Source organism: Streptomyces apocyni, from assembly GCF_009739465.1.
Lineage (GTDB): Bacteria > Actinomycetota > Actinomycetes > Streptomycetales > Streptomycetaceae > Streptomyces > Streptomyces apocyni.
Genome location: NZ_WHOM01000077.1, coordinates 1 through 57671, shown reverse-complemented (window position 1 = coordinate 57671; position 57671 = coordinate 1). Strand labels below are relative to the sequence as shown.

The 57671-nt window shown below is 69.0% G+C and carries 52 protein-coding genes and 4 pseudogenes (1 of these 56 running past the window's edge); 25 read left to right on the top strand and 31 right to left on the bottom strand.

Going from position 1 to position 57671, the window contains the following annotated elements:
- From GCN81_RS28490 to tpg, 4 genes and pseudogenes are all read left to right on the top strand, one after another.
- Positions 1–202: the 3' end of a sigma factor-like helix-turn-helix DNA-binding protein gene (locus GCN81_RS28490; RefSeq protein WP_156727431.1), read on the top strand. Its footprint begins 701 nt before the window's first position; 202 of the gene's 903 nt are visible here — the last part of the coding sequence; its start codon lies beyond the left edge, outside the window; it ends in the stop codon at positions 200–202.
- On the top strand, positions 199–1041 hold the full coding sequence (locus tag GCN81_RS28485) for a hypothetical protein (RefSeq protein WP_197287818.1): 843 nt from the start codon (positions 199–201) through the stop codon (positions 1039–1041). Before GCN81_RS28490 ends, GCN81_RS28485 begins: the two co-directional genes overlap by 4 nt.
- A 69-nt stretch (positions 1042–1110) precedes the next feature.
- A pseudogene (locus GCN81_RS28480) lies at positions 1111–1707 on the top strand (telomere-associated protein Tap); the annotation flags it as partial.
- 6 nt (positions 1708–1713) lie between these two features.
- Complete coding sequence (tpg, locus tag GCN81_RS28475; RefSeq protein ID WP_156727430.1) at positions 1714–2271, top strand: telomere-protecting terminal protein Tpg; 558 nt, start codon at positions 1714–1716, stop codon at positions 2269–2271.
- A 287-nt stretch (positions 2272–2558) separates the two neighbouring features.
- On the opposite strand, the gene GCN81_RS28470 is transcribed toward tpg, so the two are convergent.
- The 3 genes from GCN81_RS28470 to GCN81_RS28460 all read right to left on the bottom strand — a co-directional run bounded on the left by GCN81_RS28470 (position 2559) and on the right by GCN81_RS28460 (position 6524).
- Complete coding sequence (locus GCN81_RS28470) at positions 2559–3917, bottom strand: ApeA N-terminal domain 1-containing protein (protein ID WP_156727429.1); 1359 nt, start codon at positions 3915–3917, stop codon at positions 2559–2561.
- A gap of 1443 nt (positions 3918–5360) precedes the next feature.
- Positions 5361–5756, bottom strand: a complete 396-nt coding sequence (locus GCN81_RS32060) for a hypothetical protein (RefSeq protein ID WP_197287817.1) — start codon at positions 5754–5756, stop codon at positions 5361–5363.
- Between the two features lie 354 nt (positions 5757–6110).
- Positions 6111–6524 (bottom strand): hypothetical protein, encoded by a 414-nt coding sequence (locus GCN81_RS28460; protein ID WP_156724781.1) that lies wholly within the window; start codon positions 6522–6524, stop codon positions 6111–6113.
- A 100-nt stretch (positions 6525–6624) separates the two neighbouring features.
- Between GCN81_RS28460 and GCN81_RS28455 the strand changes: the two are divergent.
- Together GCN81_RS28455 and GCN81_RS28450 are read left to right on the top strand one after the other, a co-directional pair.
- Positions 6625–7390 (top strand): annotated as a pseudogene (locus GCN81_RS28455) (transposase).
- Between the two features lie 420 nt (positions 7391–7810).
- Positions 7811–8212 carry an HD domain-containing protein gene (locus GCN81_RS28450; RefSeq protein WP_156724780.1) on the top strand — a complete coding sequence of 134 codons (402 nt, stop codon included), beginning with the start codon at positions 7811–7813 and terminating at the stop codon, positions 8210–8212.
- Positions 8213–8279: 67 nt separating this feature from the next.
- Here GCN81_RS28450 and GCN81_RS28445 read toward each other — a convergent pair whose 3' ends face one another.
- Complete coding sequence (locus GCN81_RS28445; RefSeq protein WP_156724779.1) at positions 8280–10934, bottom strand: tetratricopeptide repeat protein; 2655 nt, start codon at positions 10932–10934, stop codon at positions 8280–8282.
- A 118-nt stretch (positions 10935–11052) separates the two neighbouring features.
- Here GCN81_RS28445 and GCN81_RS28440 point away from each other — a divergent pair, with 118 nt between their 5' ends.
- On the top strand, positions 11053–11259 hold the full coding sequence (locus GCN81_RS28440; RefSeq protein ID WP_156724778.1) for a hypothetical protein: 207 nt from the start codon (positions 11053–11055) through the stop codon (positions 11257–11259).
- Between the two features lie 443 nt (positions 11260–11702).
- Entirely contained in the window at positions 11703–12158 is a 456-nt protein-coding gene (locus GCN81_RS28435) for a transposase (protein ID WP_156724777.1), read from the top strand.
- Positions 12159–12283: 125 nt separating this feature from the next.
- Here GCN81_RS28435 and GCN81_RS32055 read toward each other — a convergent pair whose 3' ends face one another.
- Positions 12284–12505 carry a beta-lactamase family protein gene (locus GCN81_RS32055; protein WP_231626709.1) on the bottom strand — a complete coding sequence of 74 codons (222 nt, stop codon included), beginning with the start codon at positions 12503–12505 and terminating at the stop codon, positions 12284–12286.
- 56 nt (positions 12506–12561) lie between these two features.
- Positions 12562–12804 carry a hypothetical protein gene (locus GCN81_RS33040; protein WP_407697963.1) on the bottom strand — a complete coding sequence of 81 codons (243 nt, stop codon included), beginning with the start codon at positions 12802–12804 and terminating at the stop codon, positions 12562–12564.
- On the opposite strand from GCN81_RS33040, the gene GCN81_RS32605 reads away from it, so the two are divergent.
- Positions 12805–12957 (top strand): hypothetical protein, encoded by a 153-nt coding sequence (locus tag GCN81_RS32605; protein ID WP_231626694.1) that lies wholly within the window; start codon positions 12805–12807, stop codon positions 12955–12957.
- A gap of 111 nt (positions 12958–13068) precedes the next feature.
- Here the strand turns inward: GCN81_RS32605 and GCN81_RS28420 are convergent, their stop codons facing one another.
- The 3 genes from GCN81_RS28420 to GCN81_RS28410 all read right to left on the bottom strand — a co-directional run bounded on the left by GCN81_RS28420 (position 13069) and on the right by GCN81_RS28410 (position 14998).
- Positions 13069–13431, bottom strand: coding sequence for a molybdenum ABC transporter substrate-binding protein (locus GCN81_RS28420; protein ID WP_156724775.1), 363 nt, complete (start codon positions 13429–13431; stop codon positions 13069–13071).
- A gap of 105 nt (positions 13432–13536) precedes the next feature.
- A complete protein-coding gene (locus tag GCN81_RS28415; RefSeq protein ID WP_156724774.1) occupies positions 13537–14253 on the bottom strand; it encodes an adenylate/guanylate cyclase in 717 nt (238 codons plus the stop codon).
- A 73-nt stretch (positions 14254–14326) separates the two neighbouring features.
- Positions 14327–14998, bottom strand: a complete 672-nt coding sequence (locus GCN81_RS28410) for a hypothetical protein (protein ID WP_156724773.1) — start codon at positions 14996–14998, stop codon at positions 14327–14329.
- Between the two features lie 111 nt (positions 14999–15109).
- Here GCN81_RS28410 and GCN81_RS28405 point away from each other — a divergent pair, with 111 nt between their 5' ends.
- Positions 15110–15787 carry a Crp/Fnr family transcriptional regulator gene (locus GCN81_RS28405; RefSeq protein WP_156724772.1) on the top strand — a complete coding sequence of 226 codons (678 nt, stop codon included), beginning with the start codon at positions 15110–15112 and terminating at the stop codon, positions 15785–15787.
- Between the two features lie 98 nt (positions 15788–15885).
- Here the strand turns inward: GCN81_RS28405 and GCN81_RS28400 are convergent, their stop codons facing one another.
- Complete coding sequence (locus GCN81_RS28400) at positions 15886–16362, bottom strand: transposase (protein WP_231626693.1); 477 nt, start codon at positions 16360–16362, stop codon at positions 15886–15888.
- 364 nt (positions 16363–16726) lie between these two features.
- A pseudogene (locus GCN81_RS28395) lies at positions 16727–17380 on the bottom strand (amino acid--tRNA ligase-related protein); the annotation flags it as partial.
- A gap of 480 nt (positions 17381–17860) precedes the next feature.
- On the opposite strand from GCN81_RS28395, the pseudogene GCN81_RS33035 reads away from it, so the two are divergent.
- Positions 17861–18094: pseudogene (locus tag GCN81_RS33035) on the top strand (effector-associated constant component EACC1); the annotation flags it as partial.
- Between the two features lie 611 nt (positions 18095–18705).
- Here the strand turns inward: GCN81_RS33035 and GCN81_RS28390 are convergent.
- The 3 genes from GCN81_RS28390 to GCN81_RS28380 all read right to left on the bottom strand — a co-directional run bounded on the left by GCN81_RS28390 (position 18706) and on the right by GCN81_RS28380 (position 21011).
- Entirely contained in the window at positions 18706–19248 is a 543-nt protein-coding gene (locus GCN81_RS28390) for a restriction endonuclease (RefSeq protein WP_156724770.1), read from the bottom strand.
- Positions 19245–20159, bottom strand: coding sequence for a hypothetical protein (locus tag GCN81_RS28385; protein ID WP_156724769.1), 915 nt, complete (start codon positions 20157–20159; stop codon positions 19245–19247). Before GCN81_RS28385 ends, GCN81_RS28390 begins: the two co-directional genes overlap by 4 nt.
- 219 nt (positions 20160–20378) lie before the next feature.
- Complete coding sequence (locus GCN81_RS28380; RefSeq protein ID WP_156724768.1) at positions 20379–21011, bottom strand: hypothetical protein; 633 nt, start codon at positions 21009–21011, stop codon at positions 20379–20381.
- Between the two features lie 360 nt (positions 21012–21371).
- On the opposite strand from GCN81_RS28380, the gene GCN81_RS28375 reads away from it, so the two are divergent.
- Complete coding sequence (locus tag GCN81_RS28375; RefSeq protein ID WP_156724767.1) at positions 21372–21641, top strand: IS3 family transposase; 270 nt, start codon at positions 21372–21374, stop codon at positions 21639–21641.
- Positions 21642–21916: 275 nt separating this feature from the next.
- Here the strand turns inward: GCN81_RS28375 and GCN81_RS32790 are convergent, their stop codons facing one another.
- The 3 genes from GCN81_RS32790 to GCN81_RS28370 all read right to left on the bottom strand — a co-directional run bounded on the left by GCN81_RS32790 (position 21917) and on the right by GCN81_RS28370 (position 23444).
- Positions 21917–22120 (bottom strand): restriction endonuclease, encoded by a 204-nt coding sequence (locus GCN81_RS32790; RefSeq protein WP_231626831.1) that lies wholly within the window; start codon positions 22118–22120, stop codon positions 21917–21919.
- On the bottom strand, positions 22117–22335 hold the full coding sequence (locus GCN81_RS32785; RefSeq protein ID WP_231626832.1) for a restriction endonuclease: 219 nt from the start codon (positions 22333–22335) through the stop codon (positions 22117–22119). Before GCN81_RS32785 ends, GCN81_RS32790 begins: the two co-directional genes overlap by 4 nt.
- A gap of 68 nt (positions 22336–22403) precedes the next feature.
- On the bottom strand, positions 22404–23444 hold the full coding sequence (locus GCN81_RS28370; protein WP_197287617.1) for a coiled-coil domain-containing protein: 1041 nt from the start codon (positions 23442–23444) through the stop codon (positions 22404–22406).
- A 575-nt stretch (positions 23445–24019) separates the two neighbouring features.
- On the opposite strand from GCN81_RS28370, the gene GCN81_RS28365 reads away from it, so the two are divergent.
- Positions 24020–24937 carry a hypothetical protein gene (locus GCN81_RS28365; RefSeq protein WP_156724766.1) on the top strand — a complete coding sequence of 306 codons (918 nt, stop codon included), beginning with the start codon at positions 24020–24022 and terminating at the stop codon, positions 24935–24937.
- Positions 24934–25686, top strand: a complete 753-nt coding sequence (locus GCN81_RS28360) for an AbiTii domain-containing protein (RefSeq protein ID WP_156724765.1) — start codon at positions 24934–24936, stop codon at positions 25684–25686. Before GCN81_RS28365 ends, GCN81_RS28360 begins: the two co-directional genes overlap by 4 nt.
- Positions 25687–25769: 83 nt before the next feature.
- Here the strand turns inward: GCN81_RS28360 and GCN81_RS28355 are convergent, their stop codons facing one another.
- Positions 25770–25952, bottom strand: coding sequence for a hypothetical protein (locus tag GCN81_RS28355; RefSeq protein ID WP_156724764.1), 183 nt, complete (start codon positions 25950–25952; stop codon positions 25770–25772).
- Positions 25949–26137: a hypothetical protein gene (locus tag GCN81_RS28350; protein ID WP_156724763.1), complete on the bottom strand. Its 189-nt coding sequence runs from the start codon at positions 26135–26137 to the stop codon at positions 25949–25951. Before GCN81_RS28350 ends, GCN81_RS28355 begins: the two co-directional genes overlap by 4 nt.
- Before the next feature lie 766 nt (positions 26138–26903).
- On the opposite strand from GCN81_RS28350, the gene GCN81_RS28345 reads away from it, so the two are divergent.
- Together GCN81_RS28345 and GCN81_RS28340 are read left to right on the top strand one after the other, a co-directional pair.
- Positions 26904–27248 (top strand): PadR family transcriptional regulator, encoded by a 345-nt coding sequence (locus GCN81_RS28345; RefSeq protein ID WP_231626691.1) that lies wholly within the window; start codon positions 26904–26906, stop codon positions 27246–27248.
- Positions 27249–27331: 83 nt separating this feature from the next.
- Entirely contained in the window at positions 27332–28084 is a 753-nt protein-coding gene (locus GCN81_RS28340; RefSeq protein WP_231626708.1) for an HD domain-containing protein, read from the top strand.
- A gap of 410 nt (positions 28085–28494) precedes the next feature.
- On the opposite strand, the gene GCN81_RS28335 is transcribed toward GCN81_RS28340, so the two are convergent.
- The 3 genes from GCN81_RS28335 to GCN81_RS28325 form a co-directional block, all read right to left on the bottom strand.
- Entirely contained in the window at positions 28495–31326 is a 2832-nt protein-coding gene (locus GCN81_RS28335; protein ID WP_197287615.1) for a dsDNA nuclease domain-containing protein, read from the bottom strand.
- A gap of 140 nt (positions 31327–31466) precedes the next feature.
- The gene (locus GCN81_RS28330) at positions 31467–34634 is read right to left on the bottom strand and encodes a DEAD/DEAH box helicase (protein ID WP_156724760.1); all 3168 of its coding nucleotides are present in this window, start codon (positions 34632–34634) and stop codon (positions 31467–31469) included.
- Positions 34635–34948: 314 nt separating this feature from the next.
- Entirely contained in the window at positions 34949–35176 is a 228-nt protein-coding gene (locus GCN81_RS28325) for a 3'-5' exonuclease (protein WP_267904582.1), read from the bottom strand.
- Positions 35177–35359: 183 nt separating this feature from the next.
- Here GCN81_RS28325 and GCN81_RS28320 point away from each other — a divergent pair, with 183 nt between their 5' ends.
- Positions 35360–36319 (top strand): 5'-nucleotidase, encoded by a 960-nt coding sequence (locus GCN81_RS28320; RefSeq protein WP_156724759.1) that lies wholly within the window; start codon positions 35360–35362, stop codon positions 36317–36319.
- 265 nt (positions 36320–36584) lie between these two features.
- Here the strand turns inward: GCN81_RS28320 and GCN81_RS28315 are convergent, their stop codons facing one another.
- From GCN81_RS28315 to GCN81_RS28295, 5 genes are all read right to left on the bottom strand, one after another.
- Positions 36585–37781: an endonuclease domain-containing protein gene (locus GCN81_RS28315; protein ID WP_156724758.1), complete on the bottom strand. Its 1197-nt coding sequence runs from the start codon at positions 37779–37781 to the stop codon at positions 36585–36587.
- Between the two features lie 133 nt (positions 37782–37914).
- On the bottom strand, positions 37915–39045 hold the full coding sequence (locus GCN81_RS28310; RefSeq protein WP_231626690.1) for a TniQ family protein: 1131 nt from the start codon (positions 39043–39045) through the stop codon (positions 37915–37917).
- 152 nt (positions 39046–39197) lie between these two features.
- Positions 39198–40235 carry an ATP-binding protein gene (locus tag GCN81_RS28305; RefSeq protein WP_156724757.1) on the bottom strand — a complete coding sequence of 346 codons (1038 nt, stop codon included), beginning with the start codon at positions 40233–40235 and terminating at the stop codon, positions 39198–39200.
- A complete protein-coding gene (locus tag GCN81_RS28300) occupies positions 40223–42331 on the bottom strand; it encodes a transposase (protein WP_197287614.1) in 2109 nt (702 codons plus the stop codon). The genes GCN81_RS28305 and GCN81_RS28300 overlap by 13 nt, the downstream gene beginning before the upstream one ends.
- 29 nt (positions 42332–42360) lie before the next feature.
- Positions 42361–43170, bottom strand: coding sequence for a TnsA-like heteromeric transposase endonuclease subunit (locus tag GCN81_RS28295; protein WP_197287613.1), 810 nt, complete (start codon positions 43168–43170; stop codon positions 42361–42363).
- Between the two features lie 866 nt (positions 43171–44036).
- On the opposite strand from GCN81_RS28295, the gene tap reads away from it, so the two are divergent.
- The 5 genes from tap (at position 44037) to GCN81_RS28270 (ending at position 51055) form a co-directional block, all read left to right on the top strand.
- A complete protein-coding gene (gene tap / locus GCN81_RS28290) occupies positions 44037–46241 on the top strand; it encodes a telomere-associated protein Tap (RefSeq protein WP_156724756.1) in 2205 nt (734 codons plus the stop codon).
- Between the two features lie 252 nt (positions 46242–46493).
- Positions 46494–47486, top strand: a complete 993-nt coding sequence (locus tag GCN81_RS28285; protein WP_156724755.1) for a hypothetical protein — start codon at positions 46494–46496, stop codon at positions 47484–47486.
- 95 nt (positions 47487–47581) lie between these two features.
- Positions 47582–48178 (top strand): helix-turn-helix domain-containing protein, encoded by a 597-nt coding sequence (locus GCN81_RS28280; RefSeq protein ID WP_156724754.1) that lies wholly within the window; start codon positions 47582–47584, stop codon positions 48176–48178.
- Positions 48179–48203: 25 nt separating this feature from the next.
- Positions 48204–50336, top strand: a complete 2133-nt coding sequence (locus GCN81_RS28275) for a hypothetical protein (protein ID WP_156724753.1) — start codon at positions 48204–48206, stop codon at positions 50334–50336.
- Entirely contained in the window at positions 50336–51055 is a 720-nt protein-coding gene (locus GCN81_RS28270; RefSeq protein ID WP_156724752.1) for a helix-turn-helix domain containing protein, read from the top strand. The genes GCN81_RS28275 and GCN81_RS28270 overlap by 1 nt, the downstream gene beginning before the upstream one ends.
- A 15-nt stretch (positions 51056–51070) precedes the next feature.
- Here GCN81_RS28270 and GCN81_RS28265 read toward each other — a convergent pair whose 3' ends face one another.
- The 3 genes from GCN81_RS28265 to GCN81_RS28255 form a co-directional block, all read right to left on the bottom strand.
- Complete coding sequence (locus GCN81_RS28265) at positions 51071–51871, bottom strand: sigma-70 RNA polymerase sigma factor region 4 domain-containing protein (protein ID WP_156724751.1); 801 nt, start codon at positions 51869–51871, stop codon at positions 51071–51073.
- 1 nt (position 51872) lies between these two features.
- A complete protein-coding gene (locus tag GCN81_RS28260) occupies positions 51873–52121 on the bottom strand; it encodes a hypothetical protein (RefSeq protein ID WP_156724750.1) in 249 nt (82 codons plus the stop codon).
- Positions 52122–52495: 374 nt separating this feature from the next.
- On the bottom strand, positions 52496–53605 hold the full coding sequence (locus tag GCN81_RS28255; RefSeq protein WP_197287612.1) for a hypothetical protein: 1110 nt from the start codon (positions 53603–53605) through the stop codon (positions 52496–52498).
- 166 nt (positions 53606–53771) lie between these two features.
- Between GCN81_RS28255 and GCN81_RS28250 the strand changes: the two genes are divergently transcribed.
- The 3 genes from GCN81_RS28250 (at position 53772) to GCN81_RS28240 (ending at position 57037) form a co-directional block, all read left to right on the top strand.
- Positions 53772–54029 carry a helix-turn-helix transcriptional regulator gene (locus GCN81_RS28250; RefSeq protein ID WP_156724749.1) on the top strand — a complete coding sequence of 86 codons (258 nt, stop codon included), beginning with the start codon at positions 53772–53774 and terminating at the stop codon, positions 54027–54029.
- Positions 54030–54200: 171 nt separating this feature from the next.
- On the top strand, positions 54201–55061 hold the full coding sequence (locus GCN81_RS28245; protein WP_156724748.1) for a DUF6083 domain-containing protein: 861 nt from the start codon (positions 54201–54203) through the stop codon (positions 55059–55061).
- 476 nt (positions 55062–55537) lie between these two features.
- The gene (locus GCN81_RS28240; RefSeq protein ID WP_156724944.1) at positions 55538–57037 is read left to right on the top strand and encodes a UvrD-helicase domain-containing protein; all 1500 of its coding nucleotides are present in this window, start codon (positions 55538–55540) and stop codon (positions 57035–57037) included.
- A 145-nt stretch (positions 57038–57182) separates the two neighbouring features.
- Here GCN81_RS28240 and GCN81_RS28235 read toward each other — a convergent pair.
- Positions 57183–57671, bottom strand: a 489-nt coding sequence (locus GCN81_RS28235) for a tetratricopeptide repeat protein (RefSeq protein WP_156724747.1), incomplete at its 5' end; no start/stop codon positions are given.

Genomic DNA, 57671 nt, shown 5'->3' with positions numbered 1-57671 from the left:
GCTTTTCACCGTCATGAGCCGCCTGCCCGACCAGCAGCTCGACGTCCTGGTGTTGCGCCAGTTGTACGGGATCCGCCCCGAGGACGTTTCCGCTCTCCTAGGCGTCTCCGTGGCCACGGTCCGCTCCGGTGAGCGTCACGCCGCCCACTTCCTGGAGAGCGTCATCTGCCCGCCGCCCGAGACCGAAGGGGACACCGCATGAAACGCATCGAAGAAATCCTCTCCCGCGCCCGGCTGGTCCGTGACCGCACGGTGCCCCCGGACCGCATCCCGCCTGCCAGGACCACCATCACCTCCCGCGAACCGCTCCCAGCCGGCGACGCGCACGCTGCGGACAGCACCTGCACCACTGCCGCGGAAGATCTGCGGGCGCTGTGCGAAACGCTCGTGACCCACACCCTCGCCGACGACGTGGCCGAGTTCGTCACCGAGCAACTGCCCCAGCCCCGCAGCGCCATGATCCTCGCGTGCGTGCTGCAGCTCACCGACACCGACGACGGCGCCCGCTTCTGGTGGCAGTACGCCGCAGGCGGCGGCCAAGCCGCCGCCGCGTACTGCCTCTACCTCCACCACCTGGCCCTGGGCGAGAAAGACGCCGCCCACTGGTGGCATCAGCAGACCAACGACGTCCACACCCCAGCCGGCCCCGGCGACCAGCCAGCCCAGCCGACACCAGCGGCACAGCCCTGGCACCCAGCCGGCCACCAGGTCACCAACGCGTCCACCACTACCATGCTGCGCGTCCTGCGCCACCTCGCGAAGCGCACAGCCCGTCCCCCGTCCGCTGTCGTCAGCGAACTCATGGCCTACATCCCCACCGCCGTCGCAGCCGGCTACCTCCGCCAGCCCGAGATGGACCTGCCGATGCCCGGCCCCGACTTCGCCCACCGCATCAGCGCCCTCCTGGACGCGGCCGAAGACCGACCCGCCGCCCCCGGCACACGCCCCGCCCGCCAGCCGCTCCGCACCCGCACCCCCCTGCGACCACGCCCCACCGCATCAGCACAACCCGCGCCGATGGGAGAAAGCGCCACACGTTGACCACCCGCGCCCACCGCGCCCCCTCTTTTCCTGCCGTGGCCAGCGCCATCCACGAGTCGTCACAAAGGGGACGGCTGGTATCAGCGGCTGCGTGATGCTTTCCTCGCCACGATGGCCGATCTCGGCGTGGACGCGGGCATGGCGCCGGCTGACTTCCTGGCGGCGATGGACGGCTACCGCGGCCGTGACCCTCAGCTGGCGATCGTTGTCTCGGCGGTCAAGGCGACGGTGAAGGGCGGTCTGGGCAAGCTGCGCGAGCGGCCGCGTGGCGAGGGCTGGCGCCCGTGTGAGCCGTGGCGGGCGCTGTCCCGCCCGACGTGGCGGCCGGACATCCGCGCGGCCGTCATCTCCCGCACCCGGATCAACCTCCACCGCAAGATTGTCAAGCATGCGGCGTTCACGGGGCAGTACCCGGTCGCGGTCCTGTCCGACTGCGTCGTCTACGCGGCAGGCGGCACCGGCCCGCTGGACCTTCTGCCCTACCGGGAGGGCAAGCCGCTGCCCGGCGGGTTCAAGCTCGGCATCAACCCGGGCCTGGTCAAGCACGAGGGCACCCAGAGCGTGCTGTGGGGCGAAGAGGTCCGCGAGCGGTTCAACGCGCCGGAGCTCAACCTCGCCCGGTACATCAAGGACGGCACCGTCACCGACGTCGACAACGGGGAGTAGTGGGCGATGAGCGTGTTCGGGGACGGCCTGGACGCCGCGGTGCAGAAGGCGTTCACTCGCCCGGCGCCCAAGAGCGCGGGCGCGCAGATGCGGTACTTGGTCAAGCAGCTCAAGGGCACCAAGGCGGTCGCCCAGATGCTGCGGATCTCCCAGCGCACCGTAGAGCGGTACGTGAAGGACCAGATCAAAAAGCCCCGCCCGGACCTTGCCGCCCGCTTGGAGGCCGAAGTGAAGAAGCGGTGGCAGCCGCAGATCCGTGCCAAGGCGCGTCAGAAGGCGGCGACCACCGGCGGCATCGTCATCGACACCCGCGCCCGGATCGGCTACACCGCGCCGATCGGGACGACGGACGAGGACCGCCTCCGACACCTCACGGTCGCTCTGCCGCCGCAGCACGCCGCCCGCCTCTTCGACGCCCAGGAGCACGGCGCCACGGACCAGCAGCTCCAGCAGATCGCCGCCGAAGCACTCAAGGAGGTGTACTTCCAGGACAACGGCCGCCGCGCCGGCCAGCTGGAGGAGGTCCACCTCACCAGCATTGAGCACCTCGAGTTCGACCTGTAGATCTCGAACAGCCGCGAGCCCCGTCGACCGCATCATGCTCGGCACCGGCCTGGCCTGCCTGCCGACGCTTGAGTATGGGGCGTGGCGGGGCCACACAGTCGGCCCCGTGCGCGGCGAAGGTGTTGTCGCGCCCGTCACTCCGGCAACTGCGGGCTGCCCTCGGCGCCGTGCGGCATCTCACCCGCGCTCTCTGACGATGCCGATTGGTCCTCGGGGCGTTCGGGTTGGGGCCGCGGCCACTGGTTTGGGCTGACGCGGTGGGCCAGTGCGGGCCAGTCGGCGATGCTCTACTTGGCCAGGGAGCGCATCCCGGGGTGCCTGTCGAGCTGTGCGGTCAGGACCGCGCCCGAGGGCAGGCCGGCCTCGGTGAGGAGCCGGAGCGTGATGACGGCCTTGGTCAGATGCAGCGCGCCCGCGAGCGCCCCGGGATCTTCGTGGACTCCGTCGGGGGCGGTGAAGCCGTGGCTCAGTGCGTTGCGGATGCGGGCTGTCACATAGGCCCACGGTTTGACTGTGCCGTTGAAGAGCCACTGGCATACCTCGGGCCCGAGTTCTTCGGCCAGGGCCAGGAGGCGCTTTTCCAGCGTGATGCCCATGAATACCGTGACTGCGTCACGTACGTCGCGGCGCTGGGCAGCGTTGAAGCCTCCCGCGTCATCGAGCGCCCTGCGCACGCGTTCCGCGAAAGGATGCTCCGCCAGTTCCTCGTGAAGAGCGCGATGGAGTGTCTCGGCTGCGTTGACGACGTCCAGGAGCTGCAGTTGCAGGGACCCGGGCCGTCGGTGGGGCTCTACTGCGTCCAGCGGAACGGAGCAGCGGCGGGCCAGCTCCAGCCACGCTGGGATGAACGATGGCATGCCGTCCAGGGAAGGGGACAGCGGCAGCGGGGCGTGCATCGTCGGCGCAGGTTCTTCGGGTTCCTCGCCGTCGTGAGGGTCGACTTCGAGGAAGCGCGGCGGCCCGCCTTGAGTGAGGGGATCGTCCGGCACGAGGCGCAGGTTGAACACGCTGACCGGCTCGTCGACCCCGATGGCGACCAGGGCCCGCAGGGGGCCTGCGATTTCCTTCTCCACCTCGTCCAGGGTGAAGCCTGAACGTCTGTCGGCGCTGACCTCCACGTGTTCCTGCAGGGATTTCACCCGGCGGCCGAAGCGGCGGCTGTCCCGGACACCGATGCGGATCGCTCCGTCGTCCAGGGGGATGGTCACGTCGTCGGGCGCTGCGTAGGGTCCGGAACGCGCCTGCGGGCCGCGCAGCCCGCTCAAAGGCCACGAGGCCGGCAGGCCGGTGAGCTCGAACGCCACTGCACGAAAGCGGGTCGACTCGGTGATCTCACCCCTGCGGACCAGCTGCTCGACGCGCCAGGTCATGGTCCACTGATCGCTGGCGCTGTGGGTTGCGCTGGGGTCCGGTCCCTGCACGTCAGACTGCAGGAAGCACTGCAGCAGGGTGTACGGGACGCCCTGACAGGATCCCCAGATGATGTGGGGTGGGACAAGGTGAAGGCCGTCCCAGCCGCCCGAGTTCACCATCAGGGTGCCGATGAGGCTCAGGCGCCATCCGTCCGCGGTGCGGGTCAGCGAACCCGGCACCCGCAGATCTGGCGCATCCGGAGTCCACCATGCGCCATGATGCTCTCCACCCACGTGTCCCCCTTTAAAGATCTATTCGCGCAGGACACGTCTACCTTCCCACTGGGGCAGGCGTATCGCCGCATGCACAGGCGGAAGGCCCTGCCCGCTGTGACGGAAACCGGAGGTGCTGAGGCGGCCTGGCGGACCAGAATCCCATCCCTCTGCATCCCGCGCGTATTCGGCCGGCACCCGAGTGCCACGGCGTATCGCGCGTTCAGTACACGCGCATCAACGCCGTATACGGGCTCATGCTGGTGGTGTCGGTGCTCAATTCTTCGATCTGCAGATGACCCGGCAGCGGACGCCAGCCAGGGCGTCTCGGTGGGCGTCCTCTACCGCCGAGAGCACGAAGCCCCGGGCCACGACTCGCGGGGTCACTTCATACGTCGGTGTGTCCAGCCAGTGCAACGAGCCGTGGTGTCACGCCCATTCCACGCCCAGTTCCTTCCGGCTATGCCCATTCGATGCCCAACTCCCGCAGTGCGTACAGCTGGTCCTGGGTGAGCTTGTCGCGTCTCGTCTTGGTGCGATCTCTCGGCTTGGGGTCAGTAATGGTGAGAGTCGGTGGTGCTGGTCTGGTGTTGTTTTGTGTTGGCGCTGGTCAGTGGGGTGTTGGGGCGAGGTCGGCACTGTCATGAGGTGAGAGGCCGTGGGTGGGTGTTGCTGTCGTGGGGCTTTATCCCATGGCAGCTGATGCTGTCTCAGTTTCGTGAGTTCTGATGCGATGCGGTGGGCCGGGCCGGTGTGATCGTGGGGTGGATCAGGGTGTAGGGGCCGGTCGGGGGGCTGGGCTGCCGAGGGCGTTGGTGGTGCGTCGTTTGCTGGAGCGGCAGCAGGCGGGGGAGTTGTCGACGCGGCATGTGCGTGCGGTCGCAGAGGTGGTGGGTGTTTCGGAGCGTACGGTGTGGCGCTGGCTGGGGCAGGCGAAGGCGACGGGGCGTGTGGAGACGCCGGTCCGGCAGGGGTACGCGGTGTCGGACGAGGTGTGGGAGCTGCTTGGCGAGGTGGGAGGGAATGTCGCTGAGCTGAGGCGTCGGCTGGTCGATGCTGGTGGCGGGGTTTCGGTGCCGTCGGCGTCGACGTTGCATCGGGTGATCCGCAGGGACCGTCGGGCGGGGCGGGCTTTGCTGACTGGGCGGGAGCCTGAGGTTGCCGGGTCGCGTTGGCCGGATCCCCTCAGCGAGCTGGGCCTGGACTGTGACGGAGCAGTGATCTTCAGGGCGCTGGACTGCTTTGGTCTGGTGTTTCGTCTTTGGAGTGGGACTCGGGACGGCTGAAGTGGTTGCGTTCGGGCGTGATGGGCGTGGACTGGGTGTGCGTTCGGTTTGGTTGTTCGGGCGCTTGGCCTGCGGTTCAGTAGTTGTGTGGGATTGATCTTGGCTTTCTCGTAGGTGTGGTGGCGCGTCTATAGGCGGGCTGCGCTCTCGGGGGGTTTGGGGTTCCGGATGATGCTGGTCAGTGGCGTGTGTGGGTGAGGAAGACCCGGAGGGGATCGTTCGCGTTGCTGGCCAGGCGGGGCAGTCCGAGTCGGTCGGCGATGAGGTTGAGGGCTTTGCCGGTGTCGCGGTGTGGCCGGTTCGGGAGGGCGGCGAGTGCACGGGCGAGGGCAACGGTTTCCGGGTAGATCACCAGGTCGCGGGTCAGCAGGGCGGGGGAGGCACTGCCCGTGGTGGCCAGGTGGGGGTTGGCCGCGCAGAGCCGGGTCAGGCGGGTGTGCCAGCGATGGGTGAGGTGTTGCTGGTGGTCGTACCAGCGGGTGGTGATGGCGCGCGCTGTGGCCCAGGCGGTGTTGGCACGCGGGTGCCGCAGGAGGCGCTGGTGGGCGTAGATTACGGCGGCGAATTCTGACACGGCCCCTGTGCGGATAGGGGAGGTGAGTCGTGGGCCGGGGGCGGCTTGCTGATGCCGTGGGCACACCAGCCGGTGCGGCGCCGGTTGAATTGCTGAGTCTCACTTTGATGTCCGGCGAAGTTCTCAGCTCGACGTCATATGTTCCGCTGTTGCTGCAGCCCTTGTCACGTGCTCATTTGCTGATCCTCGGCAGAATCAAGGGCGGCAGCCGGTGAGAAGTTGATGTGACGTCAGATGGGAAACTGCAGGACATTGAAGTGAGAATGCCGATAGTTAACCCTACTTGACCTGCAGGTTCTTCCAGCTGGGCGGAATTCGGCTAAGTGCTGTCTCGTAATCCCACGAGGCTGAGGGTCATGCCGTGTCCGGATCGGCGCCGATGGCGCCGGCCGAGCGAAGCGAACGCCCGAGGTCTCCGGTGAGGATGCGGGGGTGGCGCCGCCACCACCACAGGTCGGGGCCGGGCAGCCTGTGGAACTGATCGAGTGCTTGGCCGTCGTCGTCGATGGTCGCGGCCTTGTATTGGGCGTCCAGGGCTTTGATCCGCGGGGTCCAGAGCTGGACGACGTGTTCGTCCAGCAGGAGCCACGCTTCGTGCAGCCAGTTTCGGCAGTAGAGGTCGTTGGTGTACTCGTAGATGTCGTCGCCGTAGCCGCGCTCGATGACGCTCACCAGGGCAGCCCACGCGTTCACCCTTTGGGTGACCGTGAATGTCGTCCGCCAGCCGCGCTGGTGCAACAGCTCTCCCACCTCGGTTTCAGTAGCCACGGGCGTGAGGCTCTCATGCCGAATCCGTCCGGGCGACCGAGATGTGTCCCGTCAGAGGCTGGCGTGCCCCGCAGCATGATCAAGATGAGACGATCTCGCCGTGGCTGGTGTGATCACGGCGTCGGAGCCGTCCTGGATAGCCCCGTTCAGCGGGCTGAGCGCGAGGCAGTTCGGGAAGCTGGTGACCGTTCTGCGGCGCCAGGGTGCGGACGCCGCCCGCAAGGGCCGGCCGTGGCGCCCTTCTCTGGAGGACCGGGCCCTGCTGTGGCCTACTGGCGCACGAACCTGACCATGCGGCAACTCGCCCCGCTGTTCGGGGTGTCCAAGTCGGCGGCGGACCGCATCATTGACCACCTCGGGCCGATGCTCGCGCTTCAGCCCCGCAAGAGGTTCGCCAGGGACACCGTGCTCATCGTGGACGGCACCCTGGTCCCCACCCGCGACCACACCATTGCCGAGCGGTCGAAGAACTACCGGTACTCCACCAACCACCAGGTCGTCATCGACGCCGACACCCGCCTGGTCGTCGTGGTCGGCCGGCCGCTCGCCGGGAACCGCAACGACTGCAAGGCATGGGAGGAGTCCGGCGCCAAGGCCGTCGTCGGCAAGACTATGACGATCGCCGACGGCGGCTACCCGGGCACCGGACTCGTCATCCCGCACCGCCGCGAGCGCGGCCAGGCCGGACTCCCGGACTGGAAAGAGGAACACAACAAGTCCCACGAGCAGGTCCGAGCCCGCGTCGAGCACGCCTTCGCCCGCATGAAGACATGGAAGATCCTCCGCGACTGCCGCCTCAAAGGCGACGGCGTCCATCACGCCATGCTCGGCTCGCCCGGATGCACAGCCTCGCCCTCGCCGGATAAGCGAGCGGGCCGCACAGCGGCCAACCATGCCCGAGGCAACCCGAAGATCATTTACGGGACAGCACTTCGATGCCGGTCTGCCTCTTCTGCGCTGAGTCAACCCTGCGCGTGCGGGGCGGAGATGCCACTGAGACCACAGGCCTGATGCCGCCGTGAGTCATCCCTGCGCGTGCGGGGCGGAGTATACGGGCAGAACCTGCGGCTCCCGGGTGAGCAGGAGTCATCCCTGCCTGTGCTGGGCGGAGTACGCCTCCTGATCCGGCGGACGCGGCTCGGTCGAATCATCCCAGCGTGTGCGGGGTGGGCCGTGTGCGTCATCGGTGACGTGAAGTAAGTCTAGTGTACTGGTCGTTACGTGATCGATTGGTGCAGGTAAGCGCGAATGCGGCTGAAGGGGACTGTGGGTGGGGGTGGTTGAGGATGCGCGGTATCGACCTCGGGGCGTGGGCGGAGTTTGAGTCAGCGACTTGGACGTCGTATCCGCTGCTGTTCCGGATGCTGGATGACGCGGCGGATGCAGCGGTGCTGTGGGACAGGATCTTGAGCTCGTCGCAGCGTGCGGTGATCGGCGAAGGCCTGGGTGTGGGCGAGGAGCAGTCGCGGTCGCTGACGGTGTCACTGGCGGGCTTGCGGGAGCTGGGCAAGCTGGTGCCGGGCTTCCAACAGCGTGAGCGTGGCGCGTGGGAGCGGCTGGGCGAGGATCGCGTGGCCGGGGCGGGCCGTATCTCGCCGGTACCGGTGGAGGTAGACCCGTACTCGATGCACGTGGTGTTCGGTGTGCGAGATAGGCGATCAGGCGCCTGGACCAGTGCAGTGACGTAGTCCTTGAGTTCCTCGCCCGCCCCTCGATATGTCCGGCAGGGGCACAGCCTTGGTGGGGGGCTACGGTTCACGCGCCTTCGAAGCCGCCGAAGTCCGTCGCCCACCGCATGCGGTCCAGGGACAGTTCGGCACGGGCAGCTGCCTCTCCGGCCTGGTCCCCGAGCTGGTGGAAAAGGTCGGCAGCTGCCCTGAAGGAATCCAGCATCCCTGCCCGATCCTCCCCGTTCTTCTGCGCCAGGCCCCGCAGGCTCAGTGTCGTCGCCTGGCCGGCCTGGTCCCCCAGGTCCATGAAGACGGTCAGTGCCGAAGCATGGGCCTGCAGTGCCTCCTGTGCCTGTCCCTGGGCCAAGAGGGCCGCCCCCAGACCGTTCAGCGCGTTTGCAGTGCCCGGTGCGTCGCCCACGTCGCTGTAGCAGTCGCGGGCGCGCTCCAGCGCTGGCCGTGCCTCGTCCGGCCGCCTGCTGGTGTTGAGGGTGAGCCCTGCGTTGAGCCAGGAACCTGCCTCAGCGTGGACGTCTCCGAGCTCGCCGTAGAGTGCGGCTGCGGCCCGATGCGCGACGACCGCCTTCGCCGGCTCCCGCATCTCCCGATGGCACGAACCCGCATTGTTGAGTACCTGGGCGTCGCCGTACCGGTCGCCTGCTTCGGCGAACAGTGTCCGGGCTCGCTCGTACGTCGCGAGCGCCTGGTGGAACTCGCGGATGCGACATTGGGCGAGCCCCAGGTTGTTGAGGGCTTGAGCCCGGCCGCGAATGTCGCCCGTTTCCTTGTACATGCCGGCCGCCTCCCGGTGCTCACGTAGCGCCAGGGAGGCCTGGTGCGACTGCTGGTGGCACAGCCCGAGGTTGTTGAGCGCCTGCGCCTGACCGTGCAGGTCGTCCGCCTGCCTGAACAGTTCCAGAGCGCGCTCATGGTTTGCCACTGCCTGAGAGACGTCGCCCGCCTGACGTAGGGCGAGGCCGGTGAAATTGAGGGCCTGGGCCTCTTGGAGTACCGCGCCGCAGGCGCGGAACGCTGACGCTGCCTGCGTGCCCGTCGTGATCCAGTCGTCGTAGTGACGCCCCCGATCGAAGAAAGCGCCCAGAGCCAAGGCCAGGTATCCGTACGCCGCACTGTCCTGCGGCGCGCTGAGTGACGCCGCGACCAGATTCGCCCTTTCCGTCTCCAGCCAGGCCATCGCCTGCCGTCGGTCCGCGAAGCCCGCGGTCGGAGGGACGAGCTGCTGGGGCAACTGGGCGACGGCGGCGCGGGTCGTGCGCAGGTAGTGGCCTAGCAGGCGCTCGCGGGCGGCATCCCTCCCGTCCGCGGCCGCACACGCGATCCCGTGCTCCTCAGCGTGCAGTCGCAGCAGATCGTGCATGCGCCAGCGGCCCCACACCGTGGAAGGCTCCGCAAGGTGCGCCCGCACCAGATCCTGCAGGGCGCGCTCCGCATCGTGGGCGTCGGTGGCGTCCAACAGGCTCATGGCCGCTGCGGTGGAGAGCTCCGGGCCGGGATTGAGCGACAGCAACCGGAACAGCTTCGCCTGCTCCGCGGTGAGCGCGCGGTAGGAGAGTTCGAAGGCGGCGGTGACGGTCTGGTCCGCATGGCTCAACCGTTCGAGCCTGGTCCGTGCGTCCTGTAGGGCCGCGGCCAGAGCAGAAAGCGGGCGACGCGCGGTGTCGACGAGCAGCCCCGAGACGATGTGAAGCGCCAGCGGCAGCCCACCGCACAGCTCGGTCATCGCGCGGGCCGCGTCGATCTCGTCATCGACCCGGGTGTCCTCGTCCCCACATGCCTGGCGCAGTGTTGCCCGGAGCAGCTCGAGTGAGGCGGCGGCTGTCAGGGAGCCGAGCTCGTGTACACGGGCGCCGATGGCCAAAGTGGTGCGTGAGGTCACCAGGACGGGGGTGGCTCCATCACCCGGCAGCAGCGGCCGGACCTGCGACTCGTTGCTGGCGTTGTCGAGAACCAGCAGGGTCCGCAGCCCGCCCGCGGTCCGTTGCGCCAGGAGCATACGCAGAAGGGCGGATCGTGCTGCGACGCCAGGGGGAACGGCCTCACCGACGACGCCCAAGGCCCTGAGAAAGGTGTCCAGGACATCGGTGGCGACGGCCTGCTGCGCAGCCACCGGGTCGTAGCCGTTCAGGTCGGCATACAGCACGCCACCGGGACACCAGCCGGGTGCGGCCAGCGCCCGGCCTGCGACCTGGAGGACCAGTTCGGTCTTGCCCACGCCGCCCATGCCGACGACCATCTGGACCCGTGCTGCCTGACGTTCGTCCTTGGCAGAGGGGGTGAGCGGCGCTAGAAGCGTACGCACCTCCTCCTCGCGGCCGACGAACGTCTCGGCGGTCCGGGGCAGAGCCGCCAGGGCCCGAAGGGACGCGAAGGCATCTGGTTCGGGGTCAGCTTCGGGGTCCTCGACGCATGCCGTCGGGCCACGGGAGGCGTTCCGGGTGCTGAAGGCCTTCGCTGCCGTACGGCGCAGCGTGAGGAGCTCGCCGACGGGTAGCCTCAGCTCGCGGGCCAGCGCGGCCACGGTGTGCTCCAAGGGCAGCGGACCCTCGGGGTCGAGCGCCGAGTGGAGAGTCGTGCGCGATATGCCGGCCAGATCGGCCAGCTGCTTCTTGCTCGACAGCGCGGAGGAGGCCTGGGCGTTGGCCAGCCGGTCGGCCAGCCTCCGGCGGAACACCCCGTAGTCACCGGCGTCTGGACCTCCCTCTTCTGGCGTCTCAGGCATCGTTCCCCCGCGTTGTCACGTGTTCGGCCGTGTCCATTCTCGTCCGGGTGAACCCCGCTGAACACTGATTCCGGGAGCTTAGATCACGTCAACACCCCGCCATCACAGGGAGATTGTCGTGGATCTCGTTGTCGTTCTGCTGGTCACCGTGCTCGTGGTGATCGTCGCGCTGCTGGCCGGGGCCGGTGCAGGCAAGCTCGCCCGCCTGGACGGCGCCACCTACCCTGCCGCCCTCACCCGGGCCGCCGTGGCCTTTACTGCGGTGCTCACCCTCGCCGCCGCCGTGACCGCCGCCTACGCGGCCCTCGCCGCCCTGGTCGCTTGAACGGACCCGCACCTCGGGACGAGCGGCCGCGGGCCTTCCAGCCCGGTGTGGGGGTCGGGCACCGTGCTGCAGGGTCGGCGCGCCTCCGCCGGTACGCTCGGTGAGCTTGCGTGGGACTGCGTGCCCATTGTTGGCAATCGTCCCTGCGTGTGCGGGGCGGAGCGCCGAGCTCATGTGTGGCTGGGCAGCAACTGAGTGTCATCCCTGCGCGTGCGGGGCGGAGAGGGCGAAAAGGGGCCCTGGTTCCGCCGCCTGGGTGTCATCCCTGCGCGTGCGGGGCGGAGACTTGCTGAGCTGGGACGCTATCAGAGCCCCCCGCAGTTTTGCCTGTCCGCAAGACTGGTTTGCGTGGTTGATTTTGGTCATGGCGGGTGAGATCGGTGCGCTAGCGGATTGGCCCTGGCCGCCGGGGGAGTGGCGTTGTGGCCCATCAGGACGGGCTGATGGCGCTCGTTGAGATTCAGAAAGCGCCATCAGCGTATCCGGTTACCCAGCACAGCAGGCCCGCCATCGTCGCCCAGTTCGCCTCCACCGACTGCCGGGCCTGCCCGTCAAGGACGCACTGCACCTCCTCCCGGAGGGGCAGTCGGATACTCACCCTGCGGCCGAAAGAGCTGCACGAGATCCAGACTGCCGCCCGCGCCGAGCAGAAGACCCGGACCTGGCGGGACAAGTACGAACTGCGCGCCGGGGTCGAGAGCACGATCAACCAGGCCCTGGACATGACCGGAATCCGCCGCGCCTGCTACCGAAGACTGGCCAAGGTCCGCCTCCAGCACCTCTTCTCCGCCACCGCCCTGAACGTCATCCGCCTCGACGACGACTACTGGAGCACCACCCCGCTCAGCAGACCCCGGACCAGCAGACTCGAACACCTTGCCTACATACTCACAGCCTGACCGGCGACCGCTCGGAATTGGGCAACGGAGTCGTGCCGTTCCACCCGCTGGCGCCGGTCCGTGCTCGGCACCCGCTCGTCGATCGCGGCGACCACCTCCGGTGTGGGCGAGGGACTGCCGTGCGGTCAGCCGGCCCACCGGGCTCGCGGCGGAGAGCTCGGGCAGGTACGTGCCGATCGGGGCATCGAGGTCGAGGCGCCCGTCGGCTGCAGCAGTTGCACGGCCAGCGCGGTCACCGGCTTGGTCAAGGAGGCGATGGGAAACGCGGTGTCCGCAGTGATCGGCAGGCCGCTCCCGGCTACCCGCTCACCTGCCTCGACGACGGTCAGCCGCCCCGAGTAGCGCACGGCGAGCTGCGCGCCCGGCACCCGGTGCGTGCGCGCCAGCTCGGCGAGACGGGCGGTCAGGAACTCGTCGCTGATGGCCGGGCCCGTGGTGTCGGTCGCCGCCGTGTTCCCGGGGACGACCGCTTCGGGCGCACGCTGTGGGGCGCAGCTGGCTCGGCCACCGGTGGCTGCCCGGACACGGGTGCGTCCGCGGTGGCCGCGGTACGCACGGCCACCGCCGCCAGGCGTTCGATGGTCGGGTGCGAGAACAGGTCCCTCGGCACGATGGACCACCCGGCGCGCCGGGCGCGGTAGGCCACTTGGACACAGAGCACCGAGCCCCCGCCCAGCTCGAAGAAGTCGCCGTCCCGTTCCGGCCCGCCGACTGGCGCGACCACTACGGTCCGGCCTGGGACCGGCTGGATGCCGCCCGCCGCCGCTACGACCCGGATGGCATCCTGGTACCGGGCTAGGGCATCTTCCCCTGACGCAGGCCGTACCCGTCCCGGGAGGCCGTCGGTCGACTGCGGCTCCGCAGATACGTTCCGATACGCCCCCGTCCAGGGGAGCCCTGGAGTCGGAGGTCAGCGCAGAAGCCCGACCAGGGGCAGAGGTGCGCCACAGAGGTCGGCGATGCGCGTGCTGGCCTTCCGCAGTGCGAGGCTGGTCGTGGTGTGCGAGTCGGATATCCCGTCGAGTTTCTCGGCGTCCGCGGAGAGATCCTCCGGTCCTTCATATCTGTCGGCCAGGTCGGCGAGCGTACCCGCCTTACGGAACACCGCATTGTCGATGACCCGGAACTGCCGCAGTTCGCTGCCCAGCTCCTCGTAGCCCCGGCAGACGTCGGCCCTCGTTGCCGGCTCCTTGTCGATGAGGCAGCCGTCCACGAACGAGTAGATCAGGAAGCCCGCTCCGGCACAGAGCGACAACCGACGTAATAGTGCCATCGCATAACTCCTTCGTCATGAGTGGATACCGTCCCCAGCCGCTCTGCCAGACCGCGGCGCGTGCTGCCGGAGCGGAACGGATGTGCTCCGCCCGCGCGGCGGAACTCAGCGGCGCCGCCACCATTTCCCAGCGCCGCGCGCCACGGAGATGCCGTGCCCCGCGATCATGGAGCGCGACATCGAGAAGTCGCCGTCGGCGTGGACGGATACCCCTGCCGTCGCCGCGCGCCGCTCGCCCTCGCTGTCGCTTCGAGCCGCTGCTTCCCGTGCCACGCCGGGAGCAGTTGCCGGGTCTCCCGGTACGTTCAGCCATGCGCGCGCTTCGGTCTCCTTGACCAGCACCTCGACCTCGCAGAACGACTCGGCGTCGATCGCGGGCTGGGCGCCTCGTACCACGGTGTCGTAGACCGCGTCCGACACCAGCAGCGCGACGTCGCTCCTGGCGCTGTCGAGAGCCCGGCGCAGCGGGGCGCTGTCACAGAGCCGGAAGACATGGTTCACGGCGGTCCCCGCGACGCCGTGAGCATCGCGGTGCACCTGGCCGATGTGGGCGGCGACACGGAGCCGCAGCAGCGGATCGCTGCGTCGGCGCCCGCCCAGTGCGCGGTCGAGGCGCAGCAGGATCTCGCCCAGGACCATCCGCTTGGGGAGTTCCGGCGGTATGACGATCAATACGCCGTCTCCCCGGTCCTCGTGCGGGCACGCGTCCCACACCGCCCTTGTGAAGGCGGCACGCAGTTCTCGGTACAGGTCTTCCCGGGTGCGGAGTTGTTCGTGATCCGAGCGGCCCCCGAATGACTCAACGTCGACGAAGAGCAGCATGACGTGTTCCGGGATGCGTGTCCGGTCACGGCTCCTTGCGGGGCCCGGGCCAGGGCCGGTCGGGGTCGCGGCGTCAGCTCGACGGAACGGGAAAGCCACCGAAGCTCCGTTCACCGTTGTGGTCGTCGACCACGACCAGGAAGGCACCGCCGGACAGCCCGATCAGCATGTAGGAGGAGTTGTCCACTCTCCAGCGTCCGTTGGTCCACGCCAGGTGCAGGGGATACTGGGGCTCGCCTTTCCAGCCCAGCATCGCCTGTGCACCGCCCTGCCGTTCCCGGGCGTCACCGATCGTCACGTTCTCGACCTGGGCCCGGTTCTCGGGGGACCGTTGGTCGAACTCTCCCCGCATGAGGCCCGCACACGAGCGGTCGCTCGGTTGAGCTATCTCGCACCAGGCCTCGGCGTCGCCCGTGCGCTCGGCCTTCCGTAGCTGTTCAACCGTGTGCGAGGCCCCGGTCAGTCCCTTCTCGTTCACGACGGACGTATCGACCCCGTCGGCCGACGAAGTCTCGGAGCCGAGCAGGAGATATCCGCCGTACGTCAGGGTCACCGCCGCCGCCAGCACGGCTGACCGGACGGGATTCCGGCGGATATGCGTGACGGACACGCTTCCGGCGGCGATGATCGAGTCCCTGATCCGGGTGGTGTTTCCGCTTACGCTGACGGACCTGTTGCCGCTTCCGTCCCGCTGCGAGTGCCCCGTGCGGGTGCCGGGAGGAACTGGTCTCGGGTGATCGGACATGCGTTGCTCCTGAGCTCCTTCGTGCAAGTCCCCATAGGGAATCAGCCAGTTCCCCGCCACAACATTGCATCTGCTCTATAGGGGGCCGTATTCCTGGCAACCTCTGGCTCCGTGACGACCACGACGTTCTGGGAAGGTCTCAGCGAGGGCGAGCAAGGAGAACTGACCCGGATCGGTCGCACCAAGCGGTGGTACCAGCCGGGTCAGCACCTCTTCACGCAATCGATTCGCGGCGAGGAGGCCATCGTGCTCACCAGCGGCAGTTGCCGGGTCGTCGGCCACAACCGGGATGGCAGCGGCAGCTATCTGGGGGCGCGCACCAAGGGCGACATCGTCGGAGAGATGGCGATGCTCAGGTCGGAGAGCAGGACCGCGACGGTCGTCGCCCTGACTCCGGTGCGGGTACGCGTGCTCAGCAAAAGCGCATTCGCGTCGGCGCTGTCCCAGCACCCCGGAATCGCGCTCAATCTCCTCCGGATACTTGCCGACCGGCTGGAGGAAGCCGACGGTTTCCGGGCCGATCTGGCCGGAGCGGCGACCGCGGACGTCCGCCTCAGCCGGATGCTGCTACGGGTGGTGGCAGCAGAGGGCACAGCGACCCATGCGGGCATCGTGCTGGAGCGTGTCTCTCAGCGAGAGCTCGCCGACTGGTGCGGAATGAGTCTTGCGTCCGCCGGGCGCAGTCTCCGGAAGCTCCAGGAGCGGAGAATCCTCGACGAGGTCCGGAAGCGGGAGCGCATCGTCGTATGCGACATGCCCGCGCTGCGGGACCACGCGTTTCCGCCGTGACCGTCCGGCCGGGCGGCAGGCAGGGCGGTCCGCCCGGTGCACCGGGCGGACCGCCGGATCCTCTCGACCGTAACCGCCCCTCGACGAGTCCGGCGTCCTCACACTTCGACGCGAGCTTCTCGCTGCAGATCTGGTCGATCGTGTACATGCCGGCGCGTCAGCAGGCCGAGGGTGTCGACCACGACGTGCCGCTTCCGGCCGTTGACCAGCTTGCCGCCGTCGAAGCCACGGCTGTCGGAGCCGACGACGGCGTCCGCCTTGACGGACTGCGAGTCGATCACACCCGCACTCGGCTCCGTGTCGCGGCCCAGCCTCTCGCGGACCCTGGCGCGCAGCCGGTCGTGGAACTCCCTGACCAGGGCATGGTCGCGCCAGCGGCGGAAAAACGCGTAGACCCGGTCCCACGGCGGGAAGTCCACCGGCATCGCCCGCCACTTGATGCCATTGTCGACGAGGTAGCGGATCGCATCGAGTATCACCCGGTGGCAGTACACCTCCGGCTGCCCGCCCCGGCCGCGCATCCAGCCCGGCACAGGCAGCAGTGGCCGGACCACGGCCCATTCCACGTCCGTCATGTCCGAGGGATACCGCCGAACACGTTCCGGGTGATCGGCTGCGTTTCCGAACCGGCGAGCGACACAATCACACGTCGGTGCAGCCGAGTTGAACTCCACCGGCGCGAGCACGTACAACTGCGGCAACAGGGTCTCCTGGATCTCGGTTGGCTTCGCAACCCCGAGCTACCAAGAGGCCCTGCCTTCATGCCCGCAGCCGGCGGCAACCACCCGATCGAGCACCCCGTTCGACATGCAGCCCTCAAGATCGGAACGACAACAGCTACTCAGTCAATCTGAGAATTGCCGAGCGGTGGCACCCGCCCGCCGGCACGGGCCGTGGCCCTGCGCACCAGGTGTGCGCGGGGCCACGGCCTCCGGCCGGTCAGGGCAGGATGTTTGCGCCGTTGAAGCGCAGCAGCAGGGCGAGGTCACGGATGTCGTCGTGCTGGGTCGCCCAGAGCAGGAACCGCTCGACGCCGAGCCCGAAGCCGGAGGTTCGCATCGGGTGGCGCTCGTTCATGGTGACGTACCACTCGTAGGCGTCCTCGGGAACCTCGTGCAGGTCGAGGGCGCGGCGCAGGTCGGCGACGTCGGTGTGGCGCTCGCCCGCGCCGACCGTCTCGCCGACGCCGAACAGCAGGTCGGCGCTCAGCGCCTTGGTCGGGTCCTGCGGGTCGAAGGCCTGGTAGAAGGGCACGCTCAGGTGGTCGGGGTGGGTCAGCCAGACGTACCCGCCGAACTTGTCCATCAGGACACGCTCGCCCTCGCGGGTGAGGCTCCGGCAGCCGGGCTCCAGCTCCTTGACGGCTCCGGGCAGGTCCTTCAGGATCCCGTAGGCCTCCTCGAAGGCGATCCGGGGCAGCGGGCCGCTGCCGGCCAGCCCCTCCAGGTGCCGCACCGTCCCGGCCATCCCGGTCACAGCCTCGCGGCCGTGGGTGAGCAGGGCTCCGGCCAGGTGCCGCAGATAGGCCTCGACCACCTCCATCATGTCGTCGAGGCCGCCCGCTATCTCCGCCTCACTGTGGAAGAACTGGTGTCGCGGCTCTCTTGGAGGTGAGCAGTCCTTACGTGCTGACCAGAGAGTTGCTCAGTCTTGGAGAGCGGAGTTCGGTAGAAGTTACCGTTAGGTAGGGTTGAGGGTGGGCCTCTGTAGGTTGGTTTGACCTGCGGTTTGTACGATGGTTCCGGGGGTCTGCTCAGCAGGAGCGTTGGTTGCTCAGGGGTAACGGGCCGCCGGTAGTGGCGGTCGAGGGGCGCTGGTATGAAGGCGCGGAGTCGGCCCAGGGCCGTGGCGTGATTTCTCTTCGTCGGGCCTGCGCCGAACCAGGCGGGCCCGCCCCGTAGGGTGACTCCTCGTACCAGCCGGGGGTAGTCCTGGGCATTAGATGCGCGCAACAGGGGGAGTACGCGCTGCACGGCACCCAGGACACCGGGGCGACGGATGCTCAGATCAGGTTCGACTCGGCTACTGAACTCGACGATCACCTGGCGCTGATCGGGGGTCCGCGGTGAACGCGCCCCCCAGGGGCGCGTGCACGTCGTGCCCGTCACACCCGCGGAGAACGAGCTTGGTGCCGGTCTCGAACTGCTCACGGTGTCCCTCGCCGACGGTATCGCCACCGTCTTGGCCGGTTCCCTCGCCACTTGGTTGCAGAACAGCCGTACCCGACCAAGATCCGCATCTCCATTACCCGGGCCGACTGCACCCTGGAAGTCGAGACCGGTGACGCCTCTGAGGCCGAGGCGCTGATCCGGCTGGGTACGCCTGGGTGCTCGGCAGACGGGCAATGGCGAACGAGGCGCTCGGCCACCGGGCGCAGGCCCAGGCAGACCTCGACCGGGTCCCCGCTGCGCCCGAGGGGCGAGGCCAGGAAACCGTTTCAGTCGTCTTCCGGGACGGCGCGGGGGTGCCGGGCGCTGTCCAGGGCGGCCAGCGTGCTTATCGAGGTCGCTTCGCTGCCGCCGGTGAGTCCATGACCTCGGCAGCGCGGCGATGGTTCCCCCTCCCGCAGTCCGGGCCGTCGCCGCCACGTGCACAACCTTGCTCTCGCCGGGCGACCAGAACAGTCCCGAAGGACGCGGCCCTGACCCCCTGACCCGGCTGGCCCCGAGCAGAACGCTGTGGAAGCGCCCCAGACCTGTGAGTGCGTGACACCCGTCCCGGGCCGGATCGGCGGCGTCCACCCAGGGGGCTGCTCGGACGAGGGCAATGACGAGAAGCCCGCCACCTCAATTGATTGGCCGGAGCGACGGGGGCCTTTAGCGCAGTCTGAAACCAGAGGCTTCACGAGTACCAGGTGGAGAAACCCGCACTGAAGCCATCCGCGCCATACTTCCGCCGTCGCGGTTGCAGCCGGGTCTTCACGACACCCCGTAGATGGTGCCTGACACAGCCAGTTGCAGCCGCTTCTGTTTCAACAGCCGCACCAGATCGTCGGTGTCTGAGAGCTGTTCGATCTCGCTGCGGGTCACCACCAGAATCTCCCGCTTCTGCCCCAGGGCGCGAGCGAGGATCTGGTGCGCGGCACTGCGATCAACCGCCTCCCCAGTAATGCCGGCCGCGGCGACCAGGATTCCCAAGGGCCGGCCCCGTCCCTCCAGCTTCGAGCTGAAGAGTGTCACCTCCGCCGCCCCCACAGGCTTCGACCAGTTCTTGCACTCCACAAGAATGATCTTGTCGAACTGGCGCAGCCCCTTGGGATCACCCTCGTTCCAGAAGGCGATGTCGATCTCCTCAGATGAGAAGTAATCCAGCTGGTTGCGAACGGTCACACTGATTCCGGGGACGAGCTCGAAGAGATACGTGAGGAGATCCTCAAAGGCCTTGCCCCGTGCAGCGTTGCTGGCAGCCGTGTCGCCGGCGGTCAGGAACGCGGCGACACGGCCCCGGTCAATGGACGTCATGAGTACGCCCTGCCATGGACAGCACGGTTCCTCAGATCGCGCACGACCTCAGCGAAACTCGACGCCCGCATGCGTTCCAGCAGCGTCTCAAGCGAGATCGTCAGAACGGGAAAGGAAGGTACCCTCAGGGCCTCACGGAACTCGGCGTTCGTTGGCGGATCGAGGTAGACCAACAGGGCTGCGTTCATGCGGCTGCGCTGCAGCAGATGGAGAGTCTGCTCGACCGCGGAGCGTGACAGCGTGCGCTTCAGCTCGATGAGCAAAGGGTTGAGGGCGATGGCACCCAAGTCGTCCGACCACACCCCGAGATCGAGACGATCTCCGACCTTCGGGTCTGGATTTTCCACCGCCACCGCTCCACTGCCCTCCAGAGCGGCCTTCAGAACATCCACGGCCGTTCGCTCGAGACGCATGGGCTGCTCACGCAGCAGCTCCAGAAGCTCATTCACCTGCGTGCTGCCCAGCGCATGCTCTACTGCGGACGTCGCAGGCGTCACCCTGACAAGACGCCCCTCAGCCTGGGCAAGGGCGTAGGCGACTGCCTCGACGTCGTCCGGTCGAGCACGAATGGTGAGCAAACCATCGAGGTCGGGAGAAGTGTCCTGATCGGGATCGGCAATGACGATGACCCGCTTGCCCATCCCTACTGCGACTCCGGCCTCGAACAAGGTGCTCTGAGACTGATCAGGGTTACCCAGAACCACCAGCACCGTCTCCGCCTGCGCGATGGCCTGCCGCAGACTCTGGGCGATGCTTGCTCCCAGAGGCGCCACGTCGGAAAGAACATAAGGGTCCACACCGCGTCGCTTGAGCTCCCTCAGCAACGTGCGCAGATCTGTGGCAGCCGGCGCGGAGATGAACCAACGCGAGGTTGGCGCCGACGAATCCTCACGTGTCGCACCGTCATTCACCCGGGAACCCCATTCTCTACTCTGTGACGCGACACAGCCACGTTCCTGTACGCACCACGTGTCATTTCATCATGAAGACTCCCGTACCGGCCTTCTGGTGTTCGCCGTACCGGCCGGCCGTTGCCGCCTCGTCCACGTCCGTGGCGGCAACGGCTGTACGCAGTCCCTCTGGCGCCGGTTTGGGTGATCCGGCGAGTAGGCCGGGCGACAGCCCCCGGCCTACTCGCCCCGCTGGTTCAGCGGGATGGGGGCGTCGAAGACGTCGACGGCGAATTCCGAGGTTCCGCTGCCCTCGAAGTCGATGTCGTAGCGGCTGTGCAGCAGCGTGTGGATCCTCACCCACCGGCCCGTGGCCGTTGCATCCGCGGCCACCTGGAGCGCGCCGCGAACAGGACCGGCATCGCCGGCCTGCTGCTTACTCGTCCAGGTCCGCGCGAGCTTCACCCCTGTGGGGACAGCCCAGGTGCGCGGCTCGGCGCTGGCCGGCACGGAAACCTCGTCGTTGAGCAGCCGGATGACCCACCCGACGCCGCCATCGTGCTGACGCTCGTTCGACATGCGGATGCCGAGCCCGATTGTGTAGGCACACTCGAGGTACTCCTCGAGTTCCTCGTCGATCCGCCCGAAGAAAACAGCCTCGCGAACGACCTCGACCGGCCCGCACTCGGTGAAGGCCCCCATCACCGGTTCGCACTTGTCCTTGAGGTACTGCTGCGCGGCCATGCGCACCGGTTTGGGGGCCCGGTCCAGCACCTTTTCAAGGGCGCTGTCGTCGCGGTCGTACAGGAAGGAGTTGAGTGCACTGACCAGTTCCTTGGTCAGGTGGAGATCGCCGGCTCCCAGTGTGGTCACCGCCTCCAGCTCGTCCCCAGGCCTCCTCACAAGGGCGAACACCCTGCTTCGTCCAGGGCTCGTGTGCGCGATGAACGAATGAATCATTTTCTGTCTCACATCACATCTCAGGAGCGGTCCCCGGCACGAACACGCGCCTGAGCCGCAGAAGAACGAGGGAACCCTGCCAACCGACGTGTCGCACGAGCTACCGGCTCGTCCGCATGGGTCGGAGGTGAGTTGCTGTCAGACCCGGCGCTTCAGCCCGGGATCCGCATGGCTGTCGGCAGCCTACCCAGGCGGCATCAGCGGTGGCAACGACGCATCCGCCACCTTCAAGGCGCGGGCTGTCGGTGAGTCTGTGATGGTGACGTGCTTCGAATGGGGCCCTGTCGGTGCCTCGCCTGCCGGGCCCTGGAGGTCTCGCAGTCCTGGTTCTACAAGTGGATCAACCGTGCTCCCACCGCCCGCGAGCAGCGCCAGGAGCGGCTGGATGAGGAGATCAAGCGGCTGTTCGCCGCCTCGGGCAGCACCTACGGCTCGCCGGGGATCACCCGCGACCAGTGCGAGGCCGGCTGGAGCGTTTCCAAGAACACGGTGGCGGCGCGGAGGGCCGAGCTGGGGCTGTGCGGGCGGCGACCGAAACGGTGACGGAGCCTGACCCGGCCCGGGAAGCGGCCGGCGGCCCGGGACCTGGTCCGCCGTAACTTCATCGCCGTCGCACCCGACGTGCTGTCCACCGGTCGGCCGCCGCCCTGTGGGTCGCGGCCTCGCCAGCGGCCGATCTCGCTGTTTCCTCGGCTCGCCGCCGGGCCTGGATCATCGGCCAGTCGGGCCCGCCGCCGTACCCGTACGACATGCTCGTTCCTCTCGTGTCGGATTGTTGTCTCCAACAGCACACCGGCCCGAAAGGACACGACGGCGCTTTAGCTCAGATCGCGTGTCTGCCAGCCGGGCGGGGGTTTGGGCAGGCCGATCAGAGCGTCGATGCCGAGATGTTCCAGCAGCAGTGCTTTGAGATGTCGGCTGTCGATGAGCTCGACACGGTTGCGGGGCGCGAAGTCCCAGCTCGCCTTGCCGAACCACGCGGTGGTGACCACGATGCCCTTCGAAGCGCTCTTGTCGTTCACGATTCCCGCGACCGACCGACCGACCGCACCGTCTCGGCGGAGACCACGTTCTTCGTGCGCTTGGCCTGGATGATGCACAGTCCGCCGATGAGGGGTTCCTCGTTGACCGCGACAGCGTCGATGCCGTCATCCCGGGATGCTTGGGTGACCCACGACTTGAGCCCGATCTTCTCGAACAGTCGCCGGATGAGGTGCTCGAAGTCGATCAGGTCCATCGCGACGAGGTCGGGCCGGCTGTCGAGGCCGGCGATGACATCCCGCTCCGGGGCGATCTTGTACCGGGTCAGGTCGAACGTGACGACAGGAGGAACCGGCTCGAGGTCATAGGGGTGGGGTGCTGGGAGACGATCGCGTTCAGATGGTGCAGGCTTGCCACCGGGTCGAGTTCGGGCTCGTCCAGCACGAGTTCAGTGAAAGCCTCCCGGCTGACCCGCACACTGATCAGACACGGCTCGATCGCCCTGCCGGTGGCACGGTCTTTGGCGCGGACTTTCCCGTTAAAGGCAACTCCGTCTACGAGCGACGGCGGTGTCACGGCGAAGGCCTCGTCGATCGCCCGCAGCGCGAGTCTGGCCACCAGATCCCTGTACAACGCCTTGCACTCGTTCTCCTTCCGCGGCTGCGGGACCACGGCCGGGAGAGCGGAGGCCTTGAACCGGTACTGCGTGACCGGAGGAACCACCGCCTGGACCGGCAACTCGATCTCCACAACCAACTCGCGGGACTCCGGAGCGAACGCCGCCCGCCGGGCACCGCCGAGTCCTTCCGGATAGCCGATGGAGCCCAGCGCCTTCTCCACGCCGACCGCGAGCCCTTCCAGATCTCCTTCACCGAGCGCCTGCTCCACCTGCAGCCGCAGCCCGTGCAGCCCACCGGGGCGGGCACGCAGAACCGCAGTCAGCACCTCAAGCCGCTCTTCGCCCTCGGCCGTCCGGCCGGCAGACTCCCGGCGCAAACTCTCAGCGCTCTCCTGCTTCGCACGCCGTTCCGCCGCAGCCTTCTCGCGGACCTCAGCACGACGTTTCTGCTCGAGCTCCCTCGCCCGCGCCGCCTGACGTTTCTCAAGATCCCGCACGATCTGCTCGGCCCTGCGCGACTCGGCACTGTGCTGCGCCTGCTTCTCCTTCCGCGCCCGCATCCACGTCTGCGCCTGCTCGCGTTCCCGCCGCGCTTCCTGCTTGGCCCGCTCGGCAGCCTCACGCTCCGCGGCCCGCGCCTGACGCGCCAGCTCCGCCTCAGCCCGCCTCGCGGCTGCGGCCTTCGCCTTCTGACTGTCCCGGTACGCCTGCAGCAACTGCGCCGCCAAGGACTTCCTACGCGCCATTCGCCGCCCCCACCACAGGTCAAAACACCACAGCTGCCCCCGGCAGAGGCAGAGCAATCCCCGCGGGCGGGCCCATGGCCTGACTCGCTCGGAACATGACCGCTTTCCCTCGCCCCGACGGCGATACCGCCGAAGCCGCCAGCGAGTGCCCGGAACACAGCGGCGACGCCTTGATGCCGATGCCTGGGGACTCCGCCGGGCCTGGTGCACGGTATCCCCGGTGTCCTGTGCCAGACGCTCCGGCCCGGCACGTCACGAACTGCAGCCGGCCGGGCCTTGCTCCAGCCGACCGCGCCAGATCGGCGAACTGTCCTACGGCGGGCGAACAGCGGCTTGCCGGCACTCCGTACGGGGACACGGCAGGGAACAGATCACCGCTGTGACAACGCAGTGCTGTGCAGCAGAATCAACCGATCACAGTGTGACGAGGAAGGCCGCCCATGAGCTACCACGCGACATTCCTGCAGGCGGCTCAGGCAGGCCAAGGAGCTCTCATCCGCAGCTGGCTGGCCTCTCCCGCCCCGTCGGCAGACGCGCCCGTACCGGAGCCGGTCGCCCAGGTGGATGTGGCGGTCATGAACCTGGAGAACAGGCTGCACGAGGTGAAACTGGCGGCTGCCCCGCATGTCACGGCGGCGGCCGAGGACCTCTACACGGCAGCCCGGGCTGCCGCCGACACCCAATTCGACCTGCACATACACAATTACGGCAGCGCGCAGCGCCTGTGCGCTCTCGACGATGCAGCCTTCACCCGTCACACCGAAGCCGTCAGGCAGGCGCTGGAAGGCTTCGTCGCGGCGGCCTACCGGGAGGGAGCATCGGTGACGGCCACGGTTTCCGACCGGGCCAAGTCCGCGCGGGTAGCAGAAGCGGCCCCGGCGGACGCTGCCTGGCTGGTCCATCTCTCCCGGCGCATGCCGATGCGGCGCATCCCCGACTTCGTCACCGAGGGCGTCGACTCGGCCCTGGAGGCCTTGCAGCGCGACGTCATCGACTTCGTCGACCCGGAACTCGAAACGGCGCACCAGCATTTCACGGACGCCCTCGCCCGGTTCCTCGACGAGATTGGCGGGACGTTCACCCCCGACCATGACGCCGCATACACCGAAATCCCCCCGGAGTGGCGGCGCACCGCCCCCGAACGCTACGCCCAGACCCTGCGCGATCTCTCCCAGGCCCGCGATACCGTACTTGACCGCTACAAGGAGCTGATGAACACCATGAGCCGAAGAGGCCACCATCCCGCACCGCAACAACCCCAGCCAGGCCCTTCGGTCCAGGTCACCGCCGGCGACAACTCACCCGTCACGGTGAACGCCCCTCATGCGCACGCTTCCCACGGCGCCCACGCGAGTGCCGGCCAGCCAGCACCGGCAGACCCCGCCACGGCCCCACAAGCGCCGTGGTACCGCAGCGCCATCTTCTGGGGTGCCGTCAGCGCTCTGGGAACGGTAGCCGGTGCCGTCGTCGCCTATCTTGCGCTGGGTAGATGACCGAACCCACCCGCCAGAGGCCGCAGCCCGTGGAACAGTTGGAGCAAGGCGTCCTCGACGACACCGCCCCGCTTGCCGGACTGCTGCGCCTCGCGCTCGTCATCGGCGGCCACGCCGCCTCCCAGCCTCTGAAGCAATGGGCTCTCAACGAACTCAAGGGCTACGGAGGCAAACCCGCCTCCGGTGTTCCGGACTACCGGCGCCCGCGCGCGCCCATCCAGGCCGACTCGCACTCGCTGACCTGGCAACGCCATGGTGAAACCATCAGCGCCCTGAACCTCCCCGAGATCACACGGGGCAAGATCAACGAAGAAGTGACCATCACGTTCGGCATCGGTCAGCTGCAGAACCTGATCGACCGGACCCCTCCCGGCCAGGCAGTCCACCTCAGCCTTCCTGGCGCGGCCGAACTGCGCACGCTGATGAGCGTGATGGACCGCTACCGCAGCCGAGCCGTCGTCATCGACGACCTGTACTGGGCGGTCTCTCCCTCCGTTCTGCACGACATCCTCGACCAAGTCCGTACCCGCCTCACGCAGTTCGTCGCCGAACTGCGTTCCACGATGCCGGCCGGATCCGGCACGCCCACCCCGGAGCAGGTCCACAGGGCCGTTCAGAGCATCAGCATCATCACCGGCGACAACTCGCCTGTCACGCTCACCGCTCCGCTCGCCCACGCCGACCACGGCGCAACAGCCAGCACCGCAACCGGTGTACAACAGCGCTGGTGGCAGTGGCGACGACGCTGACCGCCTCCCCGCCTGCCGCAGGGGCCACCTTGATGACGGGCGCCACACCGCCCGGCCCCGCACCATCGAGGCTCCGGTGTTCGTCACGGATGCGAGCCCATCTTGACCTGCTCACCCCCGAGGTAGAGGTAGGCCAGGAACCGTGTGCGCTGCTTCGGGGCCGAGAAGGGCCGGCTCGACGCGGAGCCAGCCGCGGACGGCAGTCCTGCGGCGCTCGGCAGCCAGGCCGGGCCGCCCTGGCCAGCCCCAAGGGAAGTGCTGATCACAGCACGTCATCTTCCGAGGGGGCGTCGGTCAGGCCGAGTTCCGCGTCGGTGAAGGGCTCGCCCAGGTCGGGCATCGCGAAGAGGCCCGTGCCGGTGGCGGTCTCGACGAAGCGGACGAACCGGTCGACAGGCCGGTGGGCCTGTTCTCTCTCCAGCAGCGCCAGGGGCGCCGGAGGGTGATCCACTGCGCCCGTGTGCACGCGGGCAGGTGACGAAGTATGCGGTCGGCCCGAAGGGGGTTGCCCAGTTCGCGTAGCCGCTGCGGGGGCGGTGGCCGGGTTCGTTCCAGTCGGAGGCCAGGGACGGCTTGCCGAGGAGGACGAACTCGCCTCCGGGCCACCGGCAGGTGCAGGAGCCTTCGCACCGGCAGGTGCGGGTGCGGGCCAGTTCTTCGGCCTTCTCGGTCCGCGGTATGCCGGGGCCTTTGACCTCGATCCAGGTGCCGAGTTCGGGCAGCCAGAAGTCGGGGAGGTAGAGGGTGCCAGAGTCCAGGGTGAGCGTCTCGGGTTCGTACTCCCACCGGATGCCGTTGCCGTCGAGGGTGGCGGCCCAGTCAGCTTCGAGCCGGGAGCGGAACGTGGTGTCGCCGTAGCGGGTCGGGACGGCATCCATGGACGGGCCGGGGACGTCGGGCGTGCTGACCAAACCGGGCTCCTGTCCTGCTGCTGCGGCCGTGTCGATTATGCCGGTGACCCGCTGAGAGGCGGCGGGTGTACGCGCGCCTCGGCTCCCCGCGGCGGCGGCCCCTGAGCGCTGCTGCCCTCCGGCGTCCCAGGTGCGTGGCCTGGGACGGCTGTGGGCGCGGCTTGGCGGGGCCGCCCTCGGCCGGCCTGTGCTGTGTCAGTTCTGCTCCGCCTCGTCCAGCAGCCGGTGGACAGCCCGTACACACAGGGGCTCGCCAGGTGTCACTACTTCTAGGCAAGCCATATATGGGCTATGTAGAGTACGAGTATGGGTAGTTTGCGTATGACCCTGCAGACCCAACTGGTGCTGCGGGCTTTGCTGGAGGACCCCGCCAAAGAGCGCTACGGCCTGGAGCTGTGCGAGCTGGCGGGACTGCCGTCGGGCACGATCTATCCGATCCTCGCCCGCCTGGAACACGTCGGATGGGTGGAAAGCACCTGGGAAGACCCGGCCCTGCACGAGGGAGCCGGCCGGCCGCGCCGTCGCTTCTACCGGATCGCCGAGGACGGTGCCGAGCACGCGCGGGACGCCCTCGCGCGTGCCTACCGCGGCCGCAAACAGCCCCTACCGGGGTGGGCCGCCCGTCCGATCAACGGCGGGGGAGTGTCATGAGGGCCCGGCGCCGGTTAGCACCCCGACCGAACAAGCGCCGCTGCGCCCTCCCGTCCCTGGAGGGCCTCCTGGCCGTCGTGCGTATGCACCACCCGCACGCCGACACCTCGCTCATCCAGCACGCCCACGATGAGGCCGCCGTCTGGCACGCGGGCCAAACCCGCCGCAGCGGCGACCCGTTCCTCACCCACTGCCTCGCCGTCGCCGCTATCGTCGCCGACCTCGGCATGCCGCCACCTGTGATCTGCGCCGCCGTGCTGCACGACATCGACGACACCCCCTGCCCGGCGGGCCGCGTGACCGAGCACTTCGGGCAGGAGATCGCCGATCTGATCGCTGCCGTCCGCGCCGCCAGGATCGGCGCGATCCCACTCACGGCTCTCCACCTCCACACCGCAAGGCCGCCGACGCTCCAGCCGACGCGTGAGGAGGCCGTGCTGGCCATCCGCCTCGCCGACCGGCTGCACAACATGCGCACCATCGCGTTCGTCGCCCCGGCCAGGCGGTACCTCGTCGCCCGTGAAACCCGCGACGTCATCGCGCCGTTGGCGCGTGCGGCGGGCCTGGCCGACGTGAGCCGTGAACTGCACGACCTCTCCTCGGCCGCCCTCCAGCCCGCATCGACCCCATCCGCGGTCACCACGCGCATGCTGGCCATGCTCACCCTGCTGCTTCCCACCCGGCAGCGCGCGCGGTGGCGCGAGGAATGGCACGCGGAACTGGCCGCTCTGCCCACCCGCCGCACCCGCACCCGCTTCACGCTCCGAGTCCTGCTCAGCACACCCAGGCTGTCCTGGACACTGCGCCGCGCGGCCTTCCGGGAACGTCGATGGTGAGCACCGCGGCCCGGATCGGCGGCGTGCTGGGTGCGGCGGCCGCTTTCGCGATGGCCATGGTCCGTGGCGGCCTGTCCGCCTGGACGGCTGGAGCGCTCACGGCAGGCGCTCTTGTCCTGGTCGCGGTCGTCCTGTTCACCCCCAGCGAGACACCAGCCCGCCGACTCGGTCAGCTCATCCAGGCATGGCGCATTCATTCCCACCGAAGCTCCCATCCGGCCCGAGCCCGTGCAGCCCTCCGCGTCTCCGTCCCCTCCTGCCCAAGACGGCAGATGACAGCGCCCCCAGTCCTGCGAGATGCGAGCGGCTGGTCAACACACTCGTCTCCCCTCCCGGGCACGCTCTGGTCTCTGGCCCATCGGCCATCGTGATCTTGACCAGGACGCGGAGGCCGCGGAGCTGCTGCGCGCTCAGTAGCCGACTGAGAGCTCGTCGGTGATCTGCCGACCGCGCGGGTCTCCCAGATCGTCCAGCGCCTGGGCGGCGGCAATGCACCAGTCGAGCCAGTCCGGATCACCCCGGTAGTCCTCGATCACTGTGTGCAGCGAGTGAACGGCCGCTTCAGGGTCCAGGGTTGCGAGCCGCCTCGCCGCGTCGAGGCGGTCGTCGAAATGGAGGTCCGCCGCTTCGGCGAGGTACTCCAGGGCGCGGCAGGCGCGCTCGTCGCCGGAAGACAGGAGTACTTCAGCGGCCCGTACCCGGACGGAGCCGTACAGGTCGGGATCGTGGACGAGCCGGTAGCAGGCCTCTTCCCCCCGCGGCCGGTCCAGCTCCAGCAGCCGCCTGGCAGCGAGGAGACGGTCGCTGAAGTCCGGGCTGTGAGGGTCCTCGTTGAACTCATCGTCCAGACCTTGATCGTCCGCCAGCATCTCCAACGCGGTCGTGCCCCGCTGCAGGTCCAGTTCCGCCAGCACGGCCGCTGCCCAGACACGCGGGGTGGCCTCGCCAACGGGATCCGCGCACGCTGTTGCCATCGCCTGCGCGGCCGCCTGGACCAGTGGTTTCCACTGATCGGCGAGCACGGTGCCCAGCGACAGCAGGGTGGCGATCAGCACGCACCCGCGGAGATTGCCGGGCACCGCCAGGTCCTTCAGAGCAGTGGCGGGATCGGCGGGCGAGGCGGTTCCGGGGTCGATGAGGAACCCGATGTAGGAGGCGGTGTCCAGCGGCGCACCCCACGGGTTTGTTCCTCCATCTTCCTTCCAGGGGCCGAGCAGCCGGTCGAGCTCACGGGCATGGGAAGAGGGGGCGCGGGCGAGGTGGCGTGCAGCGCAGTACTCCTGAAGGGTCCGGTGGAGGAAGGCGAAACCGTCCCCGGTACGGGTGAGTAGCCCGCTGCGCCCAAGGACCGAGGACACGAAGCCGTTCCAGTCGTCCTCCGGAACGGCACGGGGACGCCGGGCGCCGTCCAGGGCGGCCAGCGCGTCGGCCCAGGACGCTTCGCTGTCACTGTGACGGCCGAACGCCAGGCTGTCGATCGTCTCCGGCAGCTGATCGAGCAGGTCATGGGCCCGCGACATGGCCGTGGGGCCGAAACGCGCAAGAGCAGCCTCGGCCTGGCTCCGGACGCCCGACTGGTTCCTGCCGCTCATACGGCGGTGCAGCAGGTCGGTGAACCTCGCGTACAGAGCCCCGCGGGTGTCCGGCAGCGACTGCCCGGGACCTGCGGCATACAGCTGGCACAACATCGTCGCCATGAGCGGAGTGCGGGCGAAATCGGTGAGGTAGGCGTCGTCCAGCACACGGACGAACCGGCGTGCCGCGTTCCGGGAGTCGGGGACACCCAAGCCGTCCAGGATGCGCCGGGCCGCCTCGGATAGTTCGCTGCGGGAGAAGGGCATCACCTGGTAGCGGGGCACGCCAGGGCCCAGGACGCGCAGTTCCTTCTCGGGAAGCGGCCGGCTGGCCACGACGAACCGGTACAGGGGGTCGGGCTCGGCGGCGAAGTTCGTCAGGGTGCGCAGGAGGTTCTGCCTGTCGTCCCGGTCGGTGATCTCATCGAGTCCGTCGACCAGCACGATCCAGCAGGCCCCCGGGGCAGGCCTGTTGAGAAAGAGCTCGTCGGACAGCGTCCGCTGCAGTGCGAAAGCGGCCAGCTGGCTGGTTGCCGCTGCCGCCAGAGCGCTCGGCAGGGGAGAGCCGAGCAGCGCCGTGGCCGGCACCGTCACCCCCAGCAGCCCTCGGCCCCCGGGGGCCGGCCAGCGCTCGGCCGTACCGGCTTGCACAGCGCGCAGGAGGCTGGACTTCCCGCCGCCCGGGCCGGCAAGTACCAGACACACGGGTGCGCGACCCGGGAGCGCTGCGGCGTCTGCAACATCGCCGGGAGACCGGTCCGCCGCACGGCCGCTCGGCTGCCCGCTCTCAGGTGTGATCCGGTGCAGGCGCTGCGGCACGTAGACAGAACTCAGCGAGGGCATGGACAGTGACTCGGCCCCGGGGTAGGGATGCATTTGTGCTGCACGCCGGCTCGCGCGCACGTAGTCGGCCAGGTCCGGGCGGTCCAGACGCAGCGCGACGTCGCGGAGTTTCTGCGGCGTCAGGCGCTTGCGCAGAACCCTCTCCGGGACATCGAGCCGTGTCACCAGCGCCTGCCAACGCGGCCCCAGGCGCCCGTCCATCGCGAGCCTGACCCGGTTGAGGAGATCCGCGTGTAAAGCCTCGGCTTCCCCGACCCGAAGATGCGGGGCCAGATCGAAGAGCGCATCGCGATTGCGGCGCTCCAGCTCGTACCGGTCCGGCAACTCCTCGATACGAACCAGCCGCAGGAACCCCGCAGTCTCGGCAGCGTCCGCACCGAGGTACCTGGCGATCCTGTCCAGCCGCTCCGCGCTGTCACCTCCCCGCCCCTGCGCGACGGCGCGCACATCAGCGTCGGAGCTCAGCACACCCTCCACGCCGACCGTCAGAATGTACGTGAGGTCCTGGTGCTCTCTCAAGACCCGATGGGTGCGCAGAAGGCTCGCCAGAGCCTTGCTCCTGAGCACGCCGGACAAGGTCCAATTCTTCTGCCCCTCACGGGACTTGATCTGCTGGAAGTCCCACAGCGCCACTCCGCCCCGCACCGTGCCGTCGGTCCGGGCGACCAGGACATCCTCGAAATGCTCACACGTCACATGGAGCACTCCGCCACCCGCCAGCATCTCCACCACCGCGCGGAGGGCGGCCTGCGCCTGATAGGCGAAGCGCTCCCCGGTCGCCGAACCCGTGTCGTCGGGCGCCGGAAGACGGCCCGGATCCTGCATCCCCGACATCCCCCCTGTGGGCCGGTCCCTGGCACAGCAGCATAGTGACAACGTGTCATGCGGACTGCTGGCCGGCGCCGGGCACCGGCTGGAGGAAATACCGGTGACCGGACCGATGCCTGCACCCGGCGGGGTCCGTGCTACGGGCTGCAGTACACGGTGAAGGTGCCCTTGGTGAGCGCCTTGACGTAGGAATGGGCGCCGGCGAGGAGGTGCTGCTGCTCGCTGCTGCACCCGGCTGCCGAGAGCCCGGGCTGGGCGATGACGGTGTTGATGTGGGGCCGCAGTTGGGGTGCGCGTTCGCGGATGCGGTACAGCTCGTCGATGCTGCCGAGCAGGTAGGGGCTCTTGCCGGGATGGCGGGCGGCCCATTTGGCGGCGCGATTGTACAGGGTGCGCAGCAGTGCTTCGATGCCGTACTCGCGCCACTTGGCGCCGCGGGCGGCCTGGCCGCACACCTCGTACAGGTCGATGACGCGGTGGCCGGGAGCCGGTTCGTGGGAGTACTTGCAGTGCACGAGGGTGATGGTGATGTCCTTGTCGTCGGCGGTGATGCCGACGAGATCGGCCACTTCGTTCGAGCCGTCGTCGTCGATCAGGATGTCGAAGTGCTGCTGCTCGCTCAGGTAGCGGTACATGTAGTACTGCACGGTGTGCGGTAGCCGCTCGGGGTCCATGGACTCGGCCTGGATGTTCACCCCGTCCCACTCCAGTGGCGCCAGCAGGGACAGGTCGAAGGGCGGCAGGTCGGTACGGGGCGCGTGCAGGCGGTCGTCGGGGGTCAGGATGCGGTCGCCGGCGAAGTACAGGTACGGCTTGTGCTGGTTGATCCAGTCGGCGGCGGGCAGCGCGGCGCGCTGGACGGTCACCAGGGCGTCGTCGCCGACGGGGGAGTAGACCAGGCCCTGGTCGGTGAACTCGGCGCTGTAGGGGAGCTCCCAGGAGGGGGAGACGAACGAGAAGCGGACCGGCCCCTCGGGGGCGAAGTCGTCGACGCGGTAGCCGATGTCGGTGACGGTGTGGGAACGCCCGTTGAAGGCGAAGGGCGGGCCCTCGCCCAGGCCGGCGCGCCACTGCCAGGGCCATTCCAGGCCGAGCAGGGGGAATGGGGGACGCGTGGTCTGCTCGACGGGGATGATGAAGCCCGCCATCACGTTCTCGAGGTCCACACGGGAGTCGAGGATCTTGGTGCCCTGCTCGTCGCACCACCGCATCCACGCCAGCAGACTGGGGGCGGTGCGCGGCGACCAGAAGCGGCCCGAGAGGGCCGCGCAGACGCTGACCTTGGTGCCGTCGTCGATGCCCGAGGCGATGATGTGGGTCTGGCTGCGGTTCTTGCGGGCGGCCGCGTCCAGCGCCTCGAAGACGTCGCTGCCCACCAGCAGCGAGAAGCGGTTGAAGTGGTCACGGGAGTCCAGCAGACCGATGTTGGTGGCCACCACCCGCTCGAGACCGGCGAACACCCGGAATGTGTCGAGCCCTTTGACGGGCCGACTGCCCTCGCCCAGCACAGCCCTGGCCAACTCCGCGTAGTCGCCCCTCTTGTGGGAGCCGTAGACATACAACAACCGCCGCTCGTCGTCGAAGTACATGACGACCAGCTCGTAGAGCACCTGCTCCAAAAACTGCGGGGCACCCCAGTCGACCAGGGTGCGGTGCTCCACGACGAACCAGGCGACGCGGCCGTCGCCGCCGGTGGCGACGGCCTGCCCGAGCACCCGGCCCTCGCCATAGCGGCCGACGGCCGCCTGCGGGTCCCACTCGCCTGACGGGGCGCGGTGCAGCACGGCGCTCATCTTCGGTTCCAGGACGCTGACGGCCATGCCGTCGGGGATGTTGGTGAAGGAGGTGCCGAACTCGCTGAGTTCTTCGCCGCGGGCCGTGCTCTGCTCGGTGATGTCCTGCAGGAGCAGGTTCCAGTCCGCGTCCTCCTTCAGTAGATCGCGCATGGGCGACAGGGCGGCGGCGGGGTCCCGGGCCACGAACACCGATGCGGTGCCGATCGGGCTGGAGGCGGTCGAAGCGCTGCGGGTGAACCGGCCGATGAACTGGATCATCGGGCTGAGGCTCTTGCGCACGTCGTGCACCGCCGCGACCTTCAGCTGGGGCATGTCGAAGCCCTCGCCGAGCATGTTCACGCACACCACGATGCGGCAGCTGCGCCTGTCCATACCTGCCAGGGCCTTCTTGCGGGCGGTCGCCGCCAGCCCGTCGTGCAGCGCCACCGGCTCCAGGTCGGGGGCCAGTTCCTGGTACAGCTCGCAGATCTCCCGCGCCCGCCTGACGGCGTTGACCCGGGCCATCAGCAGGTGGTCCAGCCCGGCCGCCAGGTCGTCGCGCAGCCGCTGCACCGCCAGTTCGGCGATCTTGCGGTCGTTGTCCTCCAGGCTCAGCACCGCCCGGTAATCGATGCGGGTGAAGTACTCCTGGGCCTGGGCCTGGCGCAGCGGGTAGCGGAAAATGGTCCGTCCGGGAATCTTCTGGCCGTCCTCCCTGAACGGGGTCGCGGTGAACAGCAGCACCTTCCGGTCCTCGAACTGCCGGATCACGCTCGTCCAGGTCGAGGCCGGCGCGTGGTGCGCCTCGTCGACGATCAGATGGCTGAACTCGGACAGCAGCGCGTCCCGAGCCTCCTGCGTACAGTGGTGCAGGACGTGCGGCGTGGTCACCACGACGTTGCAGGCCGCGGCAAACGCCTTCGCTTCGGCGACGTCGGTGAACCGGCGCGTCACCCGGCCCACGCACGGCCGCAGCGCATCACGGGAGACGACCTCCTGCCGCTGCAGGATGCCCAGCGACTCGAACTTCGCCGCGATCTGTTCGCGCAGCGCGATGCTGGGCACCAGCACGAGCAGCCGCTCGGGACGGCAGGCCACCAGCAGGGCCAGCATGGTCTCCGTCTTGCCCGTGCCGGTCGGCATGACCACGAGACCCGGTTCGGGCAACTGCGAGTACCAGTACCCGATCACCGAGTGCAGGGCCCCGGCCTGCGGCGGTCTCAACCCGTGCTCACGTACCACGTCGTGTAGTTCGATCGCGTCCGCATACGACGCCAGCACCGTCTGCGGGGCAGAAAGCTGTCTCGGCCCCTTCCACTCCACGGTCTCGCCAGGGTCGTCGGGCAACTGCGGGTTCAGTACCGCCGCTTCATCGCCGACGATGTCCCACCGCCCGTAGACGTTGTGCACGAACCGGCAGTCGGTGTCCTCGCTGACCTGCAGGGCCCCGGCCGGCACGAGAAGCTGGCTGACTGTGTTGCCCGCCCAGCGCTGGGGAGCCGCCCACACCTGCTCAGTCCGCAATTCCATCGCCCGCCGCTCCTCGTGCCAGTGCCGCTGCGAGGCCGGATGCGGACCCGCGCGGCGGTGGTACCCCTGAGGGCTGCGGGGGGCTGAGAGGGAAATGCCGTACGCACGCGCAGGAGCTGATTCATGGTCCTCATATGACAGCAGATATGCAGATCAAACCCAGAAAATGATCAAAATTGGTTTCTGATTACGCCGATCCGCACACAACCAGTCACCAGAGCGGCCGTATCCGAGCACGTATCGTCCCTTGAGACATGCGAGCCGCTGTGGCCTGCGGACCAGCGGCACCATTGGATGCGAGGCCCTTTGACCGATCAGCCCGTGGCCGGGAGCGGCGGGGTGAGGGGAAGAGCGTCGGACGGGCGGACGAAGACGACGGTGTGGCGGGCACGTGTGATCGCGACCCGGAGCAGCCGTCGTGCCTCATCCGTGCGTTTCGCGTCCCATTGCGCGTTGAGGAGTTTCGAGCTGTAGATGCCCTCGACGATGACGCCGCCGTCGAACTCCTTACCCTCGGAGCGGTGCATGCTCATCAGGCTCACGTCTGCAGATTCCTCCTGTGGAGCTCACCTACTGGGGTGGACGGGGGCCGGGCTCTTGGCTGCGTCTTCGGTAGATCCCGGCCAACAGCGCTTCCGGACTGCTCGGGGCATGCGTGACGGGCCCGGCGACGAGGCTGGTGCGATGATTGAGAGCGTAAGAACGGGCTGACCAAAGGGGTTGCTGTGGCCGCCTACGAACTGGCGGACCGGCTTGTCGTCGGTATCGCCTCCAGCGCGCTGTTCGACCTCGCAGAGTCGGACGCCGTCTTCCGGGAACAGGGCGAGGAGAGCTATCGCGCCTACCAGGAAGAGCATCTCGCCGACACGCTCCGCCCCGGCGTTGCCTTCCCGTTCATCCGCCGACTGCTGTCACTGAACGACCTGAGCGAGGAAAGTGACCCCTTGGTCGAGGTCATCGTTCTGTCTCGGAACGACCCCGATACCGGGCTTCGCGTCATGCGGTCGATAGAGGCCCATGCGCTGCCGATAAGCCGGGCCATCTTCATGCAGGGCCGCTCGCCCTACAAATTCATGCCAGCCCTCAACATGTCGCTGTTCTTGTCAGCGAACGACAGCGACGTACGCGAGGCCGTCTCACAGGGACTGCCAGCAGGACACGTTCTGGGTGAGCCGTACGAGGATGACACTAGCGATCACGACCTGCGTATCTCCTTCGACTTCGACGGCGTCCTTGCCACCGACGCGTCGGAGCAGGTGTACCAGACGGGAGGCATCGACGGGTTCCGCGCCCACGAGGTGCTGAACGCCGCGGTTCCGCACGATGCGGGACCACTGAAAGACTTTCTTGCCAGCATCAACCGCATCCAGCGAAGGGAGGAGGAGGAACGGCAGAAGGCCGCCGAATATCGGATCCGTCTCCACGTGTCACTCGTCACCGCACGCAATGCCCCCGCGCACGAGCGGGCAGTGATGAGCCTGAAGCGATGGGGGGTGACAGTCAACGATGCCTTCTTCCTCGGAGGCATCGACAAGGGCGAGATCATGAAGGTCCTCAAGCCGCACATATTCTTCGACGACCAGGAAAGCCATCTGGCCAGCACGTCGCGGACCACCCCTAGCGTTCACGTCCCCTTCGGGAAGATCAACGAGCCGAGTGTTCTCGAGGACCGGCCGAAGTTCTGACATCGCCCACCAGCGCCGCAACATCGGGCGTTCCGCGTCCGGGAAGCGGCAAAGGTGTGAGCGGCGGTCATGCAGACAGCTGGTAAGGCTCATGCCGTCACCCCCGGACGGGTTACCGCCGGGGGAGTGTGGAGGCCGTGGCGTGTCTCGTTTCGTTGATGTACGGCAGAAGGCGGCGCCTGCGCTGCCTTCTGCCGGGCTCCCGGCCCACGGGCGAACTCGGGGAGAGAAGTTCAGGAACAGAAACGATAGAGGAGACGGGCCGTCAGGCGGTGCCCTGGCCGGGGGTGTCGGCATCGGCCTCCAGAGTCTTGTCGACGAACTCCTGTACCAGCTGCCTGACCTGTGCGGCCGGCACGACCTGCTCCCACTGGGGTGCAAACGCGCATTGCCAGCAGCGCATCCGGAAACGGATCGATCCGTCTTCCTGAACCGAACCCCACGCGGAGTGGGGCTGCTTCGCGCACGGGCCGTGAGGGTCGGGCACGAACGTCTGCAGCACGATGTCGGACTGATGGCGCGGCGGCACGGTCCTGTTGCGGCGGCAGCCGTCGCACAAGAGAAGGTGGCGGACTGCGCCCGGCCGGTGGATGAACCGGTGGCCGCCGCCTTCGTAGGTGTTGCAGCTGGCGCACACCGGCCCGCGCACGAATCCGTGCGTGTGGCAGTGGTCCCAGTACACGGCCTGTCGCGGACTGGGGCACATCCGGCACAGGAACGCCTCCGGCTGCGAGTTCTTCGGCAGCGACGCGTACAGCCTGCCGCGCAGGTGGTTCTTGTAGGGGCGGGCGACGGCGTCGGCGCACGCGGGGCACAGGGTGGTGTAGCCGCTGTTGCTGGGCGTGCGCCACTTCCAGACGTCTCCGGTGGCGTTGCAGCGGCTGCATCGGGCGGCCTGTTCGACGCACTCGGCGGCGATCTGGTCCGCCCGGTCGAGGAGGGCGGCGTAGGCGCGCGGGACCATCCAGGTGGTGCCGGACCACGTCAGCAGCGGCAGGGGGCTGGTGCACGCGATGGGCGACCGGCCGTAGCGTTCCTTGACCTGCTCGAAGGTCGCTCCGCACCCCAGCCCGTAGCGGTTGGGCCGGGTGCCGCTGCACGGCTGCTGTCCTTCGCAGCGGCAGCCGTTGGCGCTCTGGTCCTGGTAGGAGATGTGCTCGAACCAGCGGTGGATCTGTGAGCGCCACGTCCGGTCGTGCTCAGGCGCGAGACGGGCATCGACCAGGTCGTCGGGGTCGAAGGGGAGCGAGGCGAGCCGGTTGCCGGCCGCGCGGATGTCCCGGTCATCCAGCCGCCACCGGCCCTTGTGCTTGTAGCCGCGAACGGCGGTGTCTCCGATGAGGACGTGGTTGCTGATCTGGAAGGTGTAGCGGGACAGCGAGGCCGGCGCTGCGGGAACGGGGCAGCCCTCGGTGAGTTCCGCCAGCAACTGGCTGGCGTACTCCGGACTGATCGATGCCATGGGTGTGTCTCTCCTTCGTGTGTGAGGGGTGAGCGGGCGGGGTGTGCGGTGTGTGGCGGCCTGCGGACGCCGCCGCGATACGGCCGGGGGCGGAGCTGGCTGGCGGGGGAGCCGGGGACGGGGCCGGGAGATGTCACGGGCACGGCGCTGGCTCGGGCCGCAGCGAGGGCGCCGGTTCCCAGCCACCAGTGAGGAAGGCTGCCTTGGCCTCTTCGCAGATGCTGCGGGGACGGCGGTCGGTGAGGAAGCCGACGCGGTCGCTGTACTCGGTGGGCCGTACGGCTGTCCGGTGCACCGTCCACAAGCCGTCGCGTTCGGTGCCGTCCGCAGCGGTGAGCCAGCGCAGCCACCGGTCGAGGGGATCGGTTTGTGCGGCTGTCCTGGGCCTGGTGCGGGTGTAGGCGATCAGCCAGTCCGCGAGCCACGGCCTGCCGGCCCGGCGGCTGATTTCCCGAAGCAACAATTCCGTTGCGGCACCTGCCCCTTGGGCTGCGGCGGTCGCGCGCAGCCGCTGCTGCCAGCGCGGAGCGCCGAGCAGCCGGGCCACGGCGATCGTCTCCGGGTAGGACACCAGCGCATGCGGCACCACGGCCGCCGGCATGGATCCCGTGACCGCGGCCAGCCGGTGTGCACGGTCCTGCCAGACCGTCTCGGATCGCCACCCCTGTACCTGCCACGACCACACGACCGCCGCGGCGAGGGCCACCACGTCCGCCGCGTCCGGACGGGCCCGTGCGAGAGCACAGTGGTGTCGGTGCGCGGTGAGGACCTCGGGCAGGGTCTCCAGCGGAATGCTCGCTGGCCTCCCGGGATGCGCGAGGAGCCAGCGCCGGTGACGCCGACAGACGTGCCCGGCCGTTCCTGGGTACACCAGAACCGGCTGTCCAGGCCGTAAGGCCCGCCCAGTACACGCAGGACAGGTCCCCACCCATGCCTCGCCCGGCATGTACCAGGCCGCCCGCGGGTTCTCGTCGTCCGCGAGCCGCCCGTGCGGGGCGGCGAGAGCGGGCAGCAGGCGGCTGAGCCGGGACAGGGGAAGACCGGTGGAGCGGGCCAGGGCTGTTCGCGCGGATGTGTTGAGGAACAGTTCCAGACCGCTGCCCGGAGTGCCGGTCACCTGCACCCGGTGCGCGCCGCTCAGGACCCCCCGCAGCAAGTCCTGTGCGGGCAGACCGTAAAGGGCGGCCATCCTGCGAAACCAGGAGCCGGTCAGCTCGCCCGCCACGGCTGGGATACGAACAAGCGTGGAGGCAGAGGGTTGCACGAACATCTTCCTTTACGCGTGGGGGTGTTGAGGGCAGGACACGGCGGGGCAGGGGAGGCGGCCATGAATCAGCGCCCCATCGGCACGGGGAAAGGGGACTACAGGGCGGGCGCGCGGCGGGAGGTCCGGGGTGAGGCTTTCCGCCGCGCCGGTCAGTTGCCAGGGTGTTGCCGCAGGGTGGCGCGCGCCGCGTTCGTGGCCTGGACGTCGAGGAGCACCTGCGACAGCTGGTTCTTCGTGATCGCGAGGCTTCCGTCCAGGATGGAGCGGATCGCGGCCTCCCTGACAAGGAGGGAGAGACTGGCCATCACACCGCCGGTGCGGAGATGGATGTGGGCGGCGTGGCGTACCAGCGTTCCGGGCCGGTGGCGGGCCAGCCGCAGCGCCCCCTCCATGTCGCCCAGGAGTGAGTGCCACATCTTCTTTTGCTCTTGGGTGCCGTTGAGTAGCGGGGGCGTGCGCAGGAGTTTGCAGCGGGCGGCGAGCTGGGCACCGCGGGGCCCGGTCAGCAGCGGTGAGTCCTCCACGTTGACACCGGCCAGCACGAACGTCGCGGGTACTCGTTCCATCAGGGTCTTGACCTGGTCGGAGGTGTCGGCGCCGGGCCGGGTACGGGTGTTGAGCAGGTGCACGTCGTCGATGAACACCAGCCGGGTGCCCCGCTTTAACATGACGTGGCACACGGCGTTGGTGATGGTGTGTTCGGTCATCCGGTCGTGGATCGGAATGCCGGCGAACCGGGCGAGGACCTTGGCCAGGTTCCTGGGCGTGTAGGTGGGCGGGACGGAAGCGAACAGCACGGGCATGGAGCCCTCCATGCCGGGCCGACGGCGCCGTTCGCTCAGTTCGAAGGACCGGCCGAGTTCCATGAGCGTGGTCGACTTTCCCGCCCCCGGCGGCCCGGACACGATCAGCCCGCGCCGGGCGGTACCCTGCTGCCGGTTGTTGACCAGGAGCGTCAACTTCAGCTGCTGAAGAGCCTGTTCCATGGAGCGGGTCTTCAGCGTCACGAACTCGGAGTGGTACTCCAGGAGCGTCTTTCGGCTCCAGGACGGATCCTTCACAGGCAGAGCGGGCACCCGCGGTTGAGACACATAGGCCTGCCACAGGACGCAGTTGGTGATTGGGCTGGGGGTGAGCAGACCGTCGTCGAAGAAGTCGTCGCTCGCGCACACGGTTACGGCAGCCACAGGTCGTTCTCCCGGCTGGTGTCGTCGAGGATGGAAGAGCCGTCGGCGACCTGGTCGGCATCCTGCTCGCCGTCGCTGGAAACAGACAGGTCGTCGTCCTCGTCGGGAACGGTGTCGTCGTCGAGTTCCGGCGCGGCGTACACGCCGGCCAGTCCAAAAGACAGCGTCGGAGTGCTCAGCACGTCGGGCCCGCCTGCTGGCACCGGCACTGCCCCCGAGGCGCGGGACTTGGCCACTACCCGTCGCTCCGAGCGAGACAGCTCCCCCTTCCCTGAGGCCCGCTTGAGGAAGTCGTCCAGAGCCAGGGCGAGTTCTGCCTCGTGCTCCTCGCGGGACCCGGTGCGCTTGACGACCTTGCAGATGTGCTGCCAGATGTGGTGGGTGAACGGAAGGCTCACCGCGGTGGCGTGAATCCACGGCACTTCACGGAACCCCTCGGGCAGGCGTACCCAGATCCGGGTCGGGTCGTAGGGGTTGTGGTGCACCTCCCGCAGGCGCCCCTTCGACCGCGTCCCAGGGCCGTGGTCTTCGTGGAGGCACTTGTCGTCGTAGGTGCGGTAGTCGAACCGGATACCGGCGCCGGTGACCGGCTGCCAGCGCACCGGCAGGAGCTCCACGTAGTCCTGCGAGCTCAGTACCACCGGCACGTACCCCGCCACCGGGAGCAGCGCCGCCCACATCTGGTTCGGGGTGAGGGCCTTCTTCGGCATCAGCGGATGGCGCAGGCCCTCATGCGGACGGTGGTGCCAGTGCACGAGGAACTCGTCCAGCAGCTCCTGCATCTCCTGCAGGGTCCGCAACGGCTCCTGCTCGACCTTGGAGCCCCGCTCGGACACGTTCGCCCCGGTGTGGCCCGGCAGCCACTGACAGAACAGAGAGTTGAGCGAGCCGAAGGTCCGCTCCTCGTGCGCCTTGGCTGGCCCGTTGGCCGGTGGCACGGGCTGCAGAGAGATCCCCAGGCTTTCGCACGCGGCCCGCGTGGCGGGAGAGACGAACACCTTGCCCTGGTCGACCACGATCATCTTGGGCACGATTACCGGGCGTGCCGCGGCGTCGTTCAACCGCTCATCCAGGCTGACCAGCCGCTCGTGGGGGATAACTGAGGAGGCCATCGACAGCGTCGCGGGCCAGTCGGGCCGCATCGTCATCGGCGTCATCATCTGCGCCAGCAAGACCGCCACATCGGTCAGCTTGCTACCCGGCGGCCGCAGAATTCCCCACAAGCTGCGGGTCGCCACGTCCAGTGCCGTGGTCAGCTCCGGCCGTGCCACGACCCCGTCATCCAGGACGCACAACACATCCACCGGGGTGCTGTCCATCATCACCAGCTCGCCGGGACGCAGCGCGACTGTCGGGGTGAACGGCGGCTCCGGGCGTGCGGCCCGGGCACGCCGCTGAGCCACCGTGCCCCCCAGGCCCAGCACCGCTTCCACCTTGTCCAGGAGCTTGTTGAACGTGGACTGCGGCGGGACCCTCACTGCGCCGGGACCGTGCTTCGCATCCAGCCACCACTGCGTTTCCCGGCGCATACGCTTCTTCCACCCCCGCGACCGAGAGCGCGGCGCCTCCTGATGCAGCAGTTTGCGAACCGCTTCGACTACCTCGGCGTCGGCCCGGCCGGGCAATGTCGAACTACGACGCTTGGGCACCAGTGCCCACACCCCGCCCGTGCCGTAGCGCGCACGCCACCTACGGACCGTTGCCCGGCTCACGCTCGTCCAGCCCTGCGCGGTGAGCTCGTCAGCCTTGGCCTGCTCACGCTGTGCCAGCGTGGTGGTTTCGGGGTTGTACGGGGGCTTCACCGGGCCTTCGCTGTTCGGCGTGGGGTAGCCGGTCTCCACCTCGCGGACGTGCTGCTCGATGGCGAGCGCGCGCCGCTGCTGGTCTTCGGACACGGTCGACAACAGGCCCGTCTGGGGTACGCGCAGACGGGGCGGGCCGTCCTTCATCTCGAAGGAGGGATCACCGATCAGCGTGGCCAGGCTGAACACCGCCAGCCCACACGCCTCATGGTTCTCGGCTAGCCAGATACGCGCCTGGGGTGTCAGGTTTCCCTCGATCCCGGCAACGGTCCAGTCACGGTCGTTGAATCGCACGGCAGCGCCGACTCCTGGTACCAGCCCATTCATCGTTCGACTCCCGCCGGAGATGCCACAGCCACGGCCCGCTCGTGCAGCGGGCTGTCCAGCCGCGTACTCAGCACTCCGGCCCACAGGGCGTGAAACACCGCAGGCCACACGGCGATCGGATCGCCCAGCAGACGGACCCCCTCGACCAGAGGCGTGGGTGTTCGGAAGCACTGAACGATCCGGGGCATCAGGCCTCCAGCACACCGCGGATGCCGGTAGTCGGCGAGCCAGCGCACATTGGCCTCCACCGCAGGCCGCGGCGGCCCGACCAGCCGGTAGTGCCAGCCGGCCGCGAGGGCCGCGGCCTCGACATGCCCAGCCCGCTGGACCAGGCGCCGCCCGGCTCCGCACCGGCCGGCACAGTCCACAAAGAGCCCGCTGCCGTCCGCGAGGCGAGCCACCAGGTGCGGCGCGTGCGATACGACCTTCCCGCTCCTGCCCCGCCACAGCAGCTCCACCGGCCGGCAAGCCAGTGCCACCACCTTCGGATCACGATCCAGCATCATCACCTGAGTGCGCATCGCCCCGAACCCGTAGTGCACCAGCCGCCCGGACGTCGCCGACCACCACCAGCCCGGCGCGATCCGCCGCCCCCGCAGCACCGGGAAATCCCGTACGGGAAGACACTCCTCCAGCGCCTGCTCCCTGCCCGCCTGGAGCCACGGCATCACATGCTCCGTACCGGACTCATCCACGAACCTCGCCTCCACCAGCGCGGGGTCGACGCGCCGGCCACGGAGCGGAAGCGAAACGGCGCGCGCCGATCCAGGCGGCTGCCCTTGTTCCCACACAGAAGCTTCAGACATGAAAGGCCACACTTCCTTCGAAACACGTGCTTGCGCAGATCCGGCGACAGGCGGGACGCTGCACCTCTGCGGCCGCCCCCACAGCTGCGCACAGATCGAGTGAAAGAGCTGGGCCGTCGCGCGCAGGCGCGGCGTGTACCAGCGTCTGCCGTCAAGCCCGAAGAACCGGCCCGGGGCAGGCCACCAGGCCCCCATCACTGGAGGTTTCACGGGCGAAGAAGCCCGGCACGAAAGCACCGTCAGCCTGCTGAGGACAGCAGTGGTCACGCCGTGAACGTACGGATGTCCGGGGCGAATGCAGCAGCATTGCCGCATCGGTCTGCTGCCACGCTCTGCTGTCCTCCAGACGCACGCGGCGGTCGCCCTTTCCCGTAGTGCTGCACCAGCTCCCCACGCAAGGGCGCGCTCCTCGAGTGCCCCGTGCCGGAGCAAACCCACCGGCTGCCGCCTGCGACGCCCCGAGGGCGAGCAGAACTCCGCCCACGCCACCTCACACACCTGTCACCTCGCACAAAGACCCATCTGCCGTCCACCTGAACGGACTTGAGGACGATCACTGTGGTGGACACGGCCTGGCACGGGAAGAACTTCCGGCTCGAACAGCTCGAACGAGCGACGCAATCAAAGCGGGGCCACCCCACGCCACTCGAACGGGCGTTTCGTCGAAGATCGGGCCGGGAATTCGTGCAGGTCAGATGGTCGTACCGGCGAAGAATCGTTCACCTGCCTGAACTAAAGCCCGTTCGGATCGGGCATGCTGCGCGGCGAAGCGACAGATCCCCCGCTTCGTCTGAGGAAGAGGGGGGCATGAACCGAGAGCGTGACGACCAACCGCTTGACCGAACAACACTTCTTCGGACTCACACATGAACGAACACTTCGTAGCAGTGGACGCCCTGATCGGGCGCGGTCCTCACCCGCCCCAGCTGCCCACTCCCGAAGAACGCCGCCACCTGCGGGAAGCCTGGGGTGCCTCCCTTGAGGAATTCGCCAGCACTCTCAACCAGGACACCGACGACATGGAGGCTTGGGAGGCCGGCCACCGGGGCGCCGACCAGGCCGACGAGATCGCCTACCTGCGCCTGCTCAACCGCATCAGACAAGAGCTGCCCCCCGGCCACGAACCAGACTGGGCAGCCCTACGCCGACGCCCTGCTCCCTCACCTCATCCGCCCCGACCGGTACCGCCGTGCGACAGCTGCGGACAGCCGATGGGCCGCTGCGAACACTGCGGCCAGCCCACCACCCATAACCCCGGGGGACGGTGGCTGCACCAGAACACCAACTGCGCCCCACAAGGCCCGCGCATCCCCCAACAGCCCGCGGCTCCCCAACTGCCGCTGCGCCTGCCGAAACCGCCCGGAGGCTTCCCTCTCGGACCATTGGCGGTCATCGACCACCACATCGACAATGACCGCCTCGTGGCCCACCTCAGACAGCACCGCAGCATGGAATGCCCTGCAAGAACTCTGCCTGACCTGCTCGCGTGGGCCTACACGCGCGGCATCGGAGCACCCCGGCTGCATGCCAAAGGGAATCACGTACCGCCGCTGCTCATCCTCACCGCAGCTGCCACCGGCTTCTTCGGACTTCCGCTGGCCCTGGACGATCCCGTCGAGCGGCTGCTGCCAGCCGACCACCCCGTCCTGGCTGACCTCGGCCGGGCCGGATGGCCCCCCACTCAGCCGGGCATGGGGCCCTGGAGCCGACTGCAGACCCGCGTGAGCGAAGGCCACCAAGTCACGGTCCGGCTCGCCGTCCAGCCCTGGGGAGCGGTGGGGGACAGCTGGGGGCTTCACGCCCTGGAGGCGAAGGACCTCGCCACGGTGACGACCCGCTACGCGGACACCGTACTGACCCCCTATGACACCCCCGCGGCCTGCGGCTCGGATCTGATGACCGAGCTGCGCCCGCCCAAACAGTGGGCCACACAAGCCCGCAGCGGCCGCCGTGTCCTGGAGCCCGCCGCACGCGGCGCCCTGACTGCGGCATACGACCCCGCCCCGCCCGAAGCGCCCGCGGACCACCCAGTGGCGGGCCGCGACCGGAACCCCGACGACGTCCTGCGCGAGGAGGCCTACAACTGGTACCGGCAGCCCGCCCGATGGGAACGGGAGACCTACCGCCACGTTGTCGCTCTCGCCGTCAACTTCGCCTTCACCAATGCCGCAGGCAAGCTCAAGATCGGCTACGGGCCCCCCGGTCCCCTCGAACATCAGCCGACGTTCGACCCATCCGTGCCAGGCACCTGGTACGCCGACCTCTCCGGCATCCCCACCGACTCCCGCCTGCCGTCCCCCTTCACCGCGAGCGGACAGCCGCCCACCGGCCCCACCTGGTATACGACCCCGACCCTGGCCTACGCCCAGCAGCTCGCGTCCCAAGCTGGCCTCACCATCAAGCCGATCAAGGCCTACCTACGGCACGGTAACGCGGGAACCTATCTCGAACCCTGGAACAAGCGTCTGCGCGAGGCCTACTGGCAAGTGCTGCGCCGCCTACGGATCGCCCCCGACGCCACCGGCTCCGTTTTCCTGCACGCCTGTGAGCAAGCAGAAGTCGAGGGCGACCAGCTGGACTGGATACTGCTGTCGGCCATCAAGGCCACCGCAGACGGCGGCATCGACAGGCTTCACGAAGACCCTATCGACCGCGACCGGGAACCCCACGAACGCTGGCCAGCCCTCAACCGCGTCACCTGGCGCCCCGACATCCGGGCCGCCATCATCGCCACCGCCCGCACCGAGCTGCACCGCAAGATGACCAGCATGGCCAACGCGGGCCGTTACCCGGTGGCGGTGCTGTCCGACCGCATTGTCTACCCCACCACCCGGCCTACGCCGCTGGACATCCTGCCCGACGAGCGCCCCGTCCCAGGCAGCTTCACCCTCAGCCCCCGCTTCGGCCACGTCACCCTCGAAGGCACTCACACCATGGACTGGGCCCACACCCTGCTAGCACGGCACATCAATCCCGCCGCAGGGATCAAAGACCCCGACGCGCATCTCCCCCTGCCCCGTGAGAAACCGTCCCACCCCGCGGGTCCAGACGAGCCTGCGCTCCTGTTCTAAGCGGGCATACCTCACCGTGCCGTCGCTACTCGCCACCCGCCTGGCCCTCCGAGCAGGCAGGACATCTCCTGCCTGCTCGGGCACGCCGGTGGCCTGACCTCTTCATCGCCCGTTATCAGGACGCTGCCGAGGGCGAACCGCGCGGCCTCAGCGCGGTACCGGCGGCCGCCTGCTCCTGACAACAATCTGGGCCCACACCAGCCCCAGGAGCCGTTCGCTCCGTCTGACCCCACCGACTGGAAAGCCCCCGACATGATCCTGTTCTATGCCTTCACGGACGCCAGCGGCACGTGGCACGGAGACCCCGACGCCGACATCCACGAACCCCAGCCCAGGCACGGCAACCTGACCCTCCCCGCCCCGCCCCAAGCTGGCCCCGCAACCAGCCTGTTCGCCGGCCAGACGCTGCGCGTGCTGTACGCCGCCACCGACCTCGAGCCCAGCGCCACCACCTACCAACTCGACAACGGAGACTGGGTTCTGGCGTCCTGGCACGTCCACGAACTCCTGTCAGCCCCCTATCAGACAGCCGCCCATGCGCCCCCATCCGACCCTCCACCGCCTGCCACGGTGCCCGTCGCCAAACTGGAGATCTATGCCGCCAACCGCCGCTACAGCTTCGACGCGGAACAGCTCGATGGCGGGCGAGTCGAGGTGAACATCATGATCACCTCCACCGCCGGCGAGATCTACGGAGCCCTCACAGGAGAGACCGACGCCACAGACCTGGCCCATCTCTCCCGTCTCCTGAAAGCAGCTGCCGACGCCTGTCCAGCGTCACCCCCAGCCCCGTCGGCACCCGCCCCATCGGCCAAGCCTGCCCAACGTGGCGCACCCTGGACCGAGGACCTGCTCGACCTTCTGCGTGCCGCCCACGCAGACGGAAAGGACGAAGCGACGCTCGCAGAGGAGTTCGGACGCAGCGAGGCGGCCATCCGGTGGAAGCTGTGGGACCTCCGCCTGGAACCCTTCCCGAAAGACCTCGTCCCCGATCGGCGTGCGAATACCATCCCCGAGCAACCCAAGGCCTACACCGTGACGGACAAACGCCAAGCACACCCGAACGCCTACAAGAAGTGGGAACCCGAGGACGATCGCCTGCTGGCCCGGCGGGCCGCCGAAGGCGCCGCTATCGCGGAACTTTCACAGGAGTTCGGACGCGATGAAGGGGCCGTCATCAGTCGCCTCAACAAGATCGGCGCGATCGGGCCCGCAGCAGACGAGGCCGCCCGCTACACCTACTGAACCTCCATGACCGTGCTCCTTGCCCCTCATCCGCCGTGCACGTAATGTATATCCCAAATCAGATATCGGATTTGGGATATACGGGGAGGGTAGAGGTGCTGCTGACGACGGGGCAGGCTGCGGAGGAGCTGGGTTGTGCGGTCACCACTTTTCGTCGCCTGATCCGTGCCGGGTTGTTGCCGGGCCTGTCGCGGCGTGGGGTGCGAGTCATGGTCCCGCTCGCCACCATCCAAGCCCTCACCGAACGTCATCTTGCCTCGCTTGACCGGCTGGAGGCCCCCGAGGTCGCGGTGCTGCGTGTCGATGCGGCCCGGCAGGTCGCCGAGGGCGACCGCCAGTGGATCGGCTTTTCTACATCGCTCGCACCGGACGATCTCCTGAAGGCGCTGCGGGGCTGGTGGCGTTGTGACGCGGCGAGTATCGCGGCCGGGGGAGTGCTGCCGGTGACCGTGTCGGGCTACGTCGTCGCCGTGCTCACCGGCCTGGAAGGGTGGGAGAAGAACGAGCACGGGCGCCACTGCTTCCCCCAGGCGCGGCTGGCCGGCTACGTCACCGATCTCGCCACTCCGGTTAAGGAACTGACCGGGACCACTACCGCCGAGCGGCGTCTGGCCGGCCACCTGCTGGGCACTCGCCTGCCCTCCCATTCCGGTGGGGCAATCGCCTACGTTCCCACCCGCCGCAACGGCTGAAGCGCCACCCGAGCCAAGGAACACGATGGACGCACACAGCTACACCGCCGCTCTCGCCGAACTGCGCACCGTGCGGGATGAGATCAAGAAGACGCAGGCCGCACTGGCCAGACTTGAGGCTGCGCGGGACAAGCAGATCGCGGTGCTGGCCGGGTATGAGAAGGCGAAGGCGGAGCGGATTGCGCCGGCGGCCGGACTGAGTCTGGCCGAGGTCGTTGCCCTGGCCCCGGCCCTCGCGCCCGACAGCCTCGCCACGACCGGCGACGACGCGCCCGACTCGGCGACGGCCCCACCGGCCACTGCAGCCCAGACCGCTGATGACGCGGGCGCGGCGCCGCAGTCTGCTGCCCCGGCTGCGGGAACGCCAGCCCCCGCCATGTCCACCGCGCCAGGCAAGCCCGCTGGCCCGTCAGCGGCCGAGGCGCCCCCGCAGGATTCTTCCGGTCCGCCGCCCGCCGTCCTGGGCACGCCGCGCACTCTGCCCTCCATCCCCGAAGGTGCCGCGGGCGACGGGTGGTTCACGCACACTGCGAACCTGGCCTCCACACGGCCGAACTTCACCCAGCAGGCCCGCTCCACCGTCTTCCTCGACACCGACACCGGCGTCTTGGTCCATCGCGACCAGACTCACCGGCTTGAGCTGGGATCAGGCTCGGCTGCGGAGATCCTCACCGCCGTCTTCCGTACCCTCCCCGGCGGCGTGGAGCGCATTTACATCACCGGCGGTGACTCCTGGCACCGGGACGCCGGCCGCTATCCCTACCTGCGGGACGCGGTTGCGGCCTGGCTGAACGCGCCCACGCCGGGCTGGCGCACCGACACCGGCCGTGGCAGGGACCGGATGGCCGGACACTTCGTCCATCCCCGCAACCCCGTCGCCCGCTACCAGCGCGAGAACGGCGAGGAGCATGTCGAGATCCGCTCGGTGGGGGAGTGGTTCGACCTCGACGGTGACGAACCGGCCGTGGCCCGCGACGCGTTCGTGCTGCTGTGGCAGGCCCTGCGCCGCCACTGGACCGACGCGGTCATCATGGGCTCCCCCTCGCAGACCGGCCGCGACCTGTGGACCCGCACCATCCCCGCCCGCGGCCAGCACGCCGAGGGCTACCCGGTCCTGTCCGAGGAACTGCGCGGCCTGCTGCACGCCACCGCCGGGCAGGGCCGCACCGAACTCATCACCCCGCCCCGCGTCCCCGAACAGCTCCCCGCGCTGGTCGAGTACGACCGCACCTTCGCCTACGCCAAACACACCTGGAAGTCCCCGGTCGGCACCCCCCGCCGCATCACCGCCGCCACCTTCGCGAGCTGGTCCGAGAAGGAACAGACCCGGGCCCTGTACGGCTGCGGCCACTGGCACGTCCGCGTCACCGTCCCCGACACCTGGAACCACGTCGGCCTCCTGCCCGCCGCCACCCCCGGCGAACGCGCCTGGCACTACCCGGCCGCACCGGGCACCACCTTCACCACCTGGGCCGGCGGCCCCGAAATCCACACCGCCCTGGCCAACCCCATCGGGCCGTGGAAGATCGAAATCCTCGACGGCATCCTCTTCGACGACGGCAAACCCCTGGACGACTGGGCCAAGAAACTCAAAGACGCCTGGACCAACCTCACCACCCAGGCCCACTTCCAAGGCGACGCCCAACAGGCCCGCGCCGCGCACCTCGCCTCCCGCGCGGTGCGCGCCATCCTGCTGTACGGCATCGGCTCCTTCGCCCAGCGCCCCCGCACCGTCACCGGCACCACCCCCCGCCACCTGGAACGCGACGTGCCCCCGGACGCCGAAATCATCGGCTTCGACGACGACCTGATCACCTGGCAGAAGCCCACCGGCTTTGCCCGCGACCCCAACGCCCACCCCGAATGGGCCGCCGCCATCTGGTCCGGAGCCCGCGCCGCCCTGCTCAGCCAGCGCCACCGCGACCAGGACACCTACGCCGGCGCCCTGCACACTGAGCCCGGCAGCGTCATCGCTTTCCGCACCGACGCCCTCTACCTCACCAGCACCCACAACTGGCCCTACCACCACCAGCCTGGCGACTACCTCTACAAGGGCCACCTCATCGGCCCCCTCGCCGCACCCACCAGCGAAGAAGACCTCCTGCAACTGCGCGACGCCGGACGCGCCGCGCTCGCCCAGACACCGGCGGGCGCCTGATGCCGCCCCGCCGCCGCCCGGCGCCGCAACGCAACGAAGCCGCCCAGCTCGCCGACCAACTCCAAGCGCTCGGCTACACCAAACGCGACATCGCCCGCATCATCAACCGCGACGCCTCCCTGGTCTCCCAGTTCTACACAAAGAACAAAGGAGCCGCCTTCGTGGCCGCCCTGCGCGAAGTCCTCACCGCGGTCGAGACCGGCGGCATCACCGACCTGCCCGCCCTCACCACCCTCGCCGCCCGCCACATCACCCGCCGCACCACCGCCTCCGGCGCCCGCGCCCGCGTCCGCGCCAAAGCCGTCCTCATCACCCCTACCGGCACCGGCACCGGCCGCGTCGGCGCCCAGGCCATCGCCTCCGGCTCCGCCCGCCTGCGCCCCCTGATCGCCGAAGCCGCCCGCCAGCACCTGCGCCTGGCCTTCACCGTCCGCCTGGGCAAGAGCGGCTACGTACACCCCTCCGGCAGCCGCACCGACTCACCCGGCATCCGCCGGGACGTCATCCAGCGCACCGACCACACCGAGGAACGTTCCTATGGCTCCGCCACCACCGGCGGCTTCGACGCCGCCGACTTCGCCCGCCGGGTGGACGCCACAGGCGGCGACGTGACCGCCGCTGTCCACCAGTGGCTGGTGGACAGCGGACGGATCCACCCCGAGGCGCACATCACCCACCTTGAGGTGCGCACCTGGCGGCCGCGTAACGCGGGCAGATGACGAGGGCGAGGCCCGCTAGGCGGCCGTGGGCCTGGTGTGGGCCCACTCTCGGACAGCGGCCTGCAGGGTTTCGGCGCTCCAGCCGAGTCGCTCGCGCAGGTTTTTGCGGGCGTAGGTGAGGCTGGAGCGGACGCTGCTGGCGGGGATGCCCAGGGCCCGGGCGGACGCCTCAGGGGACAGACCGCGCAGGTGCAGGTCGAACACCTGCCCCTGCCGGGTGCCCAGGCTGCGTACGGCGTGGGCTAGTTCTCCCGCGCGGCCCCCGGGAGTGCGGCGAGCTGTCTGTGCCCGTCCGATAGGGACGGGGCTGGCCGGCTCGGGCCGCCGGTCCCACAGCGGGCGCAGCGCGATGCGCAGGTCGGCGATGTCCCGGCGGATGGTGGACGGGCTGACCTCGCGTTCTCGGGCGATGTCGGAGACCTTCATCCCCCAGGACAGCTGGAGGGCGACCGCGGCCTGGCGGTGCGGCAGCCGGGCCAGCAGGTCCAGGAGTTCGACGGTGTCTGAGCCGCTGTGCGGCGCCTGCGCGCCGCGCAGTGCGGCGATGCTGGCGATCTCGGCCACCGGCATCTCCCGCCGCCGCGCGGAGCGGCGGCGGGCCTCGTTGAATGCCACCTCCTTGGCGTAGGCGACGACACTGTCGATGTCTTTGGCCCGGGCCTCGACGCGGTCGATGGCGGCGTCGGCTGCGGGCTCGGCGATGTCGTCGCTGAAGCCGCGCAGCGCCAGGTGCTCGCGCAGTGCGGCAAGGAGCTGCGGCCGGTGTCCGTCCCACCGGGCCGGGCGCTGGGGGGACAGCCCCGCCATGATGGCCATCTCAGGAGGCCATCCGGCTGGGGCGGTAGCCCACGGCGAGCGGTGTGAGGGTCGCCAGCAGCACGGCGATCTCCTGGGCCTGCCAGCCGAGGACGGCCAGCACGATCACCAGGATCGTCACCGGGCCTCCGAGCAGCACCTGTTCTTGGTGCAGCGGGTGCCGCCGGCCGCGGCCGGGAGTGGTGGACCAGACGGCAGTAGGCCAGCCGGGTGCCATGAAGGGGGTGTGGGCATGCGGAAACAAGGACATGACGCTCCAAGTGTGTGAAGGGGACCGCCGCCGCGCGCATGAATCGGCCAGGAGACATTGGTTACGGCAACACGGACCCGCCAGTGACGCTTCCTCAATTCTGCCTGCTCACAGCCTATTTGCCCCTGCCGTGTGGCGGACGGGAGGTGTGGCCTTTTGCACGTTGAGCGCTATGACGCGAAACGGCCCTCTGGTGGCATCTACAGGGCGAAGGCGAACCTCTGCCCGCAGGGGGCGCCGGTGTGTGAAGGGGACCCGCCGCAGCGCTTCAGGCCAGGAGACAACGCGGCGGGCCCCGACCATCGAGATACGTACGCACCAAGGCCACGGGACACAGGCGTCGGTGTACACGTGAAGGTGTACGCGGCTGGGAGCTAGGCCGGCAGCGCGACAGAAGGCGGACTCTCTGTCCGGCGTGCGAGCTGGCTGCCGGGTTCGGGCGGGGCCGGTACGGAAGGGATCGGTACCGACAGTTCCCAGGCCACCTCGTCGGTGACGGGATCGAAGCCCCATCCCTGAAGTGCCCCCGTGGCGGCGAGTTGGTCCAGGATCGTTGTGAGCGCGGCGTGGGAGAGGCCGGCGGCCCGGGCGAGCTGGTCGGCCTCGGCGCGGCCGTGCGGGCTGTCGGGGAGGGTGTATACGGCCAGCTGCAGGGTGATCAGCCGGGCGGTGGCCGTCTGGTCGCGCACCGCGGGGCCGGTGAGGGTGCGCAGTGCCCAGTCCGCGGCCTGGGCGCGGCCGTGGCGGCCGGGTACCTGGGTGAGGACGGCGGCATCGAGGAGTACGGCCCGCATGCTGCCGGTGTTCTCCTTCGTCGGGGAGTTGGCCGGTCGCCGTAGCCACTGTGCCTGTTCCAACTCCCGCCAAGGGGCGGAGGAGTGGGCCATGCGCATGCTGCGCAGCACCCCGCGCGCCAGCAGGAGCCGGCCGCGGGTGTCGGCGCGCAGCGCGCACTGCAGCGCCAGCAGGCGTGACTCGGCCGCAGTGCAGGCGGGCAGGGCGGCTGCGAGGTAGCTCAGCATCTCCCGCACGCGAGTCACGGCGGTAGGCCCCGGCAGCCGTCGGGCAGGCTGCGCCGTCTGGTGGGCCGACGCGGCGGGCGGCGTAGCCGCGGGTAGGGGGTCGGGCACGATGGCGGTGTGCGGGATGGCGTGTGCACACGCGGCACAGACGTCGGCCAGCCGCCAGCCGCGCCCGCCGTGCTCGCGGGCCAGCGCCAGCCGTACCGGGCCTGCGCAGCCGCGGTGTCGGGCATGCCAGGGACAGCCCCGCTGCCGGCACTGGCAGGTCCGCAGGTGCCCGGCCAGCGTGTCCATGCGGGCGTGGAGGGCCAGATGCCTCAGGGCGGCGGAGCGCGCCGAGCTCGCCTCAAGCGGGGTCGCCCGCGGTGCGCAGCGTTGGCAGGCCAGCACCGGCCCGCCCGCCTGCGGGTGCAATTCCACCGACCACACCCGGGGCAGGGCGGCGTGCATGGAGAGCCTCATCGGGCCCGATCTCCTCCTGTCTGGGCGTGCGCCGAGGGCTGTCCGGCGCTAGGTGGGGCTGGTGTCCGGCCGCATGGTGATGCAGCCGCAGATGTCACCCCTTCCCTAGCAAATAGTGCAGAGGTCTGCACTGACGGGGCAGGGTCCTGCACCTTCGGATGGTGGAGTGACGATCTTCCCGCCCGACCCCAACCTCAACGCCCTGCGCGTCTCACTCGCGCGGCTGAGGGGCGAGCGCGGATGGACCTTCGACGAACTCGCCGACCGCAGCGGACTCGCCCGCCGCACCCTCATCGACCTCGAACACGGCCGCACCACCGGCAGCATCACCACCTGGCACGCCCACGCCTTCGCCGTCCCCATCGACCACCTGCTGGGCACCCTCTGCGACGGACACACCCCCTCCGGCACCCCAGACGCCTGACCCGCCGCCAGCAGGCCCCTGACCCCGCGCGCACACACCACCCGGACGGTCACCCGACGTCGCACACACGCGCCATCATTCGCGCGCCTGTAGTAGACGGTTGGGCCGTTCGCCTGACCTGAGCGGCCGCGAACCACCCACCACGGAGTGCCGCCTGGCAAGTTGCCCGCCATGCACCCCCACACCCGAGCCCGCCACTGGGACGGCAGCCCCGCCACCACCACGCCCCGCCGTCGACTGCGCGTCGCCCCCACCAGCCCCAGCCGCCTGCTACGCACCGGCCAAAACGGCCACTGCCGCGACTGCGGCAACCGCATCGACTGGTACCCGCGCAGCAACCACCGGCCCATCGCCCTGCACCCACAGGAAGTCGCCACCCACGCCGTCGCGGACTCCTGCCGCTGGCACCTGAGCGGAGGCATCGCCTACCGACACGCCGACGCCACCGCCTGGTGCCGAATCCCCCACACCGTGCTCTGCCCCCGCCACACCAGCGACCGCCCGCTCGGCCCCGACATCGAAGCCCTCCGCCGCCACCTGGCCCTCCACACACGCCGCCTCATCGACACCGGCACCTTCACCCCACCCACCACCCCCACCTGCAACCTGACCCCCGCACGCCTCACCCGCACCCCAGAGCGACCCGTCGTACAGATCCTCTACACCCGCTACCTCGCCGACCGCCCGCTCACCTCCATCCAGTGCGTAGCCCAGACCCGCCAACGCCGCCGCTGCCCCCACCCCATCCTGAACCCCGCCGCCCCCACCGGCACCTGGATCCTGACCCCCGCCCACCCCATCCGCCCCGGCCAACTCGCCCTGCCCGACACCCCTATGGCGCTCTACGACCTCAGCCACCTGCCCTACGCCGAACAACTGCGCTGGCGCGCCCAGCGCTGCCCCGCCCACGCCGCCACCGCGAGCGCCCCCGATCTCACCCTGCCCGGCTGGCAACGCTTCGACCCGCTCACCCACCACCCCCATATCCACGCGTGCCTACCCGACACCGCCCCCGCGGCACAGGAGGCCTGACCGTGCCGCACCACGCCCTGGAAATCACCCTGACCAGACCCTGCACCCGTACCGAACTCGACCGAGCCCGCCGCATCCTGCCGCTGGCCACCAACCACGACACCACCCGCCTGATGGCCCTCGTCTCAGCCAAGTCCCCCCACCAGGCCCTGCGCCGACTCTGCCACCGCCTCGATGCCCGCCTGCCCCTGGACGCCGTGACGGCGCACTACCCGGATGCCAACGGGCACGTCCTACTCAGCATCGACCTCCCAATCGAGGCCAATACCCTCCTGCGCCGCGCAGCCGCCCAACAAGGCCAACCTGTACACACCTTCGTGGCACAGGCCATCCACCACGCCCTGGCCCCAGCAGGCCCGACGCGACGCCGACCAGCTCGACCACACCCTGCAGCGCCTCCTCACCCGCACCACCGCCCCGCAACTCCTGGCCGCCGTCGGCCGCGCCCTCACCCACCCCACGACAGGTGCACCGTGCTGAACCCCACCGACGAACAGACCGCCGCAGCCGACGCCTTCCACGCCGGCGACCACTTCGCCCTCCAAGCGGGCGCCGGCACCGGCAAGACCACCACCCTCGCCCTGCTCGCCTCCGGCACCAAACGCCGCGGCCGCTACCTCGCCTTCAACAAAGCCATCGCCCAAGACGCAGCCACACGCTTCCCCAACACCGTCACCTGCAAGACCGCCCATGCCATGGCCTTCGCCGCCATCGGCCACCGCTACACCCGCCGCCTCAACGGCCCCCGCCAGCCCGCCTGGAGAACCGGCCAATCACTGGGCATCACCAAGCCCATCCGCATCGGCCAACGCGATCTGTCACCCAAGGCCCTCTCCTACGCCACCCTGCGCACCGTGACCCGCTTCTGCCACTCCGCCGACCCCACCATCACCCACCACCACATCCCCCACCTGCGCGGCCTGGAAGACCCCGACCTACACACCCAACTCGCCGCCTGCGTCGTACCGTTCGCGAGAAGGGCCTGGGCCGACCTTCAGCACCCCGACGACGGCGCCGTCCGCTTCGACCACGACCACTACCTCAAAATCTGGGCCCTGTCCGACCCCAAGATCGACACCGACTTCCTCCTCCTCGATGAAGCCCAGGACACCAACCCCGTCGTCGAACAGATCTTCACCAACCAGCGAGGCCACGCCCAACTGGTGATGGTCGGCGACTCCGCCCAGGCCATCTACCACTGGCGCGGCGCCAAAGACGTCATGACCAGCTTCAACGGCACCCCCCTGACCTTGTCAAAGTCCTTCCGCTTCGGCCCTCGCCTGGCCAGCGAGGCCAACCGGTGGCTGGCCATCGCCGACGCACCCATCCGCCTCGAGGGCACCGAGACCATCCCCACCGAACTCGGCGACGTCGAGGACCCCGACGCGGTGCTGTGCCGCACCAACGTCGGGGCCATGGCCGAAGTCATGAAGCTGCTGGGCACGGGGCGCCGCGTCGCCCTCGTTGGAGGAGGAGACACCCTGCGCGCTCTGGCCTCGGCCGCCCGGGAACTGAAAGAAGGCCGCCGCACCGGCCACCCTGAACTGGTTCTGTTTACCTGCTGGGGCGACCTCCAGGACTACGCTACGCACGACCCGGCAGGATGCGACCTGCTGCCGCTCGTCGACCTGGTCGACACCCATGGCGCCGATGCCATCCTCAACGCCGTCGGCCAGCTCACCAGCGAACAACAAGCCGAGGTGACCGTCTCCACCGCACACAAGGCCAAGGGGCGAGAGTGGGGCCGGGTGAAAATCGCCGGCGACTTTCACCCGCCCAAAGACAGTGGCCAGCACGATGAGACCGGCCACCCCCTCCCTGGCCCCGTCGAGGACGCCGAAGCCCGGCTCTCCTATGTCGCAGTCACCCGCACCCGGATGCTCCTCGACCTTGGAGGGCTGTCCTGGATTCACCATCACCCCGACGGAACCGCTTACGAAGTAACCCACAACAACAGCGGTAACTTGGCCAGCTGAGAGTGAATGGCGCGCTCAGCGAGGTTGCACTACACCTCAGAGGTCGTGTCTTTGGTGAGCGGTACCTCGCCATTGCACGCCCAAGCGATCAGGTCGCGGCGATCTGCGCTAGTGGCGGGGATGCTGGCAGGCGTCGGGATGGATATCACCCACCGGCTGCGCGTGAAGCATCGGTCGCCCTGTCGACGGATCCGCCTGTAGCGGCCCCGATGCAGTCGTAGATGCGCACCGCCTGCCTCAAGTCGACCATGGCGGCCTCTAGATCACCGGTGAGGACCAGGCTGCGCGCGGCGCCCTCCAAGGCGCATGCCTCGTCGAGGGGGCTGTGCGCTCGGCGTGCAAGCTCCAGAGCTTTGCGGTGTGCGGCCAGCCCCTCCTGGGGGCTGACGACTCTGGTGCGGAGGGCCCCCAGACTGTTCCAGACTTCCGCCTCGCCTTGAGGATCTCCGACCCTTCGAAAGAGGTGGAGGGCCTGCTCGAAGAGTTCGGCCGCACTTGCGTACTCACCCGATGCATACCGTGTGCGTCCAAGCCCGTGGAGGGCGTTGGACCGCCCGTGCCGATCTCCGAGTTCCTCAAACAGGGCTAGTGCCCGCTCATGAAGCTCCCTGGCTGCCGCATAGTCGCCGGTCGC

Coding starts and splice junctions, on each gene's coding strand:
- GCN81_RS28485 (WP_197287818.1), top strand. CDS start 199: ATGAAACGCATCGAAGAAATCCTCTCCCGCGCCCGGCTGGTCCGTGAC.
- tpg (WP_156727430.1), top strand. CDS start 1,714: ATGAGCGTGTTCGGGGACGGCCTGGACGCCGCGGTGCAGAAGGCGTTC.
- GCN81_RS28450 (WP_156724780.1), top strand. CDS start 7,811: ATGCGCGGTATCGACCTCGGGGCGTGGGCGGAGTTTGAGTCAGCGACT.
- GCN81_RS28445 (WP_156724779.1), bottom strand. CDS start 10,934: ATGCCTGAGACGCCAGAAGAGGGAGGTCCAGACGCCGGTGACTACGGG.
- GCN81_RS28435 (WP_156724777.1), top strand. CDS start 11,703: ATGGCGCTCGTTGAGATTCAGAAAGCGCCATCAGCGTATCCGGTTACC.
- GCN81_RS28420 (WP_156724775.1), bottom strand. CDS start 13,431: ATGGCACTATTACGTCGGTTGTCGCTCTGTGCCGGAGCGGGCTTCCTG.
- GCN81_RS28415 (WP_156724774.1), bottom strand. CDS start 14,253: ATGCTGCTCTTCGTCGACGTTGAGTCATTCGGGGGCCGCTCGGATCAC.
- GCN81_RS28410 (WP_156724773.1), bottom strand. CDS start 14,998: ATGTCCGATCACCCGAGACCAGTTCCTCCCGGCACCCGCACGGGGCAC.
- GCN81_RS28400 (WP_231626693.1), bottom strand. CDS start 16,362: ATGACGGACGTGGAATGGGCCGTGGTCCGGCCACTGCTGCCTGTGCCG.
- GCN81_RS28390 (WP_156724770.1), bottom strand. CDS start 19,248: ATGACGTCCATTGACCGGGGCCGTGTCGCCGCGTTCCTGACCGCCGGC.
- GCN81_RS28375 (WP_156724767.1), top strand. CDS start 21,372: ATGGGGCCCTGTCGGTGCCTCGCCTGCCGGGCCCTGGAGGTCTCGCAG.
- GCN81_RS32785 (WP_231626832.1), bottom strand. CDS start 22,335: ATGGACCTGATCGACTTCGAGCACCTCATCCGGCGACTGTTCGAGAAG.
- GCN81_RS28370 (WP_197287617.1), bottom strand. CDS start 23,444: ATGGCGCGTAGGAAGTCCTTGGCGGCGCAGTTGCTGCAGGCGTACCGG.
- GCN81_RS28365 (WP_156724766.1), top strand. CDS start 24,020: ATGAACCTGGAGAACAGGCTGCACGAGGTGAAACTGGCGGCTGCCCCG.
- GCN81_RS28360 (WP_156724765.1), top strand. CDS start 24,934: ATGACCGAACCCACCCGCCAGAGGCCGCAGCCCGTGGAACAGTTGGAG.
- GCN81_RS28345 (WP_231626691.1), top strand. CDS start 26,904: ATGGGTAGTTTGCGTATGACCCTGCAGACCCAACTGGTGCTGCGGGCT.
- GCN81_RS28340 (WP_231626708.1), top strand. CDS start 27,332: ATGCACCACCCGCACGCCGACACCTCGCTCATCCAGCACGCCCACGAT.
- GCN81_RS28335 (WP_197287615.1), bottom strand. CDS start 31,326: ATGCAGGATCCGGGCCGTCTTCCGGCGCCCGACGACACGGGTTCGGCG.
- GCN81_RS28330 (WP_156724760.1), bottom strand. CDS start 34,634: ATGGAATTGCGGACTGAGCAGGTGTGGGCGGCTCCCCAGCGCTGGGCG.
- GCN81_RS28315 (WP_156724758.1), bottom strand. CDS start 37,781: ATGGCATCGATCAGTCCGGAGTACGCCAGCCAGTTGCTGGCGGAACTC.
- GCN81_RS28295 (WP_197287613.1), bottom strand. CDS start 43,170: ATGTCTGAAGCTTCTGTGTGGGAACAAGGGCAGCCGCCTGGATCGGCG.
- tap (WP_156724756.1), top strand. CDS start 44,037: ATGAACGAACACTTCGTAGCAGTGGACGCCCTGATCGGGCGCGGTCCT.
- GCN81_RS28285 (WP_156724755.1), top strand. CDS start 46,494: ATGATCCTGTTCTATGCCTTCACGGACGCCAGCGGCACGTGGCACGGA.
- GCN81_RS28275 (WP_156724753.1), top strand. CDS start 48,204: ATGGACGCACACAGCTACACCGCCGCTCTCGCCGAACTGCGCACCGTG.
- GCN81_RS28270 (WP_156724752.1), top strand. CDS start 50,336: ATGCCGCCCCGCCGCCGCCCGGCGCCGCAACGCAACGAAGCCGCCCAG.
- GCN81_RS28265 (WP_156724751.1), bottom strand. CDS start 51,871: ATGGCCATCATGGCGGGGCTGTCCCCCCAGCGCCCGGCCCGGTGGGAC.
- GCN81_RS28260 (WP_156724750.1), bottom strand. CDS start 52,121: ATGTCCTTGTTTCCGCATGCCCACACCCCCTTCATGGCACCCGGCTGG.
- GCN81_RS28255 (WP_197287612.1), bottom strand. CDS start 53,605: ATGAGGCTCTCCATGCACGCCGCCCTGCCCCGGGTGTGGTCGGTGGAA.
- GCN81_RS28245 (WP_156724748.1), top strand. CDS start 54,201: ATGCACCCCCACACCCGAGCCCGCCACTGGGACGGCAGCCCCGCCACC.